The organism is Chryseobacterium populi, from assembly GCF_000282115.1.
GTDB classification, from domain to species: Bacteria; Bacteroidota; Bacteroidia; order Flavobacteriales; family Weeksellaceae; genus Chryseobacterium; species Chryseobacterium populi.
In genome coordinates, this window is sequence record NZ_AKJY01000041.1 from 1 (window position 1) to 57,671 (window position 57,671).

The 57,671-nt window shown below is 37.5% G+C and carries 37 protein-coding genes and 1 pseudogene; 22 read left to right on the forward strand and 16 right to left on the reverse strand.

Annotation, left to right across the window (positions count from 1 at the left end):
- Positions 1–294: 294 nt before the first annotated feature.
- The 15 genes from PMI13_RS21790 (at position 295) to PMI13_RS11420 (ending at position 29,325) form a co-directional block, all read left to right on the forward strand.
- On the forward strand, positions 295–525 hold the full coding sequence (locus PMI13_RS21790) for an Arm DNA-binding domain-containing protein (protein ID WP_034732600.1): 231 nt from the start codon (positions 295–297) through the stop codon (positions 523–525).
- 103 nt (positions 526–628) lie between these two features.
- Positions 629–3,631, forward strand: coding sequence for a LamG-like jellyroll fold domain-containing protein (locus tag PMI13_RS11350; RefSeq protein ID WP_007843754.1), 3,003 nt, complete (start codon positions 629–631; stop codon positions 3,629–3,631).
- A 350-nt stretch (positions 3,632–3,981) separates the two neighbouring features.
- Complete coding sequence (locus PMI13_RS11360; protein ID WP_007843755.1) at positions 3,982–5,361, forward strand: rhamnogalacturonidase; 1,380 nt, start codon at positions 3,982–3,984, stop codon at positions 5,359–5,361.
- 23 nt (positions 5,362–5,384) lie between these two features.
- Complete coding sequence (locus PMI13_RS11365) at positions 5,385–8,213, forward strand: glycoside hydrolase family 2 protein (protein ID WP_238536304.1); 2,829 nt, start codon at positions 5,385–5,387, stop codon at positions 8,211–8,213.
- Between the two features lie 2 nt (positions 8,214–8,215).
- Positions 8,216–9,538 carry a rhamnogalacturonan acetylesterase gene (locus PMI13_RS11370; protein ID WP_007843758.1) on the forward strand — a complete coding sequence of 441 codons (1,323 nt, stop codon included), beginning with the start codon at positions 8,216–8,218 and terminating at the stop codon, positions 9,536–9,538.
- A gap of 13 nt (positions 9,539–9,551) precedes the next feature.
- The gene (locus PMI13_RS11375; RefSeq protein WP_007843760.1) at positions 9,552–12,329 is read left to right on the forward strand and encodes a glycosyl hydrolase; all 2,778 of its coding nucleotides are present in this window, start codon (positions 9,552–9,554) and stop codon (positions 12,327–12,329) included.
- Positions 12,330–12,406: 77 nt separating this feature from the next.
- Positions 12,407–14,281, forward strand: a complete 1,875-nt coding sequence (locus PMI13_RS11380) for a rhamnogalacturonan lyase (RefSeq protein ID WP_007843762.1) — start codon at positions 12,407–12,409, stop codon at positions 14,279–14,281.
- Between the two features lie 73 nt (positions 14,282–14,354).
- Entirely contained in the window at positions 14,355–15,518 is a 1,164-nt protein-coding gene (locus PMI13_RS11385) for a glycoside hydrolase family 88/105 protein (protein ID WP_007843764.1), read from the forward strand.
- Between the two features lie 317 nt (positions 15,519–15,835).
- Positions 15,836–16,924 (forward strand): L-rhamnose/proton symporter RhaT, encoded by a 1,089-nt coding sequence (gene rhaT / locus PMI13_RS11390; RefSeq protein ID WP_007843766.1) that lies wholly within the window; start codon positions 15,836–15,838, stop codon positions 16,922–16,924.
- 343 nt (positions 16,925–17,267) lie between these two features.
- The gene (locus PMI13_RS11395) at positions 17,268–20,306 is read left to right on the forward strand and encodes a SusC/RagA family TonB-linked outer membrane protein (RefSeq protein WP_007843768.1); all 3,039 of its coding nucleotides are present in this window, start codon (positions 17,268–17,270) and stop codon (positions 20,304–20,306) included.
- A 17-nt stretch (positions 20,307–20,323) separates the two neighbouring features.
- The gene (locus PMI13_RS11400; protein ID WP_007843775.1) at positions 20,324–22,405 is read left to right on the forward strand and encodes a RagB/SusD family nutrient uptake outer membrane protein; all 2,082 of its coding nucleotides are present in this window, start codon (positions 20,324–20,326) and stop codon (positions 22,403–22,405) included.
- Positions 22,406–22,747: 342 nt separating this feature from the next.
- Positions 22,748–24,850 carry a bifunctional rhamnulose-1-phosphate aldolase/short-chain dehydrogenase gene (locus PMI13_RS11405; RefSeq protein ID WP_007843778.1) on the forward strand — a complete coding sequence of 701 codons (2,103 nt, stop codon included), beginning with the start codon at positions 22,748–22,750 and terminating at the stop codon, positions 24,848–24,850.
- A 195-nt stretch (positions 24,851–25,045) separates the two neighbouring features.
- A complete protein-coding gene (locus PMI13_RS11410; RefSeq protein ID WP_007843779.1) occupies positions 25,046–26,326 on the forward strand; it encodes a TIM barrel protein in 1,281 nt (426 codons plus the stop codon).
- 458 nt (positions 26,327–26,784) lie between these two features.
- The gene (locus PMI13_RS11415) at positions 26,785–28,173 is read left to right on the forward strand and encodes an FGGY-family carbohydrate kinase (protein ID WP_007843781.1); all 1,389 of its coding nucleotides are present in this window, start codon (positions 26,785–26,787) and stop codon (positions 28,171–28,173) included.
- Between the two features lie 3 nt (positions 28,174–28,176).
- On the forward strand, positions 28,177–29,325 hold the full coding sequence (locus PMI13_RS11420; RefSeq protein ID WP_007843783.1) for an alpha-hydroxy acid oxidase: 1,149 nt from the start codon (positions 28,177–28,179) through the stop codon (positions 29,323–29,325).
- Between the two features lie 219 nt (positions 29,326–29,544).
- On the opposite strand, the gene PMI13_RS11425 is transcribed toward PMI13_RS11420, so the two are convergent.
- From PMI13_RS11425 to PMI13_RS11460, 8 genes are all read right to left on the reverse strand, one after another.
- Positions 29,545–29,988: a nuclear transport factor 2 family protein gene (locus PMI13_RS11425; RefSeq protein ID WP_007843785.1), complete on the reverse strand. Its 444-nt coding sequence runs from the start codon at positions 29,986–29,988 to the stop codon at positions 29,545–29,547.
- Positions 29,989–30,097: 109 nt separating this feature from the next.
- Positions 30,098–31,144, reverse strand: coding sequence for a GntR family transcriptional regulator (locus tag PMI13_RS11430; RefSeq protein WP_007843787.1), 1,047 nt, complete (start codon positions 31,142–31,144; stop codon positions 30,098–30,100).
- Between the two features lie 233 nt (positions 31,145–31,377).
- Positions 31,378–32,466, reverse strand: coding sequence for a glycoside hydrolase family protein (locus tag PMI13_RS11435; RefSeq protein WP_007843789.1), 1,089 nt, complete (start codon positions 32,464–32,466; stop codon positions 31,378–31,380).
- A gap of 204 nt (positions 32,467–32,670) precedes the next feature.
- Positions 32,671–34,809, reverse strand: a complete 2,139-nt coding sequence (locus tag PMI13_RS11440) for a hypothetical protein (protein WP_007843791.1) — start codon at positions 34,807–34,809, stop codon at positions 32,671–32,673.
- A 6-nt stretch (positions 34,810–34,815) separates the two neighbouring features.
- Positions 34,816–38,424 (reverse strand): DUF4450 domain-containing protein, encoded by a 3,609-nt coding sequence (locus PMI13_RS11445; protein WP_007843793.1) that lies wholly within the window; start codon positions 38,422–38,424, stop codon positions 34,816–34,818.
- Between the two features lies 1 nt (position 38,425).
- Complete coding sequence (locus PMI13_RS11450) at positions 38,426–39,829, reverse strand: glycoside hydrolase family 28 protein (RefSeq protein WP_007843795.1); 1,404 nt, start codon at positions 39,827–39,829, stop codon at positions 38,426–38,428.
- Positions 39,830–40,382: 553 nt separating this feature from the next.
- Positions 40,383–41,330: a terpene synthase family protein gene (locus PMI13_RS11455; RefSeq protein WP_007843796.1), complete on the reverse strand. Its 948-nt coding sequence runs from the start codon at positions 41,328–41,330 to the stop codon at positions 40,383–40,385.
- Positions 41,331–41,366: 36 nt separating this feature from the next.
- Positions 41,367–42,386, reverse strand: a complete 1,020-nt coding sequence (locus PMI13_RS11460; RefSeq protein ID WP_007843798.1) for a terpene synthase family protein — start codon at positions 42,384–42,386, stop codon at positions 41,367–41,369.
- Between the two features lie 864 nt (positions 42,387–43,250).
- On the opposite strand from PMI13_RS11460, the gene PMI13_RS11465 reads away from it, so the two are divergent.
- The 3 genes and pseudogenes from PMI13_RS11465 (at position 43,251) to PMI13_RS11470 (ending at position 44,359) form a co-directional block, all read left to right on the forward strand.
- Complete coding sequence (locus tag PMI13_RS11465; RefSeq protein WP_007843801.1) at positions 43,251–43,607, forward strand: nuclear transport factor 2 family protein; 357 nt, start codon at positions 43,251–43,253, stop codon at positions 43,605–43,607.
- Positions 43,608–43,620: 13 nt separating this feature from the next.
- Positions 43,621–43,848, forward strand: a pseudogene (locus tag PMI13_RS21840) (IS982 family transposase); the annotation flags it as partial.
- Between the two features lie 85 nt (positions 43,849–43,933).
- Positions 43,934–44,359 (forward strand): DUF3995 domain-containing protein, encoded by a 426-nt coding sequence (locus PMI13_RS11470; RefSeq protein WP_449384734.1) that lies wholly within the window; start codon positions 43,934–43,936, stop codon positions 44,357–44,359.
- Between the two features lie 85 nt (positions 44,360–44,444).
- Here the strand turns inward: PMI13_RS11470 and PMI13_RS11475 are convergent, their stop codons facing one another.
- Positions 44,445–44,777 carry a winged helix-turn-helix transcriptional regulator gene (locus PMI13_RS11475; protein ID WP_007843809.1) on the reverse strand — a complete coding sequence of 111 codons (333 nt, stop codon included), beginning with the start codon at positions 44,775–44,777 and terminating at the stop codon, positions 44,445–44,447.
- A 125-nt stretch (positions 44,778–44,902) separates the two neighbouring features.
- On the opposite strand from PMI13_RS11475, the gene PMI13_RS11480 reads away from it, so the two are divergent.
- Entirely contained in the window at positions 44,903–45,850 is a 948-nt protein-coding gene (locus tag PMI13_RS11480) for an NADP-dependent oxidoreductase (protein WP_007843812.1), read from the forward strand.
- Positions 45,851–46,167: 317 nt separating this feature from the next.
- Here PMI13_RS11480 and PMI13_RS11485 read toward each other — a convergent pair whose 3' ends face one another.
- The 7 genes from PMI13_RS11485 to PMI13_RS11515 all read right to left on the reverse strand — a co-directional run bounded on the left by PMI13_RS11485 (position 46,168) and on the right by PMI13_RS11515 (position 54,488).
- Complete coding sequence (locus tag PMI13_RS11485; protein WP_007843814.1) at positions 46,168–46,764, reverse strand: hypothetical protein; 597 nt, start codon at positions 46,762–46,764, stop codon at positions 46,168–46,170.
- A gap of 325 nt (positions 46,765–47,089) precedes the next feature.
- Positions 47,090–47,476: a helix-turn-helix domain-containing protein gene (locus PMI13_RS11490; RefSeq protein WP_007843816.1), complete on the reverse strand. Its 387-nt coding sequence runs from the start codon at positions 47,474–47,476 to the stop codon at positions 47,090–47,092.
- Between the two features lie 38 nt (positions 47,477–47,514).
- The gene (locus tag PMI13_RS11495; RefSeq protein ID WP_007843818.1) at positions 47,515–50,598 is read right to left on the reverse strand and encodes an efflux RND transporter permease subunit; all 3,084 of its coding nucleotides are present in this window, start codon (positions 50,596–50,598) and stop codon (positions 47,515–47,517) included.
- A gap of 11 nt (positions 50,599–50,609) precedes the next feature.
- Entirely contained in the window at positions 50,610–51,659 is a 1,050-nt protein-coding gene (locus tag PMI13_RS11500; protein ID WP_007843820.1) for an efflux RND transporter periplasmic adaptor subunit, read from the reverse strand.
- Between the two features lie 16 nt (positions 51,660–51,675).
- Complete coding sequence (locus PMI13_RS11505) at positions 51,676–53,043, reverse strand: TolC family protein (RefSeq protein ID WP_007843822.1); 1,368 nt, start codon at positions 53,041–53,043, stop codon at positions 51,676–51,678.
- A 44-nt stretch (positions 53,044–53,087) separates the two neighbouring features.
- Entirely contained in the window at positions 53,088–53,696 is a 609-nt protein-coding gene (locus tag PMI13_RS11510; RefSeq protein ID WP_007843824.1) for a TetR/AcrR family transcriptional regulator, read from the reverse strand.
- A 33-nt stretch (positions 53,697–53,729) separates the two neighbouring features.
- Entirely contained in the window at positions 53,730–54,488 is a 759-nt protein-coding gene (locus PMI13_RS11515; RefSeq protein ID WP_007843826.1) for an SDR family NAD(P)-dependent oxidoreductase, read from the reverse strand.
- Positions 54,489–54,702: 214 nt separating this feature from the next.
- Here PMI13_RS11515 and PMI13_RS11520 point away from each other — a divergent pair, with 214 nt between their 5' ends.
- The 3 genes from PMI13_RS11520 to PMI13_RS11530 all read left to right on the forward strand — a co-directional run bounded on the left by PMI13_RS11520 (position 54,703) and on the right by PMI13_RS11530 (position 57,492).
- A complete protein-coding gene (locus PMI13_RS11520) occupies positions 54,703–55,278 on the forward strand; it encodes a Crp/Fnr family transcriptional regulator (protein ID WP_007843828.1) in 576 nt (191 codons plus the stop codon).
- A 64-nt stretch (positions 55,279–55,342) separates the two neighbouring features.
- Positions 55,343–56,353, forward strand: coding sequence for an NAD-dependent epimerase/dehydratase family protein (locus PMI13_RS11525; RefSeq protein WP_007843830.1), 1,011 nt, complete (start codon positions 55,343–55,345; stop codon positions 56,351–56,353).
- Positions 56,354–56,547: 194 nt separating this feature from the next.
- Positions 56,548–57,492, forward strand: a complete 945-nt coding sequence (locus tag PMI13_RS11530; protein WP_007843832.1) for a pentapeptide repeat-containing protein — start codon at positions 56,548–56,550, stop codon at positions 57,490–57,492.
- The last annotated feature ends 179 nt before the right edge of the window (positions 57,493–57,671 follow it).

The window sequence follows — 57,671 nt, forward strand, 5'->3', positions numbered from 1 at the left end:
CGAATCCCTCACTCTCCGCCATTTGGAGAAACAAATAAAATCAAAAGCCTTTAAATCTTAGTGTTTAAAGGCTTTTTTGTTGTTTTGAAGAATCAAAATAAAGCAAAGAAAAACAAACTGAAAGTGAGTAATTCGGTGAGTAGCTTGAAACTATTTTCCTACTCACCGAATTTACAGTAAACAGCCTGTTCATCGATTGAACATCTTGCAGGTCTAAAGGTTCAAGAATATATTACTAACCTTTAAACATTAAAAGCTATGCAAACCTACAGTTTGCTGTTCTATGCAAAAAAAATGAAGAACAATCCTGAAATGTCAACTATTTATATGCGAATTACAGTTGGTGGTAAACGGAATGAAATTTCAACGGGGCAAATTGTAAAGACTTTACACTGGAATATAAAATTAGGAAAAATATCCGGCAACAATCCCCAATCAAAACAACTAAATGGGTTTCTGGAAGGAGTCTGTGCAAAATTGTTTAAGTGTTACAGAGAGAAAACTTACACTTGTAGAAGTCTTTAAATAAAATCTTTTTTGTAATTACTTGATATAGAGATCAGCAGGACGGGGCAGGATGCTCATTATTGGTTTTGTGGATAGATTAGTTAGCACAAAATTAATATTTATGAAAAATAAATCTTTACTGTTTAAGCCAGCTCTTAAATCTTTATTGTTTTGTGGATTAGCATTATCCACTGTTGATTTTAGTGCTCAGATATTGGCATTCCCGGAAGCAACCGGTTTTGGAAGATATACTACGGGAGCAAGAGGTGCTGCAAATCCTCAGGTTTATCTGGTTACCAATTTAAATGACAGCGGCCCCGGTTCATTCCGTGATGCGGTGAGCCAGCCGGGGCGGTTTGTTATATTTAAAGTGGGAGGTATTGTTAATTTACAGTCAGTTGTTGCTGTGGCAGCTAATACCACGATTGCCGGACAAACTGCGCCCGGAGAAGGGATTGTATTTTTGGGCCCAAGAGTTTCATTTACCGGAGCCAATAACACAATTGCTCGGTATCTTCGTATCCGTTATGGCGGGACATCTCAAAATCAGGATGCATCAGGAATAGCCAACGGGGCTAACATTATTTTAGATCACATGACTTTCACCTGGGGAACGGACGAGGTATTTTCCGTTAACTGGGATAATAACGGGACAAGTCCCGATAATATAACGATTCAGAATTCTATTATAGGACAAGGAATGCACCGTCATAATCATTCTGCGGGAGGATTAATGCAACCTCCGACGGGAGGGAAGATCAGTCTAATCGGAAATCTATATATATGTAATAAAACCCGTAATAACAAAATAAAAGGGATCAATGAGTTTGTCAATAATGTAGTTTACAACTGGGGTAACTATGGAAATACATATGGACACACCCAATCCGGAGAGGCATATATTATGGGCGGTGATTCGGCGGGAAGCTCTTTTGCCAATATCATCAACAATTATTTTATCGGAGGCCCAAATACAAGTAGTACGGTTACCACACCTTTCAGCGTAGGAAATGCCAATTTCAATCTGTACGGTTCCGGGAATTATTTTGATAACAATAAAAACGGAGTATTGGATGGAACTGCAGTCCCTCAAAACTTAACGGGATATCCTGTAGGGGATCCGGCAGCAATAATGGTCGGCCCGTACAATTATCCGATGAAAAGCCCGACACTAACCGCTCAGGAGGCGTACGATAAAATCGTTACAGGTGTAGGAGCATCTTATCCAAGACGTGATCAGGTAGATGGTTTAATGATTTCAGATTTACTGTCAAAAGGTACAACAGCTACTTATGTATATGTACAGACTGATTTAACAACTCAATTTGGATTTACCAATGGTGGTGCAGGACACGTTTATGGTGCGCCGGCTCCTTTGGATACGGATAATGATGGTATGCCGGACGCATGGGAAATAGCTAATGGTCTGAATCCTAGTGGGTTCGATGCTTTGGCAGTAAGCACAACACATGCCCCGTATCTGAATATTGAGGTTTATATTAACAGTTTACCCAATACAACTCCTCCGGATTTTATTATTCCGCCCACAAATGTGAATTTCACCAATGCTGTCACAACAACAGGAGCTTCACCTTCCAGTTCTTTAACGGTCAACTGGAATGACAATGCTACCAATGAAACTAATTATATAGTAGAGCGTTCTACTGATGGAGTTACTTTTTCAGTTATTGCAACACTGGGCGCGAATACAACAAGTTATAATGAAGTTGGTTTAATATCTAATACTCAATATTATTATAGAGTTAAAGCAACAAATGCATCAGAATCTTCGGTTTACACATCAAATACGTCTGTAACGACACCCCCGATTCCGTCAGCTCCTGCAAAAGCAATCAATCCGATTCCTGCAACGGGTAATAACAATGTAGAGTTGAGTGGTGGAAATCTGCTTTTAAAATGGAATGGCAGTTCAAATACAACAACATATTCAGTTTATTTTGGAACAGATCCTTTAAATTTAAGCAATGTTGCTACTGTACCTTATTCTGCTACACCATCATATCAGCTTGCTAATTTAAATCCGGCAACAAATTACTATTGGAGAATTGATGCTGATAATGCTCTTGGTATTACTGCAGGAGATGTGTGGACTTTTCGTACATTGACACCGGGTCTTGTCGGGAACTGGCCATTCGCAGAGGCTCCTTCCACAGGTGCTCAAATTGCAGATATAACGTCTTTTGCAAATCATGGAATATTAGATACAGCCTATGATAATGCCAATGTAAGAGTACCCGGGAAAGAAAATAACGCCCTCGATCTGGCAACTTCACCCAATAATATGTACATAGCCAGTATTCCTCATCAGAACCAGATTTTATTTGATAATCATTCTTTTACCGTGTCCTTCTGGATGAAAGCTCTAACAAGCATGATTCCGTCTTCGTCTACAAGTTTATATGTATTGTGTAAAGGTTCTTTCACTAAAAATACCACAACAGGAGCCACCGGTAAACGTTTCAACGTAGAGATCAAAGGAGGTCAGCTTCGTTACGCTATCGATGATGACGTTACGAAAAAGGAAATTACATCACCTATTGCCAATTATTTTACCGATAACTGGGTACATGTCGTGATTCAGAGAGATATTGCTGCGCATAAAATGAGAATTTACACCAATGGCGCTTTAAGCACCGAAGGAGATGAAGCTGCGGTTACAGGTATTGGTGAAGCAAGTGATCTGATCATCGGGAATATTGGTGAGCTTGAATTTTTATCAGCTTCCAATGCTCCGGCTCCTTATAAAGGTGCATTCGATGAACTTAAGATGTACAATTATGCGTTATCTCCGGCGGAAGTATATGCTTTGTACAATCAGGCCGTGTTGGGCAATGATGAATTCAGTATCAGCAAAAATGTCGGAACAGTATATCCAAATCCTGCAAAGGACCTGATTTCCATTAAGCTTCCGGAATATAAAAAGTCCAGTTTAACAGCAACAATTATCGATCTGACGGGAAAAATTATTGTCAAAGAAAAGATTAATGCTGATGGAAACGGAATCTTTAAACTGAATGTTGCAGACAAAAGAACCTCGGGAAATTATATACTCAATGTTTCAGGGGAAAACCTGAATAGTAATTTTAAAATTACTATTAAATAAGAATTGTCAAAGTTTAATTTCATGTTTTAAAAGATTTTTCTTCTGCAATGAGACAGAAAATTTGAGTGACCGATTGCATTAATTAAAAAATTATTGAAATTTTGTAGGTATTGAAATCATTCAGAGCCGGTCAACATGAAAGAGCAGGATAGTGTAGGCTTTCAAAATGTATATTTTTATGAAAATAAAATGAAAGAATAATTTTCGTTGAACGATTGAAAATTATTTGCTGATTTTTTATGAAAAGAAACGGAATACATTTTATTTAAATGATACTCCTTTATTTTTGTCATTTTTTTGAGTGCTAATTTTATTAATAAAAAATCAGGTTCTACAATAAAAAATAAATTATGAAATCTCAAAATATATCAAAATTTTTTTTATCTCTGTTTGTGCTCCTCTTGTTTTCATCAGGCGTAAAAAGCCAGGATAAGTTCCCTGACGGCACTAAAATTCCCAAGTGGTTTAAAGAAAATAAGCCTACTGACATTAATAAATTAGGAAAAAAATATATTCTTACTGATAATGGGGTGAAAAATGACAGCGCGGTTCTGCAGACAAAACAGGTTCAGGCAGTCATTGACCTGGCGGCTAAAAATGGTGGCGGTGTCATTATTGTGCCAAAAGGAACATTCCTGATCAGTTCTGTTTTCTTTAAGCAGGGAACACATTTGTATTTGGAGAATGGTGCGAAATTAAAAGGAAGCGATGATATCAGCGACTATCCGGTTGTAGAAACAAGAATGGAAGGGCAGACTCTAAAATATTTTCCGGCATTAATCAATGCAGACGGATTGGATGGCTTTACCATTTCAGGAAAAGGAACGCTGGATGGAAACGGATTGCGTTTTTGGAAAGCATTCTGGAAAAGACGCCAGTGGAATCCCAAGTGCACGAATATGGATGAGATGAGACCAAGAATCATCTATATTTCAAATTCTAAAAACGTTCAGATTGAAGGAATTACCGTAAAAAATTCACCTTTCTGGAGTACTCACTATTATAAGAGTGAATTTGTAAAATTATTAAACCTGACAATTTTAGCACCGAAAGAACCGGTGAAAGCACCAAGTACAGATGCTGTTGATATCGATGCCTGCACAAATTTCCTGATTAAAAATTGCTATATGTCAGTGAACGATGATGCCATTGCACTGAAAGGCGGAAAAGGTCCGAAAGCAGATAAAACCTCTGAAAATGGGGAAAACAGAAACATTATCATCGAAGATAACAGCTTTGGATTTTGTCACAGTGTCCTGACTTGTGGCAGCGAATCAATCCACAATTATAACGTAATTCTGCGTAATTCAAAAGTGAAAGATGCTTCGAGACTGTTACATCTTAAAATGAGACCCGATACTCCTCAACACTACGAATATCTTACGGTTGAAAATATTACGGGAAATGTTAAAACTTTCCTGTATGTGAAAGGCTGGAGTCAGTTTTTTGATTTAAAAGGGGAAGAGAGACCTGGAAAATCTTTAGCAAATAACATTCTGATAAAAAATATAGACATCAGTTGTGAAACGGCATTCGATATTGAAAAATCAGACTTGTATGATTTGACAGATTTCACGTTGGAAAACCTAAAGATAAAAGCGTTAAAACCCAAAGAGGAAAATTTGGATGCCATTAAAAATTTGAAAAAAATTAAAGTAAATGTTGCCCAGGCTGCTTCTTTAGACATATCATACGACAAAAAAGATGATTCCGACATTGCCGTAAAATGAGATGTTTTTCCAAAATATTTGTTTTGTTATGTTTATGCTCACAATTATTGCATTCTCAATCTAAGGAGATTCAGTTCCTGAGCGGTACGGATTCTGAGCATACCAAAGAATGGGATTTTTGGATAAGCGGTGGACGAAAATCCGGAAGCTGGAACAAAATTCAGGTTCCTTCACAATGGGAACAGCAGGGATTTGGGTCGTATAATTACGGAAGAGATTATGTGACTTACGGTAAAAATTTTAAATTTAATGATGAAGTGGGCTTATTTAAGCACAAATTTCTAGTTCCGGATTCATGGGAAGGAAAATCGGTCAACATCGTTTTCGAAGGATCAATGACGGATACTGAAGTGAAGATTAACGGACAACTTGCAGGCGAAATTCATCAGGGTGCTTTTTATGAATTTAAATATGATATTTCAGATAAATTAAAATTCGGAAAAGAGAATATTCTCGAAGTCAAAGTTTCCAAAATGTCAGCTGATAAATCCGTTAATAATGCAGAACGTCTTGCAGATTATTGGGTTTTGGGAGGAATTTTCCGTCCGGTTTATCTGGAAGCCAATCCAAAAGAAAATATTTCATGGACAGCCATCGAGGCTAAGGCTGACGGGACTTTTCGTTCAAATATACATTTAAAAGGATGCCAAACTGTCAATAATTTAAAAGTTGAATTATTTGATGCTAAAAATATTCTCGTTGGCGAGTCCCAGATTAGAATTCAAAAAGGAGATACTTTAAAACAAATTCAATTTTTAGTTAAAAATCCAAAACTTTGGACAGCAGAAACGCCGAATTTATACAAAGCGAAATTTAGCTTAAATAAAAACAGAAAAAATATCTGCCAAACCGAAGAGAAATTCGGTTTCCGAACCATTGAAATCCGAAAAGGCGACGGAATCTATATCAACGGAACCAAAATCAAGATGAAAGGCATCAACCGTCATGTCTGGTGGCCTGAAACTGGTCGGGCGGTCAACAAAAATATAGATTTAATGGATGTTCAGCTCATCAAAGAAATGAATATGAACGCCGTTCGATGCTCGCATTATCCACCGAATAAATCATTTTTAAAAATTTGTGATTCTTTAGGTTTGTATGTTTTGGATGAACTGGCCGGCTGGCAAAAAAAATACAGTACTGAGGTTGGTAAAAAGCTCGTCATGGAGATGGTTACAAGAGATGTTAACCATCCTTCAGTCATTTTCTGGAGTAATGGAAATGAAGGTGGACATAATTTTGATCTGGATACAGAATTTGGAAAATATGACTTGTCCAATCGCCCTGTAATTCACGCTCATCATAAGCCTGGAAACGCCTTCAACGGAATCGACTGCAACCATTACGAAGATTATTACAGTACACAAAAAATCCTTGAAGGAGAGAATATCTATATGCCGACCGAATTTTTGCATGCACAGGATGACGGTGGTGGCGGGACTTCTTTAGCTGATTATTGGGAGCTGCACTGGAATTCCAAAAAAGGTGCCGGAGGTTTTATCTGGGCGTTTGCCGATGAAGGTTTAGTGAGAACAGATCTCAGTAATCAAATAGATGTAAATGCCATCAATGCTCCGGATGGAGTTGTGGGCCCGCATCGCGAAAAAGAAGGAAGTTTCTATGCAATTCGCGAAATTTACAGTCCGGTAAAAATTGATCTTAAAACGATTTCAAATGATTTTAATGGAGTCATTTCTGTAGAAAACCAATATTATTTTACCAACTTAAATGAATGTCAGTTTGAATGGAAACTGATGAAATTTAAAACACCTTATTCCTCCGAATCAGGATTTGATGTTCTGCAAAGCGGAAAATTACAGTCTCCGAATATTAAGCCTACAGAAAAAGGAAATATTCATTTAAACCTTCCTCAAAGCTGGAAAAAAAGTCAGGCTTTATTGTTAACTGCAACGGATCCTTTCGGAAAAGAAATTTATACATGGACCTGGAAAATTACTTCTAATGAAAAAATTTCAGAACAATTTTCGAAATCCTTAATCAAAGAATTCCCGGTTTCAGTTGTAGAAAATGATTCTTTATTTATTTTAAAATCAGATGAAAAAGAATTTTCAATTGGAAAAAAAGATGGTTTATTGAAATCAATGGTTATCGATAAAAAAGGTAAAAAAATGACCTTCCGTAACGGGCCGGTTTTCGTTAATGGGAAAATGGAATTATCTTCAATAAAATCATTTGCAGAAGCAAAAAATCAAGTCATAGAAGTCTTATACAATGACGGAAAAAAAATTAACTGGAAGCTCAATTCAAACGGAATTTTAGAACTAAATTATGAATATTCTCTTGTAGGAGATTATCCGTTTGCCGGTGTAAGCTTTGATTATCCTGAAAATTATATCATCAGTGCAAAATGGCTGGGTAAAGGACCATATCACGTTTGGAAAAACCGCTTGCAAGGACAGACCTATAATGTTTGGCAGAATTTGAAAAATTCATCACGAACGGGTTCTTCGCCTTGGATTTATCCTGAATTCAAAGGATATTATGATGATGTTGCCTGGTTACAGTTAGATACTGCAGAAGGGAAAATCACCATCGGAACAAAAGAGGAAAAAATGTTTGTAAGACTCTTTGATTTTTATGGAATTTATGGTGCAGAAGGTTACCCGAAGTTGGCGGCAGGAAATATTTCATTTTTAGATGCAATTCCTCCACTGGGAACTGTTTTGGCGTTTAATATTAATGATAAAACCGAATCTTTAGGACCGGAAAGTGAACAGAATCATCTTAACGGAACATTTAAAAGAACATTGTATTTCTATTTCGGGCTACCGGATTTAGGAGATGAAAAGAAGCAGTTTACAATGCCGGAAGTCAATATTTTAACCGATTGATTATGAGAAATTGGACAGGAATTATAGCAGCTTTTATTTGTTCATCAATGTTTGCACAACAAACCATTTTCAAATTTGATTTTGGTGGAAGCAGAACTCAGGATGGTTTTATTCCCATCACCGAACATTCTGAATTCGACAGGAAAATTGGTTATGGATTTATGAATATTTCCGGCTTAAAATCAATCGACAGGGGAGGAAATGCTTTGACAGAAGATTATATCACCAGTGAAAAACCTTTTTATTTTTCGGTGATAATTCCGGAAGGAAATTATGATATTAAGTTAAATTTAGGTGATTCTAAAGGAACTTCCGAAACAACAGTTCGTGTAGAAAACCGCCGTTTGATGCTTGATGATGTGAAAACAAAAGAGGATGAAATTGTCGAAAAATTAATAACCGTTCACGTTAAAGATAGCATTATTCGTAATCAGGATGGAATTGAAATTGGAATTGTTAAACTTAAACCAAGAGAAAGAAAATATTTACATTGGGACAATTTATTGACAATTGAATTTAATGATAAAACCCCAAAAGTTTGGGCAATAATCATTCAACCCAATAAAATAGCAAAAACAATTTATCTTACAGGAGATTCTACCGTGGTAGATGCACTCTACGAACCTTGGGCGTCGTGGGGACAGATACTGCCTTATTTTTTTGTTCCGAAAGAAGTTGTTGTTGCCAATTATGCCGAAAGCGGGGAAACTTTGAAAGCCTTTGAAGACCGTCACCGAATTGATAAAATCTGGAACAAGATAAAGCCTGGAGATTATCTATTCATCCAGTTTGGACATAATGACCAAAAATATGGGAATAGCACAGCGTCTGGTTATAGAAAAAGATTGCAAAAATGGATTAATAAAGCAAAACAATTGGGCGCAATTCCGGTTTTAGTTACATCAATGAATCGAAGAATTTTTGATGAAAATAATAAGATTGTCAATACTTTGGATGATTTTCCCGATGCAATGCGGGAAATTGCGAAAGAAGAAAATGTATATTTAATCGACCTGAATGCAATGAGTAAAACGCTGTTTGAAGCGCTGGGACCGGAAAATTCTAAAAAAGCATTTGTCTATTATCCTGCAAATTCTTATCCCAATCAGCCGGATGCTTTGGCGGATAACACTCACTTTAATACGTATGGAGCTTATGAACTGGCAAAATGTGTCGTTAAAAGTATTATCGATCAGAAGATACCTTTGAGTAAATTTGTTTCCAAAAATTATAGGGGTTTTGATTTAAATAAACCTGATCCTTTCGAAAAATTCCATTGGCCGGAAAGTGTCTTTATGGAATCTTTAAAACCGGATGGAAACTAAAAAAATAAGAAAAATGAATATTCAATCTATAGTAAAAGTAGGCATATTTTGTTTTGCGTTCGGAAATCTTCCGGCACAAAATCCCTGGCCCAAACCCACTGAAACGACAAAGCCGTGGACACGATGGTGGTGGATGGGAAATGCTGTCGATGAAAAAGGATTGGATAAACAACTGACAACTTTAAATAAAGCCGGTTTCGGAGGCGTAGAAATCGTTCCCATTTATGGAGCTAAAGGCTTTGAAAATCAATATATTGATTATCTTTCTCCGGAATGGATGAAAATGCTTCAGTTTACAACAGCCAAAGCCAAAAGCCTGAATATGGGAGTTGACATGTCAGTCGGGACAGGCTGGCCAATTGGTGGACCGCAGGTTGATGAACAGAAAGCGGCCACAAAAATGATTGTTCAGACGTACACGATTTCATCAGGTGAAGAATTGTCAGAAAAAATTGTCCTGAAGGATGAAAAACAGAAGAATTTAAAAACAATAAAATTAGATATTGTAACCGCTTACAACGAAAAAAACAGAGCGATTGTCTTAACCGATAAAATTACAAACGACGGTTCTCTCAACTGGAAACCGGATTCCGGGAAATGGACAGTTTATGCAGTTTTTACAGGTAAAACTTTACAAAAAGTGAAACGGGCAGCTCCGGGTGGTGAAGGCTTTACCTTAGACCATTTTTCACCTGATGCAACAAAAGATTATCTTAAAACTTTTGATAAAGCTTTTGGAAATTCCAACTATGGAATCCGTTCTTTTTTTAACGACAGTTATGAGGTTTACAACGCCGATTGGACACCGGATTTTAAAAATGAATTTAAGAAAAGACGAGGATATGATTTAAGTCCGTACATCAGATATTTGGGTAGCAATGAGGAAAGTGAAATTGCCGGCAGAGTAAAATCGGATTACAGAGAAACTTTGAGTGAATTGATTTTAAATAATTTTACCAAAGATTTCACGGACTGGGCCCATTCCAAAAACTCAAAAAATACCAATCAGGCGCATGGCTCACCCGGAAATTTACTGGATTTGTACGCTGCAGTTGATATTCCGGAATCTGAAACTTTCGGAAGCTCTATTTTTGAAATTCCTGGGCTGAGAAGAGACAGTGCAGATATTCAGAAATCAGATATTCCTGATTTCAATATGCTGAAATTTGCATCATCAGCAGCCAATGTTACAGGCAAACAATTAATTTCAAACGAAACTTTTACCTGGCTTACGGAACATTTTAAAACATCGTGGTCGCAGGCAAAACCAGAAGTTGAGCAGATTTTTTTATCAGGGATTAATCACGTTTTTTACCACGGTACAACGTATACGCCGGCCGATGTTCCTTTTCCGGGATGGCTGTTTTATGCTTCGGTTAATTTTGTTCCGGAAAACAGTATGTGGCCGCATTTGACCGGATTAAATTCTTATGTTGCACGTACTCAAAGTGTCCTGCAGAGTGGGAAATCTGATAACGAACTGTTGATGTACTGGCCAATTTATGATCAATGGGCCAATCCGAAAGGAAAAGATGTAACCTTTAAAGTTCATAACGTGGAAAAATGGTTGCAGCCAGCTCCGATGTATGAGAATTTAACAAAACTGAGCAAAATGGGCTATTCTCTTGATATGATTTCTGACAAAATGATTGGTGGATCTAAATCTGAGAGTCAGAAAATTCAGACTGCAAAAGGAGGATCTTCCTACCAGGTTTTAATCATTCCTGAATTAACTTATTTGCCGGAAACTACGTTAAATAATATTCTTGAATTGGCCCAAAACGGTGCTTCGGTTATTTTTCAAAATGAGCCAAAAGATATTCCCGGAAATTTTGAAGTTGAAAAAAGAAGAGCAAAACTAAAATCTTTATGGGCTCAGATCCCGTTTCAGAATCAGGGAGAAAATATAAAAATTGTAAGCTTTGGAAAAGGAAAAATTATTTTAAGTTCTGATGTAGAAAAAGGATTAGAATATTTGAAAATACAAAGAGAAAAATTAACGGAAACCGGGCTGAAGTTTGTAAGAAGACAGTTTGACGGTGGAAAATACTATTTCATTGTCAATCATGATTCTAAAGAAATCAATCAATTTATACCCTTAAATTATACAGGAAATCAAACCGTGATCATGGATCCTGAAACCGGAGATTTCGGAGTGGCGGAAACACAGAATAATTCCGTGAGAATTCAGCTGAAATCCGGGGAATCTTTAATTTTAAAAAATTCTGAGACTACAGATTCCTCAATCCCAAAATGGAAATATACTGAGAAGGCAGGTTCCCCTGTCAATTTAAATCAAAATTGGCAACTGACTTTCAAAGAAGGTGGCCCTGAACTTCCAAAATCAAGGAATTTAAAAAAACTAGAGCCCTGGACGAACTTTTCAGAAGATCCTGCAACACAGAGTTTTTCGGGAACCGGCGTTTATACAGCCACATTAAATTTGAAGAATAAAAAAGCAGACGATTATCTTTTAAAATTCGATAAGCTGTATGAAAGTGCAAAAATAATTGTTAACGGTCAGGAAGCGGGGATTGTCTGGAGTATTCCTTTTCAAATCAACATCGGTAAATATCTGGAAAAAGGGAAAAACACCATTCAGATTGAAGTTTGCAATTTGATGGCGAATAGAATCCGTTATATGGACCAGAATAAAATTCAATGGCGTAATTATCACGAGATCAATTTTGTAAATATTGATTATAAAGCTTTTGATGCTTCCAATTGGAAAGTTCAGCCTTCCGGACTGGATGGGCAAATTCAGTTATTTCCATTATATTATTCGAAATAGAATGAAAAATGAAGGGAAGTATATCAAAATAAATTGCGCAATCGATTGAATTATATTAATTTAAGTAATTCTGAATTATGAATATAAAATATAACTTTATTTTAATGACGGTTCTTTTTTCACAGCTCTTTTCAGCACAGAGGAAAATGGAGTATTTGAAAAGGGGAATTGTCGCGATGCCCTCAGAATCAGGGGTTTTTGTGAGCTGGCGTTTGTTGGGGACAGAACCTCAGGATATTCAGTTTGATTTATACCGTATTGAAAATAATAAAAGTAAAAAACTGAACGAAAAACCTTTGCTTAGCGAAACCAGTTTTTTAGATACAACAGCAGATACAACAAAGAATTACACTTATTTCGTGAAATCCAATACCCAATATCAGTACATTGATCAGGATTCTGCGAAATATGTTGCTAATCAAAAACCCTATTTTTCAATTCCTTTAAAAACTCCGGTCGGATATACGCCCAACGATGCTTCTGTTGCCGATCTGGACGGTGATGGCGAGTATGAGATTATCCTTCATCAAACGGGGCAATCTAAGGATAACAGTCAGAAAGGCTTTACGGATGAACCCATTATTCAGGCTTATAAATTAAACGGAAAGTTGTTGTGGGAAATTAACTTAGGAAAAAACATCAGGGAAGGGGCACATTACACACAGTTTTTAGTGTACGATTTAGACCAGGACGGTAAAGCAGAAGTGGTTATGAAAACGGCAGATGGAAGCAGAGACGGTAAAGGAAAATTCATCGGAGACCCTGGAAAAGATTTTAGGAATGAAAACGGATTCATCCTTTCAGGCCCGGAATTCCTGACTGTTTTTGATGGACAAACAGGTGAAGAAATTAATACGGTTAATTATGTTGTCCCAAGATTTCAAGACAGCCTGAACCCGTCTTCCGAACAGCTTATAGAAACCTGGGGTGATGCAAAAGGGAACCGTGTAGACCGGTTTCTGGGTGCAGTTGCCTATCTGGACGGTAAAACTCCCAGTGTCATTATGTCGAGAGGCTATTATACCCGAACGGCAATCGCAGCTTGGGATTATAAAGATAAGAAGCTCAGTTTGAGATGGCTTTTTGATACAGAAAGCCCGGAAGAAAATAAAAAATTCCGTGGTCAGGGAAACCATAATTTGAGTATTGCCGACGTTGATAACGACGGAAAAGATGAAATTATCTTTGGTGCAATGACGGTTGATGATAACGGGAAAGTCTTGAACAGCACAGGCTTTGGTCACGGTGATGCTTTGCATGTCGGTGATCTGGATCCTTCAAATCCCGGACTGGAAATTTTTGATATTCAGGAAAGGTTTGATGATGCGGGTGCGCACTTCAGAGCAGGAGCAACGGGAAAGGTTTTATGGAAATTACCTTCTTTAATTTACAGTAAACAGGGCAAGTTTCAGGGACCGGGAAGAGGATTGTCTTTAAACATCGATCCTCGTTATCAGGGTTCGGAATCCTGGGCCGCAGGAGCCGGGCTGAAAGGCATTTATGATACTAAAGGAAGAAAAATCAGTAATAAAAACCCTGCCTGTAATATGGGAATTTATTGGGATGGAGATTTTTTAAGCGAAATTTTAGACGGAACTTCCGTGTCAAAATGGGATTGGATGAAAGAAAAATCGAATCTAATTTTTGATGCTGAAGATTTTCAATGTGAATCAAACAACGGAACCAAGAAAAACCCTTCTTTGGTTGCCGATTTATTTGGAGACTGGCGGGAAGAATTGATTTACAGAACCTCAGATAATCAGGAGCTTCGGATTTTCAGTTCGACAATTCCGACGAAGCACCGTTTGTACACATTGATGCATAATCCGCAATACCGGCTGAGCATTGTTTGGCAGAATGTAGGCTACAACCAGCCTCCTCATACTGATTATTATCTGGATGAATCTGTTTCAAAGGTTCCTGCTCCAAATATTCATACCGTTAAGCCTTAAATATATCTTAATGGTTTATAATTAAACAAATATTTAAACTAATTATACTGAAAATAAAAAAATAGATATCATTATGAAGAAAGTACTAATGAGAAGCGCTTTTTTTGCGTTGATTTTTGGAGTTTTATCTTCTTGCTCACTTCAAAAACAAGTGAATGCAAAGAATGTGAATCTTCCGGATAAAAAAGAAGTTTTGGAAGTTTCACAGAGGGCAAATCAATATTTCATGAACAAATGGCCGGATGCGGGAAAGGAAATTGTCGGCAAAAAAGTCTGGCCAAGCAATCTGTGGACAAGAGCTGTCTATTATGAAGGCCTGATGGCTTTATATAAGATAGATCCCAAAAAAGAATATTACGATTATGCCATAGACTGGTCTCAAAAACACAACTGGGATATGATGCGTGGAACTTATACCCGTAACGCCGACAATCAGGCTTGCGGACAAACATATCTTGATCTTTATGAAATTGATGGCAAAAAAAATCCGGAGAGAATAAAATTTGTGAAAGCCTCGATGGACAGTATGATTGCATCCAAAAAATCGGATGATTGGTGGTGGATTGATGCACTTCAAATGGGAATGCCGATTTTTACGAAACTAGGCAGAATTACGGGTGAGCAAAAGTATTTCGATAAAAATTATGAAATGTATGCTTTTACAAAATATAAGCATGGAGGAAATGGCTTATACAATCCTAAGGATAAGCTTTGGTGGCGGGATAAAAGCTTCGTTCCTCCTTACACCGAGCCCAACGGAGAAGACTGCTACTGGAGCCGCGGAAACGGATGGGTAGTTGCTGCTTTAGCACGTACGCTGGAAGACACTCCGGAATCCGACCCGCATTATAAAGAATATTTACAGGATTACAAAGACCTGTTATCAGCTTTGCTGCCTGTTCAGAGGGAAGATGGCTTTTGGAATGCAAGTCTGCATGATCCTGGCAATTTCGGAGGCAAAGAAATGACGGGAACCGCTCTGTTTGTATATGGAATGGCGTATGGAATTAACAAAGGTTTGATTGATAAAAAAACTTATTTCCCCGTTGTTGTAAAAGCCTGGAACGCGATTGTAAAAGATTCCGTTCAGCCGAATGGATTTTTGGGCTGGGTTCAGGGAACAGGAAAAGAGCCTAAAGACGGTCAGCCGCTTGCCGTTGATAAACAGCCTGATTTTGAAGATTATGGTTTAGGCTGTCTGTTGCTTGCTGCAAGTGAAGTTTATCAATTAAAATAAACCAATTCAAATATTTAATTTTCACTGATTTAATATCGGCTTAGAAAGCAGGAGCGTTAAGAAAATTCTACTGTTTGAAGCGCGAGACTAATATTGAATCGAAGAACTCATATTGAAATCGCGCAAGTTTTAGAATTTTTAGAGAATAGAATTAATTTTTAACGGATGATTCCAAGTCTTGAATTTTTGATTTTTTTGTTTGACTACATCGAATCTTCGATTTCAAGATAAAAGAATTAATATTACAACATGACACTACAAGATGCGCAATCGATTTCATAGTATTAATTTTCAAATTCAATCCATAAGATAAAATTATGAATGCATTATTAGGAGTTTTTTTTCACTTTTTAGGAGGTTTTTCTTCAGGGAGTTTTTACTTACCCTATAAAAAAGTAAAAGGTTGGTCCTGGGAAACCTATTGGTTAATAGGCGGAATTTTTTCGTGGATCATTGTCCCGCCGCTTGCTGCATTTCTTACCATTCCTGATTTTTGGGGAATTATTCAGAATGAAAGCTCTTCCATATTAGGGCTGACATTTTTGTTTGGTGCTTTGTGGGGAATTGGAGGTTTTACTTATGGTTTGGGGGTTCGGTATTTGGGAGTAGCACTTGGAAGCAGCATTATTTTGGGGCTTTGTATGGTATTTGGCTCGCTCGTTCCTTCTATTTATTATGAATTTTCTCCGCAAACAGGAAAAGACAACATCGGTTTGCTGTTTTCCAGCAGATGGGGACAGTTTGTTTTGCTGGGACTTCTGATTTGTGTTATCGGAATCATCATCAGTGGAAAAGCCGGGATGATGAAGGAAAAAGAGCTGCAAACCGATTCAATAGATCCTCACGGCGCAGAAATAAAAACGGAATATAAATTCGGGCTGGGATTAATTGTTTCCATCATTTCCGGTGTTTTAAGTGCGTGTTTCAACTTCGGACTGGAAGCGGGAAAGCCAATGGCAATCGTAGCCAATGAATTATGGAAAACGGCAAATCCGGGGCAGGGAGAATTCCTTTTTCAAAACAATGTAACATATGTTGTTGTGCTTTGGGGCGGGATGGCAGTCAATCTTGTGGGCTGTCTTTATTTAGCCATTAAAAATAAATCATATACAGATTACACCAAAAGAAATGTACCGGTTGTACGAAACCTGATTTTCTGTGCGCTTGCCGGAACCATGTGGTTCTTACAGTTTTTCTTTTACGGTATGGGCGAAAGTAAAATGGGAAATGGTGCCAGCTCCTGGATTTTACATATGGCATTTATTATTTTTATTGCTAATTTATGGGGAATTATCATTAAAGAATGGAAAGGGGTTTCCAAAAAAACCATTACCACCATTACTGTCGGAATGATTGTAATATTTATTTCTATTCTGATGGTAGGCTACGGAAATTCTTTGAGATAAAGCTTTTTTGTGCTTCATGTAACGATTTCACATTATCCATTCATATAGTTTCAGAGTTAGAATCTAGCTCTTTTAAAGGCACTGATTTTTCAGTGTCTTTTTTTTATGAGAAGTAATTTTACTCTAAAAAAAGAATGTCTATTTAAAATGGGAGTTTTTAATTCACGGTTTAGTTAAATATTTTACTGAATGATTAATGATTTATTAGTATTTTGTTATTTATTTTAGAATATAAATTAAATATTGTAGTTAATTATGATGAATTATGAATATTCCAATACAGGATATTGCAGGATGCCCGAATTTTTGTAACGGTGTATTTTGGTAACATAAAAATTAATATATGTCTTTAATAGTTAAACACAAAAATATAAAGCGAATAGTCTTTCCGGCATTTATGCTTTCAACAAGTTTTATCTGGGGGCAAAAGGCGGTAAATGATACTGTGAAAAACACAAAAGATATTGAGGAAGTAGTCGTTATCGGTTATGGTAAAGTTAAGAAGTCAGACTTAACAGGATCTGTTTCTTCAGTTTCTGCAAAAGATTTAGCGGCTACACCGGCAATGAACGCTTTACAGGCGCTGCAGGGAAGAGCCGCAGGTTTGAATATCGTGACAGCAGGTGGTGCTCCGGGAGCCGGTGCAAACGTTACGATCAGGGGCGGTTCTTCCATTACTCAAAGTTCTGATCCGCTTTATATTGTAGACGGTTTCCAATTGGATAACGCTTTGAATGTGATTAATCCTAATGATATCGAAAGTATCGATGTTTTAAAAGGAGCTTCTGCCATTGCCATTTACGGAGCCCGTGGTTCCAATGGTATTATTGTTATTAAAACTAAAAGTGGGAAAAAAGGAAGAACAGTTATCAACTACAACACCTTCATGTCGTTCGATATGCTTTCTAAGAAGCTGGATATGGTTTCCGATTCGGAACAGTTTGTGAAATATCAATATGAGCTGGCCCAGCTTCAGGGAAAAACAACACAATGGAGTAATGTTTTTGATAATAGCTTAGGAACAGACACACCAGGGTTTTATACAGGAGCATATAACAGAATTGCCAACCGTTACGGATCTGCGTATGCTCTCGACTGGCAGGAAAGAATGTTGGGAGGAACAGGAGTAACCCAAAACCATAATGTGAACGTTTCTGCAGGAAATGATAAAACGCAGGCATTCATCAGTTATAATTACAATAAGCAGGATGGTTTGCTTCAAAATTATAGCGAAACAAGAAATTCATTACGTGCCAATATCACTTCAGAATTGTATAAAGGGGTAAGGGTAGACTTTAATACAATGTTTACAAATAATTCCGTAAACGGGGGAGGTGCTTATTCCGGAATGAAAAAAATCCTTCTTCAGCCTATTAACGGAGGTACATTATTCACAGAAGATCAGTTATTCAATACCCAGACTTTCCCGGATTATTCGGCTCTGGATTCCGGTTTTGATACAGAAAATCCATACATCGAAACTCAGGCCTCAACTTCAAACAAACGTACCAGAACATTCGTAGCCAACGCAGGTATCGAGTTTGATTTCCTGAAAAATTTCACGTGGAGAACTGCCGGACAATATAGCTGGACAAACAGCAAATCAACATCATTTTCAGATCAGAATTCCCGTGCGTTTCTTACAGATCCTATAAACACAGGGATCAACGGAAATATCGCCAATGCGGAAACGTTCCGTTATCAGATCACCAATACTTTAAATTATAATAAAACTTTTGGTGAAAAACATAAGGTAAATGCTTTAATCGGAAACGAAATCTGGTATGAAGAATCCGAAGGAAGCAGCATGAGACTTACAAAATTCCCATATCCTAATTTCGGGTTGGATGATATTGCCAACGCAACGGTAGCTGATAAAAATACAGACAGATCAAGCAACAGCTTACTTTCCTATTTTGCCCGTGTGAATTATAATTATGACAATCGTTATTTAATTACAGGAACAATACGTGCGGATGGTTCCTCAAAATTTGCAGAAGGTTCTCGCTGGGGATATTTTCCATCTGTAGCGGGTGCATGGCGTGTTTCTCAGGAAAATTTCTGGCAGGGTCATAAAATTGATAAAATCGTTAATGATTTTAAATTAAGAATTGAATACGGAGTAACAGGTAACAATGGTGTTGCTAATAACTTATGGAGAACCAATGTTTTACTTACAGATTATCCGATAAACAATACGCAGGGATATCCGGCATATGTTACCAGTACAAACTGGGGAAATCGTGATCTTCAGTGGGAAGAGCTGAGAACAACCAATATTGGTGTGGATTTGGCTTTTTTTAATAGCAGAATTAAATTAACTTCCGAATGGTATAATAATAACGTAAGCAAAATGCTTTTCGAAAGTGTGCTTCCCGTTTCTTCAGGATATTCAAGACAATATCAGAATATCGGTTCTATGAGAAACAGGGGAATGGAATTCACATTAAATACCGTGAATTTAAAATCAGAAAATTTCAGATGGACAACAGACCTTAATATTTCTTTCAACAAATCTAAAGTTCTTTCTCTTGAAAACGGACAACTGAATAAAACATTCAGTGTAGGAGGCAGCAGAACGGGAATGGTGACCTACTATGCAACTGTAGGAGAAGAATTAGGAGATATGTACGGATATATTTATCAGGGAATCTATACTACGGACGATTTTACCCAAAATCCGGACGGATCATTAACCTTAAAGCCGGGCGTTGTAAAACCTGCAACCGGAACTCCTAAACCGGGTGATATGAAATTTGCTGCTGATAATGAAGCAGGAGATCAGTTTACAAGAAGAATGCAGAAGATCGGAAACGGTACGCCGGACTTTATCGGGGGAATCAGTAATAATTTCTCTTACAAAGGCTTTGACCTGGCTGTATTTATGAAATTTAGCGTTGGGAATGATATTTATAATGCTACTAAACAAAGTTTAAGTCCATACGCCATGTTTCAGAATATTCCTTCAGAATTCGGAAACAATTATTATCATCTGATCGATCCTAATACGGGACAGGCAACAACTAATTTAGTAAGATTAAAAGAACTGAATCCAAATGAAGGCTCAAGCCTTTGGAGTTTAAGCAATACAAACACTTCAAATATTGCCTACCCATCATCATACTATGTAGAAGACGGTTCTTATCTGAGAATTGCCCAGGTAACATTAGGATATTCTTTTCCTAAAGAATTTTTAAATAAAGTGATGCTGTCCAATGCCCGTATCTATTTTACCATTAATAATTTGGCGACAATTACAGGCTATTCGGGCTACGACCCTGAAGTTTCTGCAGCAAGCGGGGTGACTGTTACACCCGGGTATGACAGTTCTACATATCCTCGTTCAAGAAGCTATGTACTTGGTCTTAATTTAACTTTCTAATATGTAATATTTAAATCATGAAAAATATATATAATACTCCTGTATTTTTACGAAAATTAGTAGTTCTTCCCTCAATTTTCGTGGCTGTTTTAGTGATGAATTCATGCAGCGATGATTTTCTGGATCAGCCGGCTTACAATTCATTGGATACAGAATCTGTATTTAAAAATATAGATACTGCAGAGATGTTTGTTCTGGGCTGCTACAGAGGTATAGTTCCAACTGAAATGTATTATCAGTTAGGAGCCGGCGATACAGTAACGCACTCTTCAGAAGATGGCTCTACCAATAATTCCAAATATAATATTGCGAACTATCAATATGATGCTTATACTCCGAATACGGTAACAGGGATTTACTCTGCGATGTATGCCGTTATTGAAAGAACAAATATTGCAGTCAGCGGATTAAGCAAAATGGAAGCAAGCTCAAAACGTGATGCCTTATTGGCTGAAGTTAAAGCCATCCGTGCATTTTGTTATTATAATTTAATTCGTGTTTACGGAGACGTTCCTTCTGTTTTTAAACCTCTGGATGAGATGGATCCGAATGACCCGAATACATTATATCCAAAACGTACTTCAAGGGATGAAATTTATGATCGTATCATTGCTGATCTTCAGGAATCTGCAGGGAATATTCCAAATTTTGCTCAAAGTGGATATACTACAACAGAACGGTTAACAAAACAAGGAGTCAATGCCTTATTGGCGAGAATTGCTCTTTATGCAGCAGGGTATTCTCTTCGTTGGGATCTGAATACCGGAAGTGGGGCAATGATGTCGCGTCGTAGTGATAACAATAGAATTCAGCAATTGTACCAGATTGCGGATAATGCCTGTGCCGCGATCATTAATGGAGGAACGAACTCTTTGGTTCAGGCGCAGGGCGGAAAAAGTGGCTTTGAATATTTATGGTACAACTTCTGTCAGAGAAAGTTCTCTGCAACCAATTCGGAAATCCTTTGGCAAATTGCTGAATATGGTGCCAATACAAACTCAGCTTTTGGAGTTTATGCACATCCTGGTTCACGTGCTGGAACTTACGGCTCCCGTAAAGCTCTACAGTTTATATTACCCAGCTATTATTTATCTTTCAATACAGGGGATACGCGCAGAGATGTTTCTTGTACCTCGTATAGTATTTATTTCTTAAATAATGGAAATGCAAGTGACAAATGGGTAGATGTAGGAACAACATACTCATGTATTATGCCGGGTAAATTCAGAATCGGATGGTGTGTGGAGCCACAGGCTGCAGACGGTCGTAATTTAAATATTCCATTGTTAAGATATTCCGATGTTTTATTAATGTATGCTGAAACTCAAAATTACTTGAACGGAGGGCCAACTGCTGCGGGAACTGCTGCCTTAATGCAGGTAAGAAACCGGGCAGGAATCGGAAATGTACCTGTGCCATCTGGTCAGCAGGCATTTGAAACTGCTATTGTTCAGGAGCGTAAATGGGAATTTGCAGGAGAATTTAATCTTCGTACAGATTTGATCAGAATGAACCGTTTGGCAAGCGAAATTGAAGCGACAAGACAGGCGATGAAAAATTTATCAAACCGTACAGGCCAGTTTGTGAATACCCCGGTTTACCGTTTGTATAAATACCATCAGAATGCACAGGTCTACGGAGATCCGTTCTTAGCAGTTACTTATGTTGAATTAACTGCTCCCACGGAAATTGCTGTAGCAACTAATGTTCCTGTAAACGGTACTGCCACTGCTCTACAGGCATATCAGACCGCATTAGCCAATATAGTTACAGCACACGGCCAAACTGTGGCTCCGGATGACAAATGGTATCCAGCCAACATGTTCCAGGCTTATACAAGTACTTTTAACGGAAATGCCAGAAAAGCGGTAGGATTTACAGGAGGGTTTAATGTACTGCAGATCGGTAATATTATCTATACCAAACCAACCGGTTTTGCTGAAAACGGAGGAACATACCCGAACTGGATCGAAGGTGGAGGAGACGGTCTTTTCTACGGATTTGTACCCAATAAAACAGAATTATTGCCTTTTGCAGCGGCTTCTGCCGGTCATCCATTGGTGGATAACCCAAATCTGAGCCAGTTGCCGGGCTATTAATCCCTGCCTTAAACATTGAGAATTTAAACTTAAAAGCATTTAACCTGTTTAAACAATTAAGAATTATCTGCAAAAGCCTGTAAATGGACAAAAATCAGAGATGTTTTAAAAGCTTATGTGTTTTTATTTATAGTTTATTGATGAACTTAAATAATTTATGTATTAATCTTTGTGACTTTTGCAATTTAAAATCAAAGTACAGACGAAGCTCAATATAAAATGTCAGTAAAAAATTCAAACGTTAATTTATCTTTAAATATGGTATTTACCAGTATAGTACGGGATGCTGTAAAAAATATTACGATCTAATTTTGGTTAAAATTTAGAAATATAAGACAAACAATGGAAAAAGTAAAAACATTCAAATACGTAGACTATTTATGGGATGAAAACAAAGCAGCATCTTTGGGAAATGATCAGGTGGCTTTATTTTTATACCGCTCAAACATATTAGGGACAGACCTAAGAATTACCAATTATGGAGGAGGTAACACAAGCTGTAAAACCATCGAAAAAGATCCGCTGACCAACGAAAATGTTGAGGTAATGTGGGTGAAAGGTTCAGGTGGTGACATCGGAACTTTAACAAGAAAAGGGATTGCCGGATTATACACAGAAAGATTAAGAAACTTGAAAAATGTGTACCAGGGTTCAGCAGATGAAGATAGAATGGTAGGCTTATTCAACCACTGTATTTTTGATCTGGACAGCAAAGCACCTTCTATTGACACACCTCTTCATGGTTTACTTCCATTCAAACATATCGATCACCTTCATCCTGATGCTTTAATTGCCGTAGCTGCTGCAAAAGACAGCGAGAAAATAACCAAAGAAATCTGGGGTGATACAATGGGCTGGGTTCCATGGCAGCGCCCGGGCTTTGATTTGGGATTACAATTGGAAAAGTGTTTAAACGATAATCCGGGAATCAGAGGAATTGTTTTAGGAAGCCACGGATTATTTACCTGGGGGGATACTTCTTACGAATGTTACATCAACAGTTTGGAAGTTATCGAAATGGCTTCTGAATATATTGCTAAAAAGATCGAGGAAAACGGACAGGTTTTTGGCGGGCAAAAAATAGAACCTCTCCCAGCTGACGAACGTGAGAATAAAGCAGCTCAGTTGATGCCGTTGCTACGTGGTCTGTCTTCTTCTGAAAACAGAATGGTGGGTCACTTCACAGACAGCGATGTTGTTTTGGAATACATCAACAGCAATGATTTGGAGCGTTTAGCGCCACTTGGAACTTCTTGTCCGGATCACTTTTTAAGAACAAAGATTCAGCCGTTAGTTTTAACTTTAGATAAAAATGAAGATTTAAGTGATTCTAAAGCTATTTTAGAAAAATTAACTCCTCTTTTCCAACAATACAGACAAGAATACAAAGAATATTACGAAACCTGTAAACATCCGAACAGCCCTGCGATGCGTGATCCGAATCCTGTGATCATTATTTATCCGGGAGTAGGAATGTTCAGTTTCTCAAAAGATAAGCAGACGACTCGTGTAGCAAGCGAATTTTACGTCAATGCAATTAACGTAATGCGTGGAGCAGAGGCCATTTCAGAATACACTTCATTACCAAGACAGGAAGCTTTTGATATCGAATACTGGTTGCTTGAAGAAGCTAAACTTCAGAGAATGCCGAAAGAAAAGCCATTATCAAGAAAAATTGCGATCGTAACCGGAGCCGGAGGTGGAATCGGACAGGCAATTGCTGACAGAATGGTTCAGGAAGGTGCAGTCGTTGTTTTTACAGACTTAAATCAGGAAGCTTTAAATTCTGTTATAGAAAAATACAGTAAAGATCAGGCTATAGCGGTTACTTGTGACGTAACTAATGAAGATGCTATTGCTAATGCTTTTAAAGACACAATTCTGGCGTTCGGTGGAGTAGATATCATTGTTCATTCTGCTGGTTTAGCGATCTCCAAATCATTGGAAGATACCACCACAAAAGACTGGGATCTACTGGAAAATGTTTTGGTAAAAGGTCAGTTTTTGATGGTAAAAAATGGTGTGGAAATCATGAAAAAGCAAGGTTTAGGAGGAGATATTGTTAATATTGCCAGTAAAAACGGATTGGTTGCCGGCCCGAATAACGTGGCATACGGAACAGCAAAAGCCGCTCAGCAGCATATGACAAGATTATTGGCGGCAGAATTGGCAACAGATAAAATCCGTGTGAATGTTGTAAATCCTGACGGGGTGATTGTAGGAAGTAAAATCTGGGAAGGGGCCTGGGCAGAAGGCCGTGCAAAAGCAAACGGAATTTCTGTTGAAGAACTCCCTGCATTTTACGCAAAAAGAAACTTATTAAATGAAATTATCCTTCCTGAAGACATCGCAAACGGAGTTTTTGCATGCGTTGCCATCTTAGATAAAACCACAGGAAACATCATCAATGTAGACGGAGGAATGGCAAATGCATTCCCAAGATAAATTAAAAAAGATAATTATTAAATTGCTGATTTAATCTCAAATAAAAAATTAAGCCATTAAAAATAATTCGTGAATGAAGTCATATTAATATGTGCTTCTTAAGAAATTTATTTTTCTTGATTGCCCTTAAAAGCTTAATCAATCTCAATGGTTTAAAGTTTAAAACTTTCAATTTAATATTTTAAAAATCAAATCATGGTTATAGGAAAAGATATCATTGAACAATATAATAAACTAGAAATTGAAAATTTTACTACAGATTTCGATTTTCTACAAAATAAATTAACAAAATCAGGAACCAGTGTTACTGAGATTGTCAACAAAATTGCTGATTTCCAGGTAGCTATCCCGAGCTGGGCTTTAGGAGCGGGAGGAACCCGTTTTGGAAGATTTTCTTACGGTGGCGAACCGGCAACTTTAGAACAAAAATTAGATGATGTGGGATTGATTCACGCATTAACGCACTCTGCAGGAGCTGTTTCATTGCACATTCCATGGGATGTTCCGAGTGATGTGAAAGCCATTAAAGAAAAAGCAGCTTCTCACGGGCTTGTTTTTGATGCGATGAATTCCAACACGTTTCAGGATCAAACAGGAGCTGAACACTCTTACAAATTCGGTTCTTTGAACGCTGTGAATGAAGATTCAAGAGCCTATGCCGTAGAACACAACAAAGAAGTGATCAGGATCGGAAAAGAGTTGGGTTCAAAAAGCTTAACGGTCTGGCTGGCGGACGGAGCAAGTTTTCCGGGACAACTGAATTTTCAGACGGCATTGTCAAACACGGAGAAAAGTTTAAAAGAAATCTATGCAGGAATGCCCGAAGACTGGAAACTTTTTATTGAATATAAGCCTTACGAGCCGAATTTTTATTCAACAACCATTCAGGATTGGGGAACTTCGTTTATGTTGGCCAATGCTTGTGGCGAAAGGGCTTACACTTTGGTAGACTTAGGCCATCATTTACCAAATACCAATATTGAGCAGATTGTTGCAACCTTAATGTACAAAGGAAAATTAGGAGGTTTCCACTTCAACGACAGTAAATATGGAGATGATGATTTGACGGTGGGTTCTATTAAACCTTATGCTTTGTTTTTGATTTTCAATGAATTGGTGTACGGGATGGAAAACAATCCTCAAAACCCTTATCCGGCCTGGATGATCGATGCAAGCCACAACATCAAAGATCCGTTGGAAGATTTGCTGCAGTCTTTAGAAGCTATTTTAATTGCCTATGCTCAGGCACTTCTGGTTGATCAGAAAGCGCTAAAAACCGCACAATTAAGCAATGATGTCGTTGGAGCGCAGGATATTTTGCAGAACGCCTACAGAACAGATGTTCGTCCATTATTAAGAGCTGCAAGATTGCAGGCAGGTGCCGCTTTAGATCCCATCGCAGCTTACAGGAATTTAAGGGTAAGAGAAAATTTAATTTCTGAAAGAGGCTTAGAAACCAAAGCAACGGGGTTATAAAACCCTGTTTTAAAATTGATAATTTCAACTTTTGAGTGCAATCGAAAGTTTTTATTATATGTATCCTTATTTTTTATCATTAAGGTTGAAAGTGTTTGGAGGTAGGGTCTTAGCTTTGCTGCTTAAGAAATGAGTGGATTTTTTCTTAATGCATCTTACCATCTGAACACTCCTTAATGGTGTTTCAATAATTTTAAATTTAATTATTGAAATACGAATAAACACTAATTTTTACACAAATTTCACGAATATAAATTGTGTTATTAGTGAAAATATTAGCGTCATTTGTGTTAAAGAACGGCTTCACTTTGCTGAGTGAAACGCCTTTGCGAATCTAAAAACGTATAGTAGTTAAGAAAAATCTTTGCATACTTTGCGTTTAAAAAAATAAACCAATCAGTGGCATTAGTGAAAACATTAGTGCAATTTGTGTTTAAAAATAAAATAATCATCCAGGAATGTCTAAAAAAAAGAAGGTAACCATAGTATTTGATATTGGAAAGACCAATAAAAAATTCTTTTTATTCGATAAAAATTATAAAGAAGTTGTCCGGGAATATACAGAATTACCGCTCACTACTGATGAGGATGATTATCCTACGGAAGACCTTGCAGCCCTTCAAAACTGGATAAAAGATAATTTTAATGCCATTCTTGATAATGAAGAGTATGAAGTGAAAGCCATCAATTTTTCCACCTATGGAGCGAGTTTTGTGCATCTGGATCAGAAAGGAAATGTTCTGACTCCACTGTACAATTACACTAAACCGATGGATCAGGAAATTCTTGATTTATTTTATGAAAAACATGGAAGCAAACTGAAAATTGCCCGCGAAACAGCATCACCTCAGGCAGGAATGCTTAATTCAGGTCTGCAATTATTCTGGCTGAAATATAAGCATCCGGAAATATTCAGAAAAATCCGTTACAGCCTTCATTTACCTCAGTATTTATCGTATTTGTTTACCGGCATTTGTGTGTCGGAATTTACTTCAATAGGCTGCCATACCAATTTGTGGGATTATGACAAAGCTGATTATCACGACTGGGTGTATGACGAAGAAATAGATGCTTTATTACCTCCAATTGTGCCGACTTCTGCGAGTATCAATACTTCTTACAGAAATAAAAAAATTAAAATCGGTGTTGGGATTCACGACAGCTCTTCAGCATTATTACCTTATATTTTAAGCAAAAAAGAACCGTTTTTACTTCTTTCAACGGGAACCTGGAGTATTTCGTTAAATCCCTTTAATGATGAAAGCCTGACTGATGAAGATATAGAAAATAATTGCCTGAATTATATGCGAATTGATGGGAAACGTGTAAAAGCATCCCGTTTTTTTATGGGAAATGAATACAAAATCCAGGTTGAAAAACTATGTGCTTATTATGGAAAAGAATACGGTTTCCACAGAGAAGTGCAGTTTGATCAGGATCTGTATTTGCGCTTAATGAAAAATAAAAATATCTATTTTCGCTTTGAAGGAATTATTTTAAAACGAAAAATGATCAGTGAAACAGATTTAAAATCATTCGCTACTTTTGAAGAAGCTTACCATCAGTTAATGATAGAACTGATGGATTTACAGATTCATACGATCAAAAATGCAATCGGAAATTCGGATGTCGAAAATATTTATATCGATGGCGGATTCACTGATAATGACGTATTTATGAAGCTTATGTCTCACCATTTTCAGCATTACAATGTGATGTCTACGCATTCTCCGCTGGGTTCTGCATTGGGAGCTTCCATGGTGATTTCGAACAAAAAAATAGATGAAACTTTTTTACAGCAGCATTATCAGATGAAAGTGCTTCAACCGTTAATTCTTAATTTATAAAACATGGCATTTCCATTTGATACCCATTACGCTTCGCTTGAACTTTTAATCGAAAAGGCAAAAAAAAGAATGCCCCGTTTCGCTTTCGAATATCTGGATGGAGGTTGTAATGAAAATATAAACCGGGACAGAAATACAAGCGAACTAAGAGAAGTTCTCCTTCGTCCACGTTACCTGAATAATTACAGCGAAACCAACATGGAAACTGAATTATTCGGAGTAAAATATTCCGCGCCTTTCGGGGTTTCTCCTGTCGGGTTACAGGGACTGATGTGGCCCAATGCTCCCGAAATTTTGGCAAAAGCAGCTTTTAAACATAATATACCTTTCATATTAAGTACCGTTACAACAAGCAGTCTTGAAAGAATTTCTGAATTAACAGAGGGTAAAGCCTGGTATCAGTTATACCATCCGAGAGAAGAATGGCTGCGCGATGATATTCTCGACCGTTGTGAAGCTTCCGGATACGATGTACTTGTGGTTTTGGCTGATGTTCCGACTTTTGGATACAGAGCAAAAGAAATAAGAAACGGCTTATCAATGCCGCCTCAAATTAATTTCAGAAACGTTTCTCAGGCTTTGGTAAAGCCGCAATGGTGTTTAGAGATGCTGAAACATGGTGTTCCGAGTTTTGCAACGATGAATAAGTATATGGATAAAAACATGAATGTGAAACAGCTGGGACAGTTCATGAATTCTACATTTTCCGGTAGATTGAATTCAGACAGAATCAAGGCTATCCGTGACAAATGGAAAGGAAAATTAGTCATTAAAGGTATTGCTTCCGACGAAGATGCCGCAGAGGCAGTTCGTTTAGGTTTCGACGGAATGATTATCTCCAATCATGGCGGAAGACAGCTTGATGCGGGTGAATCTACAATTGCCGTAGTGAAAGAAATCAGCGAAAAATATAAAGGTCAGATTAAAATCATGATGGACAGTGGTGTAAGAACCGGTCCGGATGTTGCCCGCGCTTTAAGTTGTGGTGCAGAATTTACCTTTATGGGAAGGACTTTTATGTATGCAGTAGGAGCTTTAGGTGACAAAGGCGGTGATCATATTATTGAGATGCTTAAAATGCAGTTCAGACAGGTGATGGAACAGGTTTGCTGTGAAAAGCCGGAAGATTTGCAAAACTTCAGAGTGAAATAAAATCTTTAAGGTTATATTAATATTCAATAGGAACGGGCTTTAGCCCGTTTTTCATTGTAGCAGATTCTTATTGACTTTAGTCAAAACGTACAATTCTGTTTGCTTTTTTCGTAAGAATCAATTTATTGATTCCATTCCTTGCTCTAAAAAACATAAACAGTTTCAAAATAAAAATTCGCAAGGTCGTTTTGCGAATTTTGTTTATTATAATTTGAAAATTTATTTCTTCTTCTCCGATTTCACCGCCTGTCTTGCCAGTAGTTTCCAGTCATTTTTCACTTTTGCCCAAACCAATAAGATATCCAGCGTCACATCTCCCGGTGCTTTTCCGGCATCAGCAGTCGCTGCATAAAAATGATGACGGACAATGGCTGTATTTCCAACAATACTTACAGTTTGATTTGTAATATCAATCGTTACAAAATCAGACTTTTTGCTGGCCAATTTTTCAACAAATTCCTTGGCGTCATCAATATGACCTCCTGAATGTCCATAAGTTAATTCCGGTAAGATCAAAGATTCTAAATCAGATTTTTCTCCGCTTATCATTGCTAATCTTAGCTTTTCGGTAACAGCATCTACAGCCTCTTTGTCACTTATTTTCTGCGCTGAAACACTTACTGCCATTATAAAACCAATGGCAAAAATTAATTTTTTAATCATAATTGAATAATATATTTCTTGATCGTTTTTGAAAGTGTTTTTGCTCTAAATTAGAAAATATTATTAGTGTAATCGATTGCATAAGATCTTAAATTAAACAAATCATCATTTATAAAGAATCTCTCTGGATAAATTTAAAGACGTTATTCACAGATTCTTTTTTATTTTTCAGAATCATATACGCAGCAGATTCTCCCATAGCTTTAAAATCTGTAGTAATTACCGTAATTCCAAGCAATTCTTTCAAAGGCGTTTCATTATAGGAAATAATTCCGATGTCTTTACCCAATTCAAGATTTTTCTGTCTGATTTGTTTAACCAGGTTCACAAGATCCCGTTCCCGAATCGTGATGAAAATATCTTTATCCAGCAATTCCATGTCGGGATAAATTTCGTCAAGAATCTCATAATCCAGTTTAAAATCCTTACAAAATTTTTCAAAACCGCGTACAATACGGAAAGGATAGGGGTGAATGGATTTATCGGGATACACTAAAATTATCTTCTCGTATTTTTTTATTTTATTTAAACCTTCCTTTAAAGCATTGTAAATATCATGTTCAAAATCCTGAAAAATAGAGCCATATTCTCCGGAAATATTAGGCTTGGTATTGTCTAACAACAACAGTTTGTTTTTCGGGATCTGTTCAATCATATCTAAAACCTGCTGTGTTGAACTCGTATGTTTAGACTGTTCATCACGAAAATGGGGCATGATCACGTAAAAATCATATCCGCCCAGATTCTTTTTTAATGAATTAATGAAAAGGGTTTCGTCACAATGATAAATATACATCTCAACATTGCCTTTGGTACCGATTGCATTGACGAAATAATTGTAAATCATCATTTTATAAGTACTCGGTTTGTTGATCAGGAAGAAAATGTTGATCACGTCGTTTTTATTAATCCGTGAGATATAATACCCTTTTCCCTTTACAGATTCGATGATTTGTCTTTTCCGGAGTTCTTTATACGCTTTTTCTACCGTATCCCTTGAAAGAAAGCAGGACTCGCTGAGTTCGTTTATGGAAGGGATCTTTTCTCCAATCTTAATCTCTCCGCTGTCAATTCCATTAAGAATAGAGTCTACAATCTGTTTATATTTAGGAACTCTGGAATGCTCATTGATTATTATTTCAAATGTTTCTGCCATGATGTTGAGATAGGAGATATTTATTTCAGTTTAAAAATAATTCAAAGGTTAACGAACGGTGTAAGGCAAGTTACAAAAATTTATAATATTAATTGTAATTGCGATGGTTCCGCTATAAATTATAACGAAAAAATAGAATTTTAGTATACAAAGTTAAGTATAAGATGTAAAAAAATTAATAGTATACTTTAATGTGGTAGTAGGAAAAGCAAAAAACAAAAAGGAATTGAGAATTAAATTGTAGTGTTCGTAATTTCAAAGACAAAAGAGGTAGAAGTTTCGAACTTTCCTCCCTGTGATGCTCCGAACAGGAATTTAGGGGTCTTACTGTCTTTGTCGATTAAAATCATGGGACGTTCTAATCTTCCGAATCGTTTTAAATGACCGGGTGGTGCAGGCTCCTTAATATAACTTTTCATATCAAGGTAAGCGATTTTCGGTTCGGACCAGTTAAGGCCGTCCCTGGAAGTTAAATGTAAACCGTATTCATGGTTAAAAAATCCCATATCACGGGCTACTATATGGAATTTCCTATTTTGTTTCCAGATAAAAGCATCTTCCAGCTGAGCATTGTCAGGCTGCAATGAAAAATCAATGACCGGATTTTCCTTTATTTTCTTGTAAGGACCTGAAGGGTGATCAGCTTTTGCCAGTCCATATTTTCGGTTTCCTCTTACCGGACCTTTCTGGTTTTCGTATTCTTCGGTATTCCAGGATTTATAAAAAAGCCAGAATTTGCCATCATTTCCTTTTATAAAAGCCGGGTTGGTAGTACAATGATCGTCCCATGAGCCTTTTTCTCCGGGAAGAAGCAGAGGTTTTTCCGGCCTTACCCAATCTCCGCCAAGGCTTTTTGAAGTGGCAAGCCCTATTCTTTTGGTATTTGTTTTTCCGTTTTGGTTACCCATGAAGAAAAGATAATACTGGTCTGCCACTTTGGTAATTAAAGGATTATGACAAGTTGTGGCATCCCAGAATTCGCCGCCTCTGGGAGCAAGAATAACTTGTTTATGCTTGAATTCTTCATAGGGAGAATCTGCTTCTGCACGGCAGATTTCAGAACCGTTGAGCCAGCCGCCCATGCCTTTTTCTTTTCTCCATCTGGAATAAAAAAGATGAACTTTCCCGTCTTCACCCCAGATTGGAGAATTACACCAAATGTAATAGTTCTCCAATGAAAAGGTACGCCCAATTGGTTTTATGCTGAAATAAGGCTTGTCGGAAGATAAATCTGTAAAAGACAGGCCCAGAACCCCAGCGGTGATCCCAAGGGCTGAAGTCTGTAAAAAGTCTCTGCGTGTAAAGTGTCTGGGCTTGTCCATCTCATCTGATTTACGGCTAATTTAGTATAAACATATCAACAGACTGTCCTGTACTTTCGGTGAACTGTTTAACCTGAACTTATCTGTCTTTATTATTGGGTTTTGGACTTGAAAAATTAAAACCAGGACATAAAAAAGCCTGCCTTCAGGCAGACTCTAACTACTACTACTACTACTACTACTACTACTATATGAATCTGAAATTTAAGGCATCTTTTTAAAACCTTCCGCTTTTATTTTCCATGAACCGTCTTTTGGAAAACCCGGAAATTCACCTTTGGAATTATCCCAGCCTTCGAGCATCATGGCCACAGTCGTTAAAACTCCTCCGTTTCCGGGAAGATAAATACGGAGACGTTTATCCTGGAAATTATGACCGTTTTTAAGATAGGTATTGGTCTGAATATTCATGAAAAGCGCATCCAGAGCTTTATCCGGAAGCCCCAGTCTTGCGGCATTCATGGCCGTCATCGGGAAATCCCAACCCCAGGTATGTTCCCAGTTCCATCTTTCCCAAACAATATTCAGTGTATTTTTCATGATTTTTTTATCCAGTTTCGGGGATTCCGGAACCATTCCTAATGCTCCTAAAACAGCAGGGTGATCGGTCATCCATTTTGGAAAAGTGAAAGAATCTTTTGCAGATTCGGTTGATAAATAAATATCATCCTGAACCGGAAGCGGGGCCAATTTTGTAATAACCTCGTCCCATTTTTTATCTCTCGGCTGGCCTAACCTTTCCTTCCATTGTTGAGCAACTTTCAGTGCCCAATCCCAATAAGCCACTTCATAAGTCGGGTTGTACGTATCCTTTGCAGGGAAAACTTCCTGTGCAGGAATAACGCCTTTTCCGAGATTGTAACGGTTTTTCTCTTTATCATAATGAGCATAATCTGCCATAAATTCAGCGGTTGCAAAAATCAGGTCTTTATATTTTTCCAAAACTTTTTTGTCCTGTTTATCGCGATACAGAAGTTCGGTCATATAGATGATATGCGGCTGTTCCCAGATCAGGAATGCAGCCACAGAAGATGGACTTTCATTTCCTTCATTATCAGACATTTTAATCCATCTTACCCCTTTGTAGCCTTGTCTTTCTGCTAATTTTTTTGCTTTTTCAAAAGTCCTGAAATAATAATCCAGCTGTTTTTCCAAGATTTCAGGTCTTCCCCATAAAGCGTAGTGAACCCCGTGCCACCAATGCATTTCTGTATGAGGTTTTCCATACCAGCTGTTGAAAGTTAACCCTGTTTCCTGTGGCGGATTACTTCCTCCGCATTGTACTTTGGTTAAATATTCTGAAAGAATGATCCTGCGTTCCAGTTCGTTTGCCCTGGGATCTGTACTTCCTTCAAAGTCAACGGCTGCACCGCTTTTCCAGAAAGATTCCCATCCTGAAGCACTTTCTTTTTCTGCATCAGCAAACAGCGTTTTCCCGCTTTTCGGATTTTTAGCTGAAAACTCAACGCTTAATTCTATTTTTCTGTTTTTTGAAGAGGGTTCAAATACAAAATAATGTTTTCCCGCTTCACGTAATTTCCCTTCCGTAAAATAAAACCGGGTATAATAATCTGCACTCTGCAACTGATGATGAATGATACCCTGCGTTGATTGTGAAGAAACAATTCTTGTCGTATGATCGTTTTCATTGCCATAAAAAGCAGCATCATCCAAAAACTGTCCGGTAGGGGAAGGGTAGCGTGCGAAAACTTTTAACCTGTTTTGAGCAATTAGATCAGACTCAATTTTAACTCCTATTTTGTCAGAATTCTGAAAAGAGGCCGTCCAGACTTTTACAGGGATTCCGTCCAGTGAGAATTCGCTTGTTATAATTCCTGTCCAGAGATCAATTTTTTGATTGATATTTGTAAGGTCTGAAATTTTTGCTTTCTGGCCATCTTTTTTAAGCAGTTCAATACCGATATTTCCTAATTGCAGACGATGTTTGTTGACTCTGAAATACTCAACGGCTCCTTTATTTCGTTCAGGCTCTTTGAGCTGCACACTGTACATTGCTTTACGTCCTTCATTGTTGAAATCGTATGCTTTTAATGTTTCCTCAAATGTATAATCCTTAGTATTTGGAAAGCTGTTCCAGCCCCATTCCGACTGGGTTCCCAGGGAAACTCCATTTTTGTAATATTCAGGAAATGACTGCATTCCGGTAATGTCGACCGTGTAAGCAAATTTTCCGTTTCCAACCGTTAAAGTAGAAAGAGTATCGGCTTTTGTGTTGACCACATTGTGGCGCTGCACTACTTTTTTCCGGTCTATTTTCTGAGCAGTTAATGAAGAAAAGGCTATCAGAAAAAATCCAAGATATACTGCTAATTTTTTACTCATATTTTTTTATTTAAGAATAGTGGCACTCATCAGTCCGATAACGACATCGTTGCTCACTGCTGTTAATTTTATTGATTTTAATTCCCTGTTTGGGTCAATTGACAGATCCAGAATGGTTGCGGCACCGCCTTCAACAGCCCGGCTGCTTACTCCTTTAATTTCTGAATATTTCGTTAAACTTCCCCCTTTGTACAATTCCCCGGTTTTCAGCTGAACCCGGTACGGAATTTTATCATCCGGAATTTCAAAAGCAAAATTATCATCAAACAAATCCTGCTCAATAGGCCACCAGTTCACAGGATTTTTTAGTTCTAATGCTGTATCCGGACCGTCTGAATATTGAACAGTAATTGTTCCGTTGGTAATTTGTGACTGCATCGGATTGGTAGAACCTGCCATCAGGAAATAGACTTTTCTTCCTTTTCCCGCAACAGGAATTTCAACCGATTTCGGAAAATTATCCCACTGACTTGTAAAGACAATATTTTTCTCTTCGTTATTGATTAAAAAAGGAATTCCTAAGAATTCGAGTTTCCCATCTTTCCGTTTTTTCATCAGTCCGCTGTCATCAATTTGAGTAGTGGTCAGCGGATAACACCAGTTCCCGATTCCTTGCCACGGAAGCTGTAGAGTAGGGACATTGAGTCGTGGTGAAAGATATTTCTGATTAAAAATTTCGGTTACTTTCTCATTATACTTTGAGGCTAGTGAAACAGGATTGAACCCGCTTTTATTTTCGATTTCCCAATCTGTTATTTCTACATTTTGTTTGATTCCATTATATTCAAGCTGAATGAGGTTGGTTCCTTTACTTAAATAATTTGCAGGAATTTCAATCAAAACAGTTTGGTTTTTCTGAACTGAAAAAGTGTTATTTAAATTATTGATACTCAATTTTCCATTGATTGTATTGGATGATTCAGACTGAATTTGCAGTTTTTTATTCATCCATTTTGTTTCCAAAGGAAAACGGATGTCAAGATTTATAGGTTGCCACCAAGTTGTTCCGTTTTGCTCGACTTGCACGAAAAAAGTTCCTTTTCTTTCCTTTTGGTTTAATTCAAACTTGTGGTTGACCACCCCGTCTTCTCCCTTTGGTCGTATCCACCCCTCCAGAGGAGGGGAATTTTTTACCAATCCTTGAGGGTCATAAATATTTTTGATTTTCTTTTTTGAATCTAAATTGAGTTGAAGATTTTCAGAAATATAATTGATATAATCTGTCTTTTCCGGTTTTAATTCATCTCCCGAATACGTAATTTCAATGGTAAATTCTTTTCCTTTTTCTGTTTCTAACTTTATAAAGGGCTGTGAAATAGAATTTGGATATATTGCAAATTGCACTTTTTTACCGTTTACGGTTACTGATTTTATTTTGGAATGATTCACAGGGATCAATACATCAAGCGAAATCGCATTGGCGTAATTTGATTTAAACCAATAATTAGTTTTTTTTGAAGCTCGGTTAAACTTAAATTCCCAATCCTGAAGCTTCAGTTCTGCAAAATTCCAGTCTTTGGGAAACCCTGGTTTTATATTGATTTTATGTTCTAATAATTTGGGATAAATTCCGAAAAGACCTTCCGTTAAAGTTCTTGCAGCCACACCAATCGGGTCGGCAAAATCACGGTACAATTCTCCACGAAAAGCATCATAGTGAGATAATTGCTCAAAATTTCCCGGACTGATTCCGTAATACATACTTTCAGCCAGATTGCCTTTCCAAAGTCGGTAGGCCTCATCATTTCTTCCTGCCTGCCAATACGCCAAAGCTGTTTGTAAATTCTCTGCCAGCGCCACATTGTTGATCGACCAATCATAAGGCTGCCAGCTGGTGGTGGAAAGAGTGTAATAATCTTTATTAATTTCTCCTTTTACTTTTATAGGAATCTTCGGAATATGATTGTTGATGTACTGTGTGTTTTGATAATCTTCAAATTCATTTAAAATATAAGCATCCGAAACATGATAAATAGACCATATTCCGGGTTTGTCGTGAAGAATCTGATTCCCCAAAGCGTCTTTATATTCAGCAAAATATCCTTTGTCTTTAATCCAAAGCTCATTTTTCATAGCTTTTAAAATGGATTCAGCTTCTTTTTCGTACGGGATGGGATCTTCGCCAATGATTTTTGCCAGTTTTGCCATTTCACGGTTGGCTCTGTAATTATAGGCAGAAGTGTGGGTTACTTTTCCACCCGAATACTGCAAAGCATCGCTCGCCCAAATTGCAGCGTACGCATCATAAAGGCTGCCCCGTTTGAAATTTCGTTTTTCCCAATCCATGTGACGAACCATTGAAGGCCACATTTTCTTTAAAAAATCCACATCTCCTGTGTAGTTGAAATGAGAAAACAGCTGGTCAAAGAAAACCAGATTCATATCATAATGATGCGGCTTTGAATTGTCATTGGGATTTCTGGAAATATATCCGCTTGAGAATACCGAAGTTCCCATTTTTTCTTTGTGCCTTGCCAGATGCAAAAGCGTATCCATCTCAACGGGTGCGGAATCGGGTCTTAAAACCTGAGAATTGGAATAGCTTTCAAAATGTTCTTTTGCACGGTCGTGCCAACTGAGAACATCGGCTGCGTAAGCTCCCCGCCAGGCATTTAACCTCATCCTCCAGGCAACTGCGCCATGAAGAAATGTCGGGCTTTCCCAAATGCCATCTGTAGCGATGGCCAGTGTAGCTCCAAAGTTATTTAAATCCGAATCCGGAGTTTTTAATTGGATGCGGTTGATTAATGATAATCGGGATCGTTCGGCTTCATTGAAAATACCTGCAAGTTGTTCGTCTGAAATATTCTGATCTGATTTTCCTTTTTTAATCTGAATAAAAACCGGTTTTTTTTGTGTTGAATATGTTGTGTAAATTATTGGAGATTTTTCTACTTTATTTTGTGCGAAATCAGATAATTTTTCCAATGTTTTCGCATCCGTCAATTGTAATGGATTGGTGTTTGAAAAACTTCCGCTGATGAGCTGATTTTCTTTTTTCCTGTTTAAATAAGTAAGCTCAAATTGATTTTTACTGATTTGAAACTGATTGTCTTCACAATATTCCGGAAGCAAATAAAAACCTGATTCCGGGTCTGCACCAATGTCGCCATTTCTGCTAAATGTTTTTCCGCTTGCTCCGCCATAAACAGCATAGATCTTTGATGAAGGGTCTACATTTTCTGTCTCCATTTTTAAAATCAAACCTTCTTCTTCAGATTGAGCTAAAACCGTTAGTTTTAAATTTCCATTTCCAAGAATCTGATCTTTAATGGAATACAACATCATACCCGGACGATAACGGGTTTCAATGGCATCAGCCTGAATTAATTTTTTAATTGAATTTCCATTCTGAATAATAAACTGAAGGTTACCGCCCATTCCGGGAAGATACAGTGCAAACTCCGGCAAATCTCCGGCTTCTACTCTTGAAGCGCGGTTATTGCCATACAAAGCACGGTTGAAGCGGTATTTTCCATTAACCAGCAAAAAATCACCTTTGTCTTCTTTATAATGCAGCTCTCTTTCATTTTTCTGCCAATGTCTGGATTGGGAAAAAGAGTGTGAGAAGGCAGATAAAACGATAAAACCTGCTAAAATGGATGTCCTTCGCATTTTATTTATTTAAATCAGTTAATGGCTGCCCGTTAACAGTCACGTTTTTCAGGGTGACATTTTTTAAGAAATCAACTTTATAAGGAATTTCAACATTGTTAATTTTAGCATTCACCATCGTGAAATCTGTTACCGGAGAAGATTCGTAGGCATCAGAAAGGATGGCATACTTTCCGCCTTTTTCCACGGTAAGATTTTCCACCCAAATATTTCTGATCGTAGGAATGAAGTTACCCGGTTTTTCGTAATGCATATTGAAACGCACTGCAGCTTCTTTATAAGCGCCAACTTTTGTATTGTAGAAGAATACATTTTCGATAATTCCGCCCCGGTTTGAACTGGTTTTAATACGAAGTGCCCTTTCAAGGTTTTTACTGTCCATCACATTTCCGATGGCATAAATATTTTTTGCTCCGCCTGCAATTTCGCTTCCAATTACTACGCCACCATGTCCGTCTTTCATTTCACAGTTTTCGATGATGTGGTTTTCCGCCGGTTTCCCTATACCTCTTCCGTCTTCATCTCTTCCGGATTTTATGGCAATGCAATCGTCTCCCGTATCGAAATATGAATCTTTGATCCACACATTTTTACAGGCTTCAGGATCAAAGCCATCATTATTAGGGCCGTGACTGATTACTTTTACTCTTTCAATCAGAACATTTTCACACAATACAGGATTAAGGTTCCACATTGGAGAATTTTTCACCAAAACATCTGCCATATAGAAATTTTTACTTTTATAAGGCTGAACGAAATTGGGTCTCAAATAATATCCGTCACCGAATATCCTTTCTCTCGGATCTTTCTTTTGAGCCATGTATTCATGCAGTTTTGCACGGGCAGGATTCTGTCTTCCAGGACGGGATTCGTTCCAGCCATATTTTTTTGCGCCACACCAAAACCACCAATGGTCGTTATCAGAGTTTCCATCCAGTGTTCCTTTTCCTGTTATAGCTATATTTTCTTCTTCGTGGGCGTAGATTAACGACGAATAATTCATGCATTCCATTCCTTCCCATCTTGTGAAAACAATAGGGTAGTCGTTGCTGTCCTGGCTGAACAAGATTGTTGCACCTTCACTGATATGTAAATCCACATTACTTTTTAAATAAATAGCTCCTGTCAAAAAGATTCCTTTTGGAACGACAACTCTTCCTCCGCCTTCTACATTGCATTTTTCGATGGCTTTTTTAAAGGCTCCCGTATTTTTTGTCTTTCCATCACCAATGGCACCAAAATCTGTAACCAGATAATCTTTTTTTCTGAAGTTGGGCTTTACAATCTGTTTTTTTAATGTATTGATTTCCTGTAAAGGCTGTTCTGAGGAAGTCCAGGGTTTGTATTGTCCCGAAACGGAAATTGATATGATTAATGCGAAAAGTATTAAAGCGTATTTTTTCATAATGCCAGAAAGATATTAGTTTAAGAAAGAACATCAATATTAAAAATTTCTTTCTTTATCGCAATCTAGAACAATTATGATTAATAATTATCCTGCACTGTCGGTATAAAATTCATTAATTGCTTCCTGGAATATTTTGTGATTGGAAGGGAAGTTGAACTGAGAGAAATGCTGGGATAAGTGAATTTCACAGACTTGATGTAAGCCAAAACAATATTACACGATGTTAAGAAATACCTTTAAAAGCTCAATAGGCAAGAAAGAAAATGTTACCTCAGAGATAGATGATAACGAGAAAGGTAAGAGCATTAAACTTTAGAACCCGGCATTGAAATAATTTGTAATAGCTACTACTTGATCTGACAGTACAAGGATTTTTGTTTGGTTAAGTAGTAGCTAAAGATAACATAATGGTAAATGAAGTGTTGTCACCGTATTTAAATTATCTGTGAAGTATCAATAGATTTGTATTATTGATTAGTTTCTCAGTTTTTTATATAACAGCACAGGTTGAATTAACAATATAATGTATATTGAATTTTTCTTTTGATATTCATATTACTGTCCGGCCTTTAACTAAATTTTCATCAATATCGTCAACTTGCTTATATCGGATTTTCCTGCTTTCATTGCAATATTTGACCGAACCAGACTGGATATACCTGAAATATCGTATTGCGTCCGGATATTTTGCTTCTAAACGATTGAATTCTTCTTCGAGTTTAGAGTCGTATTCATAGAACAAACGAACTCCTTTGTTGATTGCTTCTTCTTCATCGCAATTTTCAGCTCTCTGGATAATTCGGATAGCATGTGCATAATTCCTGATTTCCTTCTTTTTGGCTTTAAGGGTGTACAAATCGAGCAAAAGCCCTATGCTAATGCCCGAATACTCAAAGATTTTTTCAAACTCCGCACTATAATATAAAGATGATGGCATATCATGCTGAATATACCATGCCAGGGAATATATTACGTTCATAGCAACATCGAAAGCTCTGTATGAGAGATATTCTTCAAGGGAAACCACTTTCATCTGTACTTCTATGGTACGTAGCTTCAGTACACTTTCTAAATACCTGTTCATCTCACTCTTGAACATCTCTTTTGTTTCCATAGTCCAGTCGGTTCGTGAACAAAATTCACTAATGGGGAGAAATATTTTTTCAATATCGGGAGCTTCATTCAATGCGGACTGAAACCCATCAAACGTTTGGATGATACTATCAAGATCAACGGAATTGTCAAAAAACTGATCATCCATCAAAGCCCAATAACAATAATACCGGCTAACAGCTTTAACCTTATCAATATTTCCCAAAGGGTGTATATATGAAGAATACAGGGCTCCGGTAGACATATGGTCACCATATAGTCTTGCATTTTCACTTGATATGTTGAAAATATCGGTCTTATAATATTCTTTTATATCATCTACTATTGCATTCATTTGCGGATGAATCATAATAGGTAATTGAGACTCTAACAAGGGTACGTTCATGTTTGGTTAATATTTATAAATGATTAAAAGGGACCATTATATTTTTTCGAAATTTTCTCTTAATTTCAAAGGCTCAGTGTCGGGCCAGCTAAAACCTCCAACAGTTACATAACGTTGTGGTTGAAGGATATAGAAAGAATTAATGCCCTGTATTGCTACCCCCATCCTGAAAATATATTCTTTGATTATAGCCTGATCCTCCGGGCTGAAACCATCAAGATTATTTTGTAAGGATACCATTTCAGCAACATCGGCATCATGAATCCGCATCATTTCTTCTATGGCTTCTTCCAGAGAAATGCCGTGTTCTTTCTGCAATACGAACGCAGCATTAAGTGTCTCTCTTTCTGTATACAGATCTTTGCGTATCGAATGGATGTCATTTTCCCAGATGGTAATGCGTGAAGCAAGATGCCTTGCCCGTTGTACTACCGGATGCCTCAAGAGCGCTGCATTAATAGGAAAATCAAGACCTATCTCCACAAGAGTATAATGAGGATACATACCTATAGAATATTCGCGGAAGAGCGAATAATTGGCGAAAGTAGGCAGTTTATTATGTTCCCTGTAATATATTTCTTCTTCAACACCAAAGTGGATATATTCATCCATATCATTGATTAGTCTCTGCATCCATTCCTGTGGAGCAAACGCATTCAACTCATCTCTGCTGATGGCTATTTGCTGAAACACTCCATTTTCATCGGAACGTACCTGATCGCCTTGCATGATGGCTACCATTCGTTCTCGTATTTTCTTTAATTCGGAAACAGGGGAATGTTCATATTGATCATCGATAAATGTATGCCAGAACAAAAGACGGGTACAGGCGAGCAATTGCTCGCGGGTATGATAAGGCTGCATTCTTGATACGACATTATAGAGGGCTATTTTTTTATATTTTTCCTGAAGTTTTTCGGATACAAATGAAAAATCTGTTTCGATCCAATGTGCTTCGTGCGGTTCCATTTCTTCAACATGTTTATTGATAAGATCCGGCCAGGGATAGTAGCCTAAAGGCAAATATTTTTTTGGGTCAAAATCTTCTGGTTTCATTTTGTTTAAGATTTAAAATTTGTAAAATATAACTATTGATCTGAAGAATCAGGTCCGGTATGGGTACAGGGAAACGAGCCGGATATGGTCTGTAAAAAATGTATTAGAAATTTATCAGTCATTAATAGAGGAGATCTCTGCAAATGCCACTTAATCTGTTGTTTCATCCTTTTGATGCATTATATAATCAGCTGCGTATAAAACAGCTTCAGAGACGATTTAATCTTATGCCACTTACCATTAGCAACCGGGTGGGAACTAAGGACTGGTTTAACGAGTTGATGGGTTATTGGAATTAAAGTGGTGTCGCTTTCCGATTCCTGAGGGGAAACAAAATTTTCATAAGTTGTAATTTGAGGGTTTGATGTTTAGATATTAGTTTTGTTCTACTAAATTAAAAAAATATTTAACATAACCTGATTTATTTCACACTAAACTGATATTTAATGTATATTTTTTGCAATATGAGTGTGTTTATGGGAAATTAAGAGGAATGAAGATCTTTTATTTCAGGGTAAAATCCGGATATTTCTATTTTTATCAGGTTTTATCACCATTTTTCACCTCCTGTTTTTGAAGGAATCGGTATAATGATAGCCGTTAATCATAAATATTAAAAAAATCTGATTATAATTATTATACTCATCCAATTATGTCAAACAAAATAGGTTAGCCGAAGATAATTTTTTTTTATAAAAAACTATTATTATACGAAGTCAATTGCTTTAACCTCAATTAATTTGCAATGAAGTGTTATTTGTTGATGTACATCAACGATCCTGAAGAAATGCATATTTAAATTTGTTAAAAAAAGACTTGCCAAACGTTGGCAAAGAAATCTTATTACTTTAAATATAAAATACGATGGACGAAAAACTACTTGAGGAGCTACAGAACATTCATGTGGCTGCCTGGAACGAAAAAAACAGGGAAAAAAGGGAAGAACTTTTGAGAAAAATTTATGCCGAAGATGTTAAGATGTACGACAAAGAGTTCATTCTTCATAGCCTAAAGGAAGTATCAGACTTTGTGGGAAAGCTTCTGGAAGAAGATCCGATGTTTGATTTTTCAATAGCTAAGCCAATCGAAGCGCTTCAAAACAGCGCAAGGTTTTTTGGGCATATACGTACCAGCGGTGGAATGCTAAACAGTATGGATTTTTTTCTGATTGAGAACGGGAAAGTTCAACACTTATATGCATTTATGGAACCGGCAGTATAATTGTTATCCTGGAAAGCGAAAATTGTCTATAAATATCAATGAGATACGTTTAAAAATAGTTCAAAACTTTTAATGAATTTGAAAATTGTTTTATCATCGATAGCATGCCTTTGGAAATTGTAAAATCCTCATAAGTATGCGTTCTAAAATATGAAGGGATGAGCAATATTGCTATTCCAATAGAGGCTTCTGTGCATCACAGCAAATGTCTTTTTACGGTTACAAACTATATGCAGTTTGTATACATGTCCGCTGCAGCAGCTATTTTTTGTTTCAAGTACATTGGAAATTTTTCATATGGTTATTTATTGCTTTATATTTGCCCAATGGAATTTATACTGTCTTTTATTGTAACAATTGCCCTATTTTCATTAGCATTTATCCATTTCTTTTGGGCAATGGGCGGAAAATGGGCTATTAATGCTGCTATACCAACAGATTTAAATGGAAGAAAATTATTTAATCCAAGCCGGCAAGGAACTATTTTTGTAGGATTTGGGTTATTGCTTTTTGCCTTAATAAATCTAGGTTTTATGGGATCATTAGCAATGCCATTTGATAGTATCTACTTGCGCTATTGCATGTATGGGATCGCTGTTATTTTTTTTCTTCGTTTTATTGGTGAATTTAAGTATGTAGGTGCTTTTAAGAAATTTAAGCAATCTGCTTTCGCCTCACGGGACAGCTATATTTACAGCCCATTATCGCTATTTTTATCGTTATCACATATGGCTCTTGCTGCTTTGGTATAATTTAAATTGAAGTTCTTGACTGATTTTAATTGTCGGCCGTTTGTGATGCTCTTTTTTTATTAACAGCCCTTTTCCAATTGTCCGGTTATTTTTTAATTTTCTGAATCTGCTTGTCTCCCCATTCTTTTAAATGTGCAATGAAAGGAATTAGTTCTTGTCCTATCTCCGTCAGTTTATACTCTACCTTAGGTGGAACTTCATGATAAACTTTTCGCTCTACCAATTCGTCAGCTTCTAATTCACGCAGCGTTTGAGTAAGCATCTTAGGAGTAATATCTGTAAGTGTTTTTCTTAATTCACCATAGCGCATAATATTTTTTGCATGAAGGTACCATAAAATACGTCCTTTATACTTACCGCCGATCCTTCTAAAAGCATAATCTACGGAGCATGCCGGTTCATCTGGATATTTTTTCATTTTTTTTAAATTTTAATTTACTGAAAATCAATAATAGTATCATTTTGGTCTGTAGATTACAAAAAAGTGCATACTTGTTACAAAGATACTGTGTTATTACTTTTGCTGCAATAAAAAATCAGATAATGAAAGCAATGATTCTAAGCAAAGCAGGAAATGTAAATAATCTGAAAATAGCAGAAATTCCGCAGCCTGCTATAAAACCGGATGAAGTATTGATTAAGGTAAAAGCGATAAGCATTAATCCTGTAGATGTAAAGGCAAGAGCATATGAAGGTGTTCTGGAATGGATCTACAAAGAAGAAAAAGAAATTATTTTAGGCTGGGATATCTCCGGGGAAGTTGTGGAAATAGGGCACGAAGTCAATTCCTTTCAGGTAGGTGATGAAGTCTTTGGAATGGTCAATTTTTTCGGAAACGGAAAAGCATATGCCCAATATGTAACATCACCTCAAAATCATTTGGCACTGAAGCCTGAAGGTATTTCTCATGAGGAAGCAGCCGGAATTTCAATGGTGGGATCTACAGCCTATCAGGCATTGGTGGAAATAGCCAAAATCAAAAAAGGAGACAAGGTATTAATTCATGCCGCCTCTGGAGGGGTAGGCCATATTGCTGTTCAGCTTGCCAAATATTTCGGAGCCTATGTAATGGGTACTTCTTCAGCAAAAAACAGGGAATTTGTACTTTCATTGGGAGCAGATGAGCATATTGACTATACAACAGGAAATCTGGTGTCAGCAGTCAAAGATATTGATATCGTTATCGATACAATTCAGGGGCAGGCATTGTCAGATTCTATGGAAGTAATGCGCCCGGGCGGAACAATTGTAACCTTGCCTACACCGGAAATTCCTGAAGAGATAAAATCCCGGGCTGAAGAAAGACACGTAAATATCGAGTTCATGATGGTGGAATCAAAAAAAGAAACCATACTGGCTCTTGCACAGCTTCTATCCCAAGGAGTCGTTAAAACCCATATCCATAAGAAATTCGCTTTTGAAGATATGAGAAATGCCCATCTGGAAGTGGAAACCGGAAGAGTAAGAGGAAAAGTCATTGTGGTGATATAAAATCAACAATATTTATTATCAATGGTTTGCTGTTAAGAAACATGTAAATTACAGCTATTATTTCTATAATGGTCAAGGATGGACAATATCTCAGGGCTCTAATCTTACTTTCTTTAATCAAAAACGATTGGTATTTTGAAAATCCTTCAACAGCATATTTGAAATCCTTACCTCTGCCTAGGGAGATGTTTATTTTTAAAAGTCTCCTTTTTAGGTTTTCTGTGTATTGATTTAGATTGTGCCATGTTTAAGTAATGCTAACCAAGCAAAGAAAAAGCAAGATAATAACTGCTGCATCTTCATTAGCATGTATTCCATTATTTTCTGCTGATGATTTCAAGGTCATTAATCTTTCCGACGGGAGCGATTTTGATGTGTTTATCTCCTTTTGTTACATAAAAATAATAAGTGCTGTTAATATCGATCATATAGATATCAACCGGTTCATTGGATTCAGAAGTGATTGTATAATTATATTTTAAGTTTTGGGTTTCAATCCTTTTTTTAATAATACTGCCTTCACCAATTCCTAATCCCACAAATAAGGCGAGAAGTTCAATAGATACAAGTAGGAAAAAGATTGGGATCAGGGTTTTCTGTAGCTCTTTCTTATCACTTTCAGGATTTATTTTATAGCTTCCTAACAACTTCTTGCTCCAGTTTTTTTCCCTGTTCTTGATAATGATTACCTGAAATATAAAGAAAAAAAGAACGACAGAAATTATGATAATAATCAAAATAGGGCTTGAAGCCATATCAGCAATCGGACTGATCAGAATATCTGTTATGGATGAGTATTTCAAAATGTTTATACCTAATTGGTAAAAAAGAATACTTTCTTTTAAAAGTCCAAGAATAATAAGATATAAATAGCCTAATGGTAATAATCCTTGAATCTTTTCTAAATATTTCATTCAACTAAGATATTATTTTTATCTCAAATTTTTTGATTGTTTAAACGGAATACAATAATATTGGTTCTACTGAGAATTACAGCTGTATTGATTAAGAAATTACAGGATAGATAAGATTTGCCTATAATCAGTCTGCTCAAGCTGACTTTGCTGTGGCAAATGTTGTCCGCTTTTTCAATGCCCATTTATAATTCTAAGGTATATAAAGGAAATCCAAGTAATGTTTTGTTACCTGGATTTTCTGTTTCCTGTAAAAAAATATTTTTCCACCGCAAATCTTCACTAAGTTAACCTCATAAAGCGGTTTGAAAGGGAGTATATCTATTTACTCTTTCTGTGACAATTTTTCCATCAATTCCTTGGTTTCATAAAGTGATATGATCTTTTTTAGTGATTCAGCTAAGGCTTTCAGTTGAGTTAGCTGTTCATCTTTCTCTTCTTGTTTATGTGCCAGGGTTCCTCTTTTTCGATCTTTTTCTGAAAAATGATTAATAAAGACGTTTTTTAGCTGGTCTTCATCGAAATAATGGAGTAAAAGGCTACTTCCGAGCAGATCATAAATTTTCGCAAGTGTATCCAAATCGAGTGATGAATTCTGGTAAATTCTTTCAAGGTCTGCCTCGCTAATGGCTAATTGACTTGCAAAATCTTTTGGATCCATTTGCTTTTCCTTAACCAGATTAAAGATTATTGTTCCTAAATGCTTTTTCATTGTTATAATTATAAAGTGTAAAATAAAATGGCTTGACCTTACTGTGGTATAGTTTCAATACTTTCTGTTTGTTCTGCGGATTCTAAAGTAGGGGGGATTAGCTTATACATGACCGGTGTTACAATACGTGAAAGTATAGTGGAGCTGATCAAGCCTCCAATAAGTACAATAGCTAACGGTGCAATTAACGGATTCGGATTTAAAGCAAGTGGTATCAGTCCACAGATTGCTGTAATGGATGTAAGAACCACGGGCAGGAATCTCGTTTCTCCTGCAATATTGATGGCTTCGTCAATAGAATGACCTTCTGCACGCAGCTGGTTTGTGAAGTCTACCAATAACAAAGAATTCTTCACCTGTATACCCGACAGCCCGATAAAACCAATGATCGAAACCAATGACATGGGATTCCCCGTCAGAAGAAGAGCGAGAATTCCGCCTAAAATTCCCAGTGGAATGATGGACAGCACAATTATAATTCCTTTAAAAGTTTTAAACTGTAATAACAAAACACCAACAAAGAGGAAGCCACTCAATAATATCACAGACAGAAAGTTTCCGCCCAGTGCATCGCCTTCCGACTCCGCTTCCCCGGATAGCTTATAATAGTAACCCTTGGGAAATTGCATTTTATCCAGCTGTGGAACAATATCTTTCAGTATATCGTTGGCATAGACATGATCTTTTGTCGAGGAAGTTACCTTTGCAAATCTGGACTTGTTAAAATGGTTGATCACTGTAGGCGAGGTTTCAAACGAGATGGTTGCAATCTGGTCCACAAGCACAGGAACGCCTTGTACATTATTGACATATAAGTTTTTTAATACATCTAAATTTGAAAATTTATGTCGGGGCAGAGTGATGACAACTTCACGTGAATCTCCTCTGTCATCGATATAATCGCCCACAGTGAACCCGGCTACCGCCATACGGATAACCTTATCCACATCGCTGGTTAAAACACCTAATGTACGGGCTTTTTCCTTGTTGATTTTTATTTTAACATCCGATTTGTAAGTGTTCAGTTCGTTGTTGATGTAGTTTGTCCCGGGATGTTTACGCAACAGCTCTTCCACTTTAAAGGATAACTGGCGCAATATTTTAGGATCTTCCCCGAAAATCCTGACCACAATATTTGCTTCCAGTGGTGTTCCCTGCTCAAAATCCTTAACCTCTATTTTAGCATACGGAAAGTTCTTGAACTTCAGCCTTAACCTTTTGATCAATTCCGTTTTCACCTTCGGGCTGGCTTCGTTATCCAGCTGTACAAATACTTGTGCAAAATCGGGCTTGATATCTTGCTGGTGGACGTTATAGTATATCTGTGGATTACCCTTGCCCACGTTGCTTGTATAGTGTACAATCTCCTTATGTTGTGCCAATTCTTTCTCTACAAGTTTGGTCACCCGGTCACTTTCGGGAATATCCGCTTGCAAAGGCATCTTAATATTCACTAGGAACATGGGTTTTTCCGATGTCGGAAAAAGCTTGAAGCCCGTTTGGGTGAAAAGAAAAAATGCGAGTATGCTGAGCCCCATAGATATTGCGATAGTTACTTTTGGCCATTGAAGCGATAAAGGCATAATTCTTTTGTAAGAATAGGTCAGGAATCGCTGCAGATGTTTCAAGAAAAAGTTGCCACCACCGTGCGTGTGTGTCCTCAGTATTTTACTGCCCAGAAAGGGGACTAGTGTAAGCGCTACGATCATGGATGCCAAAACACTCGTTATGATTGCCATCGGTAAGCTCCGGATGAATTCCCCTGCAATATCAGGAAGAAATGCTAAAGGAAGAAATGCTATAACCAAGGTTGCCGTACAGCCCACGACGGCGACGCCTATCTGTTTGGTTCCTTTTAGAATGGCATCTTTTCGGGAATGACCCTCGCGCAGCCAACGTTCGATATTTTCGACTACAACGATGCTGTCGTCCACCAGAAGACCAAGTGCAACAACCAATCCTACAATACTCAACTGGTTCAACGAAAAACCAAGCACGTTCATTGCAATCAGACCAAGCGCCAGCGACAGGGGAATGGAAATCATCACAATCAGCGATGCGCGAAAGCCCAGGGGCAACAGTGTAATGACCACCAGTAGGATGGCCAGTCCAAAATCGAAACCCAGGTGTCCAAGACGTTGGGAGACCATATTTGCCTGGTCAAAGTTTTTTACAAGCTTGATGTTTTCTGGTAATTCTTTTGAAAATTCGTTGACAACCGGCAGAAATTCTTTCTGTACATCCGTAATGCTCACATTGTCTTTCATTCCTGCGGTTATCAGTACACAACGGTTTCCGTTCAGGCGCGTGATATGATTCACGGTTTCGTCTTTATAGCTGACCTCGGCAACATCCTTTAGATAGATAATTTTTCCATTGGCATTGTAAACCACTGTATTGGCTACATCATTGACTGTTTTAAATTTACCGCTGGTTTTTACGTTGAAAACTTTACTTTCAAGGTTGATGCTTCCACCGGGTATATCAGCTGCTTCACTCTGCAGGCTTCCTACAACGACATTAAGGGGGATTTTCAATTGAGCAAGCTTGTCCAGCTGCATATCGATCCTGATCTGCTGCTCCGGCATTCCGGTATATTTGACATCTTTCAGATTCGTGATCTTTTCCAATCTGGTCTTTAAAATATCTGCCTGATCCCTCATTGTTTTGGCAGATACATTTTCGGAAACCAATGCTATCTGCAAAACTTTGACATCAGAAGAAGAAATCTTTTCTGTCTTTATCAGGTAGATATCTTTCGGAAGTCCGCTGTTTTTTAAAGCATTGATCTCCGTAGATATTTCCTGGTATTTGTTATCGACATCCACACCATATTTAAATTTCGGCTGGATTGCTGCTACACCGTCCTCAATGGTGGTCAGCATCTTATCAATATTTTCCAAGCCATAGATCTTATTTTCGATAGGTTTAACCACTTGCTCTTCCATATCTTTGGGGCTTGTACCCGGAAAGATAACAGTAATCAGATATTGTGGCTGATGGGTAGTTGGATCTTCGGACCTTGGCATGGTGAATAGCGTCAGCAGTCCCACCACTGATACGAGAACGAATATGACCAAGGTAAATTGATAGTTCTTTACCGCAAAATTTGTAATCTTCATATCTATGCTTTTTAGCGGATAATTTTAATGGTTGATTTTTCGTTAAGATATGCGCTATTGGATACCACTACCTGATCAACTCCTGCAAGCCCATCTTGCAGATAAACATTTTGATTGTCGAAACGGGCAATAGTGACAGGAACCTTCCTGACCTTATCCTGTCCAACCGGTGCAAAGACGAAAGCCTTATCACCATCTGCCTCAACCAGTGATGCATAGGGGACAACTTTTACATTTTCATCCTGCATGGTTGTAATTTCTGCTTTACCAAACATACCTACTGCAGGTTTAAGATTCTCTAATTTCAGCTTTAATTCAACCTGGAAAGAGCCGAGGCTGCGGTCTGCTGCCTGGGATTTACGGAATACGTAAGCCTCCAGTTTTTGATCGGCATAGCCATCAAGTATTACTGTTGCTTTCTGCCCGATAGTGATGATTGCCCATTCCCGGTCGGTTACACCCACTTTGAGTATATAATTGTTGTTTTGCTGTGTTTCATTAATCGCCAATACCGGCATCCCTGCCGCTACTACTTCGCCTTCATTAGAGATCTTCTGGCTGACAAAGCCATCGGCAGCTGCATAAATTTTTGCATAACGCTGATTGAATGCAACGGCTTCCTGTGATTTCTGGGCAACATCAAGGAGAGTTTTGGTATTTTGCAGCTGCTCCAAGGTATAAACACTGTCACGATATAGATTAGCCGCCCGTTGGTAATCACGTCTGGCTTTTTCTACATTTAAATTGGACTGTGATAGCCCGGCATTGATCTCTGTTGCATTTAATGTTGCCAGCAATTGTCCTTTTCGGAAAAACTGGCCTTCCTCAACCAGTATCCGGCTGATGATACCTCCGATCTTAAAGGAGTACCGTGCTTCATTTTCAGTAGCCAGCAAGCCTGTGGCACTGATGTTTTTAGGTAATGCCAATGTCGATACAGGAACGGTCTTGACAGCGATAACCTCCTGATCAACCTGTGCAGCTTCAGTTTTCTTTTCCTCTTCGCAGGAATATAAAATGATGAATAATGAAAAAAAGCTGAGTATTTTTATGCTCTTCATAATAATGTACTTATTTTTATTTAAGATTAAAACCTGCATTGGCCCGTTCGATAGCTGCATATGCGATCCATGTATCAAAAAGAGCAATGTTTGTGTGTAACTGTGCATCGATGAGCTGGTTTTGTGCATCTAATAATTCGATATAGATGATCATACCTTCCTTATAGAGTTTCAGCACATCGGTATAATAGGTCTGCGAGGTTTTCAATTGTGACTGCGCTGCCTGATATTGTGCCAGGGCACTTTCCATCTCATTCTCACGTACCTTTAACTCGGTAAGTAGTTGTTGCTGTATATAGCCTGTCTGCGCTTCCAGGGCTTGATGGTCTGAAACTGTCTGCTTTATCCGATTTGAGTTTTTACCGGATGAAAACAGGTTCCATTCCAACGAAACTCCCAAAAAGTAATACCGGCTTTGCTTATTGAACTTCCAATCGAAAGCCTGGGAACCAAGGTCAAGGTAAGTACCGATTTTTGGTACCAGGTATGACCTTGCAAGACCGTTCAGGTTTCCGTTTATATCTGTCGCAATTTTTAATTTTGAAAGCTCTTCCCTGTTTCCAATATCCTGACCTGACAATAAGTCCGGGGCCGGCAGGGTGCTCAGATCGTCCAGCGAGATGCTATCCTGTAAAGGCCGGTTCAATAAAAAATTAAAGTAGGTTTGGGCCGATTCTGCTGTTTTTCGTGCTGAAATTAATGAGGCATTTATTTTGGATACTTCGTTCGTGCTGCGCAGGACTGCGGTGCGATTTACCTTAGCATTGTCAAAAAGCTTGGTATTGATACGTTTTCCTTCATTAACTAATAGTAGGGACGATTCGTATATCTTAATTGCCTTCACCGCCTTTGCGTAATTATAATAGGCTGTTTTGATCTCCTTTACGAGCTCCCGCTTAAAAAGCCTGACTTCCATTTGCTGCAGGTCTACCTGTTGCATTTTAATCTTTTTATTGTACATCAACTCTGCATTTAAGATGGGTAGGGTAGTCCGGAATTTAGCATCGTAAAAGTTATCCGGGTTCAATTGGATCTGTTGATTTTGAAGCTGCGGAAATGCATTGCTTCCTGTCAGCTGATTTAGCGAACTGTAAACCCCATTTAACAGATCTCCGGTGGGAAAATCGATGGTTCGTCCACCGTCTGCTTTACTGTATGTGGTCGAAAAAGTTATTTCCGGTAGAAACATACTTTTAGCCTCTTTTAATGCATAGATGTTCTTTTCCAGCAAAAAGTTTTGCTGTCTGATACTTTGGCTTGATGATAGCCCCTGCTGGATGTATTCATCAAGTAGACTCTGGGCGTGCACTTTCTGTGAAGTACTCCATAGTACAAGACCCAAAAGGGCATAAACCCGAAAATTGTTTTTATAAAATTTAATCACTGTAATAATTTTAAACACTGTTCAATTTGAAATTAAAAAAAAGCTTAGCTTTTTTCGAGCAAAGCGACAAAGCATTCATAGCCATGTTCCATAAGCTCCTCATTGGTCTTGCCTATAAAGCTGGCTGTTCGGTCTTTACAGAATAGAGCACAGATACCATGCATTGCCGACAGTACCATAAACGTAAAGTATTCGATATCCATATCTTTAAATCTTCCTCGCGCCTGACATTCCCGAATCACTGATGAAAGATGGTTGATTGCTTCCTGTGCAATTATAAATCCATTCTCTTCAGAACTTTTGGAGGTTTCTTCTACCATAAACATCAGGTTGTAATAGTCCTTGTTTTCTTGAGCAAATTGAATAAAAACACGGCCTGACGCTTTTAAACGTTCGAAAGGGTCAGCTACGGTATTAAGAACCTTTAACTGGCTGAGCAATAATGTAAAACCTTCCTTATGAAGCTGATGGAAAATCTCGCTTTTATCTTTAAAGTGAAAATATAGGCTACCAGGGCTATAACTGATCTCATTGGCAATGTTACGCATGCTTGTTTTTTCATATCCCTTTTCCAGGAATACCTTTCGTGCACCATTCAGGATCCGCTGATGCATTTCCTGTTTTTCTTCCTGTTTTCTTTCTGCTATGCTCATTCGTTTATTCTATTTCCAATTAATATCTCCCGCCTATGATATTCCGGGACTCAGATTTCCCATGATTTTAATGCCTGCCTTTCTGCTCAAAAATTTAAAACCGAAAAGCATTAATTTGTTATTCCAACCTTGTACTACACGTGGCTGCTTTCTTTCTTGTAATGCTGCAAAAAGCTTATCACTCACTTCTTTTACTGAGGAAACCACGAATTTGGGAAATTCTTTCGCTGTATTGCCTGCATTTTCATGAAAATCTGATGCTGTAGCACCCGGGTTGAAACCCATTACAAAGATGCCTTTATTTTTATATTCAAACCAAAGAGATTCAGAAAAATTTGTAACAAAAGCTTTGCTGCCTGCATAAACTGCTGCTCCGGGCAGGGAAGAGAAGCCAATCAGCGAACCAATATTGACCAGTGAATCACCTGCACTCGCATTTTGAAGGAACGCATATGAAAGCACAACAAGTGCATCCATGTTCAGTCGCATGACTTTTAGGTGATCTTCAATCTGGACCTCTGTAAATTTACCATATACCGCAGCCCCTGCATTATTAATCAATACATTGTACCGGACTGTCTTTATATGACCGGCTAGTTTTTCAAGATCCTCTTTTACCGTTAGATCAACAACGAGTATAGAATGTCCATTTCCGTTTAATGACTGCATTACCTTTTGCAGCTTTTCCTCATTACGGGCTACCAGGGTTACCTGATAATTTTGTGAAGCAAGCTGGTGGGCAATTTCTAAACCTATCCCGCCACTGGCTCCTGTTATTAATGCTGTTTTCATATCCGTCAAAAATTATATTAAACATTGATGATGCAAATATACTGAACACTGTTCAATAAAATATCATAAATTTTATTTTTTTTGATTTTAGTTTAAAAATTGAGTTTATTTATCCATACACAAGCTCAATAAAATTGAGGATTTATTAACTCCGGGTATAATCTTCGGAAACCAATTTCTGTAATTATTCGTGTTTATGTTTTAACTTTGTATTATGAACGACCGGCTAATTCATCTTATTGAACAATACGTAGACCTCTCTGAATTAGAAAGAAATTATTGTCGGCAATACTTTGAGCCGGCGTCATATTCTAAAAACCATATTCTTGAAGAAGAGGAAAAGATACCCCGTTATCTTTATTTTGTGGTATCCGGTTTTGTCAGATTATTCTATTATAATGATAAAGGAGACGAGGTAACGACCCACATCAATTGCCCGCCTGGCTTCATTACATCCTATTTTAACTTCATTAATCAGACCAAATCGGAAGAGAATCTGGAGTGTATTACCCCATGTGAACTATTGAGGATTACCATGTCTGATCTGGATATGCTTACCGAACAAAGTCCTGCATTTAAAGATTTCAGCATTTTGATATTTCAGCAATCTTTATCCTATAATGAAAGACGCTCAAAAGAGCTGGCTACCCTTAGTGCAGAACAGCGGTATTTAAAACTGATGTCAGAATATCCTCAAATCCTTCAGAATGTTCCTATGCAATATATCGCTTCTTTTCTTGGGATGAATCCTAAAAGTTTAAGCCGCCTCCGCAAACAGATCATTAGGTAACATTTGTGAAGTGATTTTGAATGAGCAAATCTGATCTTTGCTGTATCATTTAAAGTCAATACATATGATACATAAAAATTTAGCATTGGTATCCGGTGCCAATGGACATTTGGGTAACAATCTTGTCAGATTACTGATTAATAAAGGGATTCCTGTACGGGCATCAGTACGTAACATCAAAAATACAGCACCTTTTCATGGACTGGATTGCGAAGTTGTACAAGCTGATATTACAGATAAAGCCTCATTTGTAAAAGCTTTGCAGGGGGTGGAAACATTTTACGCCGTGGGAGCATCGTTCAAATTATGGGCTAAAGATCCTGAAAAGGAGATCTACGATGTAAATATGCAGGGAACACGGTACACGATAGAAGCTGCTGCTGAAGCAGGTGTGAAAAGAATAGTCTATATCAGTTCTATTGCAGCACTGGATTATACGGATCTTCCTACAAAAGAGAGTAATGGCTATAATCCGGACCGAAGGGATATGTATTACAATTCAAAAAATGACGGGGAAAAATTGGCTTTTCAATTGGCTCATGAGCTGGGAATCGAATTAGTTTCTGTGATGCCTGCGGCGATGATAGGGAGTGAAGCATTTCTCCCCCTGAATGTTTCCTTTGGAGTACTGAAGCTGATTTTAAACAAACAAATTCCAATGGATACAAAGATCACATTGAACTGGATCGATGTGAAAGATGTAGCCGAAGGCTGTTATCTTGCAGCACAGAAGGGGCGTTCCGGTGAGCGCTATATTCTCGCCAACGAAAAATGTATGACCATTACGGATACGATGGTTCTGGCTGCCGGATTATATCCAAAATTAAACCTTAAAAAACCAGTGGCTGTACCAAAGTTTATATTGTATGCCATTGCCGGACTGATGGAATTTTCGGCAAAGATCATGGGAAAAGCTCCTATAATAACAACAAAAGATATTGCGATGTTTTCAGGATTACAACAGGATTTTGACATATCTAAAGCAAGAAATGAATTAGGATTTAATCCCAAAAGGCCTGAGCAGGCTGTGACAGAAGCATTAGCTTATCTGATGGCAAATCCGGACTTACTTTAGACAGCAGCAGGTTTTTATTAAAGGAATGAAATTTTAAATGTATTCTAGTACTGAATTTATAAATTACAACCGGCAGTTGTTGAATAACAACAAGAAGTAGCGTATTTACAACTAAGAGTGTTTGTATTTTTGCTTGACTTTGAAATAGCTCTGAATATCTTTGTATTGTCAAAAAAGTAAAAAAGACATCAATTATGGATACAAAGATATTAGGCGGGAAAATCGTCAACGCAAGAAAAGTGAATAACATGTCTCAGGCCCAGCTTGCCGGGCTATTGTTTATCAGTCCACAGGCAGTTGGAAAATGGGAACGAGGTGAATCAATTCCAGATTTTATAACAATCAACAGGCTTTCGGAAATTTTTAATGTTGATCTCAATTATTTTTCAGAAAATTTGCAATCTCTTGCAGATGAGCAGCTTCTTGAAACAATCAATAATCAAACGGGTGAAACGCGACGAGGGGCATCGGAAGAAACTGAATTTTCCGTTTCTCAAAATCATGAATTACTTACAAACTTTAGCGGAAGTGCTTTAGCAGAAACAGATTTAGCGGGAGTAAAGGCGCCAAAAAGAAAGTTTTTCGGGAGTGATTTGCAGAGGGCTAACTTTGCCGGTGCAGATTTAACAGGCAGCTCGTTTAAAGGGAGCAATATGCAAAAAACTGATTTTAAAGAAACAAACCTTACAGATTGCTCTTTATCGGCCAATAACCTCACAGATACAATATTTAATAAAACTATTCTGGTGCGCACTGAGTTTCATGCTTCAGAACTCACCAATGCAGAGTTTACGGATGTAAAGTTAATTGACGTAAAGTTTACGGCTACCGATCTTAAAGAAACGATTTTTAAAAACTGTGAATTTAAAGGTGTTCATTTTAAATCGGCTGATATGAGTGGTATGTGCCTGGACGGGCAGGTTTTTATTGATGTAAAGTTTGATAATGCTGCCTTAAATGAAGCTTCATTTAAAGGAGCGACATTCAGAAACGTTTCTTTCCGCCCGACTTTCGCTCTTACTAACAGGTATTATAAAACGCTTAAAACCATCTGTTTTGAAGGGGCAATGATGGACAAATTAACCTATGCTGCCCTTAAAGGCCTTGGAGTAGATTTGTCAAAAGCGATGACCATATAGATAACCCAGTAATAAAATACGATCCTGCATTGGTCCTTGAAGATTCTGATACCATTATTCATAAATGGAATGAAGAATTCTGAATTAAGCGGCGTTGCATATTTATAATTAGGGTATTGAAATATATTAATACCTTAATTTTAGTATATCCATAGTAATTACATGGTCAAATTTAATTT

Bases quoted from the DNA above. Each gene is read 5' to 3' on its own strand.
- PMI13_RS21790 (WP_034732600.1), top strand. From the start codon at position 295: ATGAAGAACAATCCTGAAATGTCAACTATTTATATGCGAATTACAGTT.
- PMI13_RS11350 (WP_007843754.1), top strand. From the start codon at position 629: ATGAAAAATAAATCTTTACTGTTTAAGCCAGCTCTTAAATCTTTATTG.
- PMI13_RS11360 (WP_007843755.1), top strand. From the start codon at position 3,982: ATGAAATCTCAAAATATATCAAAATTTTTTTTATCTCTGTTTGTGCTC.
- PMI13_RS11370 (WP_007843758.1), top strand. From the start codon at position 8,216: ATGAGAAATTGGACAGGAATTATAGCAGCTTTTATTTGTTCATCAATG.
- PMI13_RS11375 (WP_007843760.1), top strand. From the start codon at position 9,552: ATGAATATTCAATCTATAGTAAAAGTAGGCATATTTTGTTTTGCGTTC.
- PMI13_RS11380 (WP_007843762.1), top strand. From the start codon at position 12,407: ATGAATATAAAATATAACTTTATTTTAATGACGGTTCTTTTTTCACAG.
- PMI13_RS11385 (WP_007843764.1), top strand. From the start codon at position 14,355: ATGAAGAAAGTACTAATGAGAAGCGCTTTTTTTGCGTTGATTTTTGGA.
- rhaT (WP_007843766.1), top strand. From the start codon at position 15,836: ATGAATGCATTATTAGGAGTTTTTTTTCACTTTTTAGGAGGTTTTTCT.
- PMI13_RS11395 (WP_007843768.1), top strand. From the start codon at position 17,268: ATGTCTTTAATAGTTAAACACAAAAATATAAAGCGAATAGTCTTTCCG.
- PMI13_RS11400 (WP_007843775.1), top strand. From the start codon at position 20,324: ATGAAAAATATATATAATACTCCTGTATTTTTACGAAAATTAGTAGTT.
- PMI13_RS11405 (WP_007843778.1), top strand. From the start codon at position 22,748: ATGGAAAAAGTAAAAACATTCAAATACGTAGACTATTTATGGGATGAA.
- PMI13_RS11410 (WP_007843779.1), top strand. From the start codon at position 25,046: ATGGTTATAGGAAAAGATATCATTGAACAATATAATAAACTAGAAATT.
- PMI13_RS11415 (WP_007843781.1), top strand. From the start codon at position 26,785: ATGTCTAAAAAAAAGAAGGTAACCATAGTATTTGATATTGGAAAGACC.
- PMI13_RS11420 (WP_007843783.1), top strand. From the start codon at position 28,177: ATGGCATTTCCATTTGATACCCATTACGCTTCGCTTGAACTTTTAATC.
- PMI13_RS11425 (WP_007843785.1), bottom strand. From the start codon at position 29,988: ATGATTAAAAAATTAATTTTTGCCATTGGTTTTATAATGGCAGTAAGT.
- PMI13_RS11430 (WP_007843787.1), bottom strand. From the start codon at position 31,144: ATGGCAGAAACATTTGAAATAATAATCAATGAGCATTCCAGAGTTCCT.
- PMI13_RS11435 (WP_007843789.1), bottom strand. From the start codon at position 32,466: ATGGACAAGCCCAGACACTTTACACGCAGAGACTTTTTACAGACTTCA.
- PMI13_RS11440 (WP_007843791.1), bottom strand. From the start codon at position 34,809: ATGAGTAAAAAATTAGCAGTATATCTTGGATTTTTTCTGATAGCCTTT.
- PMI13_RS11445 (WP_007843793.1), bottom strand. From the start codon at position 38,424: ATGCGAAGGACATCCATTTTAGCAGGTTTTATCGTTTTATCTGCCTTC.
- PMI13_RS11450 (WP_007843795.1), bottom strand. From the start codon at position 39,829: ATGAAAAAATACGCTTTAATACTTTTCGCATTAATCATATCAATTTCC.
- PMI13_RS11455 (WP_007843796.1), bottom strand. From the start codon at position 41,330: ATGAACGTACCCTTGTTAGAGTCTCAATTACCTATTATGATTCATCCG.
- PMI13_RS11460 (WP_007843798.1), bottom strand. From the start codon at position 42,386: ATGAAACCAGAAGATTTTGACCCAAAAAAATATTTGCCTTTAGGCTAC.
- PMI13_RS11465 (WP_007843801.1), top strand. From the start codon at position 43,251: ATGGACGAAAAACTACTTGAGGAGCTACAGAACATTCATGTGGCTGCC.
- PMI13_RS11470 (WP_449384734.1), top strand. From the start codon at position 43,934: ATGGAATTTATACTGTCTTTTATTGTAACAATTGCCCTATTTTCATTA.
- PMI13_RS11475 (WP_007843809.1), bottom strand. From the start codon at position 44,777: ATGAAAAAATATCCAGATGAACCGGCATGCTCCGTAGATTATGCTTTT.
- PMI13_RS11480 (WP_007843812.1), top strand. From the start codon at position 44,903: ATGAAAGCAATGATTCTAAGCAAAGCAGGAAATGTAAATAATCTGAAA.
- PMI13_RS11485 (WP_007843814.1), bottom strand. From the start codon at position 46,764: ATGAAATATTTAGAAAAGATTCAAGGATTATTACCATTAGGCTATTTA.
- PMI13_RS11490 (WP_007843816.1), bottom strand. From the start codon at position 47,476: ATGAAAAAGCATTTAGGAACAATAATCTTTAATCTGGTTAAGGAAAAG.
- PMI13_RS11495 (WP_007843818.1), bottom strand. From the start codon at position 50,598: ATGAAGATTACAAATTTTGCGGTAAAGAACTATCAATTTACCTTGGTC.
- PMI13_RS11500 (WP_007843820.1), bottom strand. From the start codon at position 51,659: ATGAAGAGCATAAAAATACTCAGCTTTTTTTCATTATTCATCATTTTA.
- PMI13_RS11510 (WP_007843824.1), bottom strand. From the start codon at position 53,696: ATGAGCATAGCAGAAAGAAAACAGGAAGAAAAACAGGAAATGCATCAG.
- PMI13_RS11515 (WP_007843826.1), bottom strand. From the start codon at position 54,488: ATGAAAACAGCATTAATAACAGGAGCCAGTGGCGGGATAGGTTTAGAA.
- PMI13_RS11520 (WP_007843828.1), top strand. From the start codon at position 54,703: ATGAACGACCGGCTAATTCATCTTATTGAACAATACGTAGACCTCTCT.
- PMI13_RS11525 (WP_007843830.1), top strand. From the start codon at position 55,343: ATGATACATAAAAATTTAGCATTGGTATCCGGTGCCAATGGACATTTG.
- PMI13_RS11530 (WP_007843832.1), top strand. From the start codon at position 56,548: ATGGATACAAAGATATTAGGCGGGAAAATCGTCAACGCAAGAAAAGTG.